Source organism: Celeribacter halophilus (assembly GCF_018860305.1).
Taxonomy (GTDB): Bacteria; Pseudomonadota; Alphaproteobacteria; order Rhodobacterales; family Rhodobacteraceae; genus Celeribacter; species Celeribacter halophilus_A.
In genome coordinates this window covers 394181-450119 of sequence record NZ_JAHKPE010000031.1, presented here as the reverse complement: position 1 = coordinate 450119, position 55939 = coordinate 394181, and the positions used below count along the sequence as shown (strand labels likewise).

Genomic DNA, 55939 nt, shown 5'->3' with positions numbered 1-55939 from the left:
GCGCCTGCTCAAAGCCGGATTTTCCACGCTTGTTGTCACCGCTGATGTGCCCGTATCCGGCAACCGCGAGAACAACGCGCGCAACGGTTTCGATGCCCCGTTCCGATTGACACCACGCCTTGCGTGGCATTTCGGATCGCATCCCCGCTGGACCTTGGGAACACTCGCACGCGAAGTGATGAAACGCGGGATGCCGCATTTGGAGAACATGGATGCAGAACGCGGTCCCCCGCTCTTTTCCAAGAACCTGACAAGATCGACCATCGGCCGAGATCGGCTGTCATGGGACAACATCGCCTTCATCCGCCGCAATTGGCCCGGCAAGCTTGTCCTGAAAGGCATATTGTCAGTGGACGATGCAATTCATGCGGAACAACTGGGCGTCGATGCGGTCATCGTATCAAACCACGGAGGCAGACAGCTTGACGCCTGCGTCGCACCGCTTGACGTGCTGCCCGAAATCCGCGCCGCTGTCGGTTGCAATGTTTTTCTCGATGGCGGGATACGCCGCGGCACCGACGTCATCAAGGCACTCGCACTTGGTGCAGACTTTGTATTCCTTGGGCGGCCCTTCCTGTTTGCCGCAGCAACTTTTGGCGCGCTGGGGGTGACCCATGCGTTCCGACTTTTGCAGCAGGAAATTTCTCTCTCTATGGCCTTGCTCGGCATTGAACGGCTCGAACAACTCTCTGCAGATTTCTTGCGCTCTAAACGTCCGTGAACCCTGCACCCTGTCTGACGTCAGCCGCCTTCCTGCGCATTGCTGCCCTTAGTGCATGGCGTGGCAAGAGCTACCGCGCAGACAGGGGTGTAAATGTCGACTTTTCACAATGCAAACCAAGGATCGCGCACCTGCAGAGAATGTCTGCAAACCGCCCAACCTGTAAGGCGGTAAGATTATACGGCCGAACCGGCTAAACACCCATGCAAACCCGCCTCTTAGTCTATCCTCCCTCGCACCCTTTCAGAACAGTACACGCACCTCGGGCATCCCAGCCCATGCAATTTTGCTTCCTAGGGGAAAATAGCTCACAGGTTCTTCGATCTCGCGGCAGTCTTCACCGTTTACAAACTGGATCGTGGCATTGACCGCGGGCCAATACCACGGGCGAACATCTTGGAACATATCACTTTTGATGAAAGGAATATGTTTGTTCAGAATTCCATGCATCTCTAGAGCAGGAACCGTCCCTGCTGGACGCCCGTTATCCCTCAAAGAAGCACCAAAATTTTCTTCCGAGCGAAGGTATCTCCCAAAGCTATGCAGGTGCTCGTATGACATACGAAAGAAAGGGAGAGCCTCGCCGGTACTGCTGCCATCTATCCAGATATCCGCCATGATGAAGGGGCTGTAAGCTGTGTTCCATGAGCAAATACTTGCGTACTCGATGAAACGTCTGGAGACATGAAGATCCGAGTATTTTGGCTGCCATCGGAATTTGGGATCTAAGTCACGTTCGATGCTTTCAACGTCGGCTTTTTTGATGGATGAGACCAGAGAATGGTGAAACTCTCGCCTGTCCAAATATTCCTCCATTGCTTGGAGAGCATCTGGGTTCCGCCGCCGAATGGCATCAAGAAGGTCTTCGGAGATCAGCTTGCGCCAGATGGTTCCTGTTGCAGCCTCATGTCCCAGATAGGAATCTCGTTGATAGTGCAGCATCAGGTATTTTACGTTGTGTTCCTGAGACCACGACCAGAGGCTCTCCTGCATCGGGTCCCAGCGAGGAAGGTCGGGATCAGGTATTTCCAATGCCCCAAACCCGCGGCTCTGATCTTCCCAACGTAGTGGGTAGACATGAAACAGGGTCAGGATTTTTCCGGCATCATGCATAAGCCCGCCGATAAAGCCGGCAAGTACCATGCCCTCATCTGTGCAGTGATCCTCTTCCTGCAAATATGCAGCTGCGAGTGCCGCTGTTTCCAAAGAATGAAAAAACAGGCCCCCAGCCGTACGGTGATGGATCGTGCTACTCGCCGGAATGCACATCGTGAATTCAATGAAGGTGTATAGCGCGCCTTTTAACGCCTCTGTCTCGCGCTCATCGAGAAAAGCAAAGCGCTCAAGAATAAGCTTAAACTCTCTCTCATAGGACGCGATCGTGAGGTTGGGGTTAATGACCTGAAAACGTGCGGCGCGGAAATAGCGGCCGAAACTCAACGCATGATCATCTTCTTCTCTGATCATATTACATCACTCCTTCGGTAAGTATGTTGATTTCTGGCGGCAAAGATCTCGGAGCGCGGCAAGACGTGCCGTTCGGAACCGGATCACTGCGAGCTGTTGTTCGATTTTGATCAGTGGGACACGGATGTCGTCAGGGAACTTCTGGAATATGTTCGAGTTGTATTGATATTTTCCACGCGCTTTGATGGGCTCCGTCGGCGTAAAGCGAAGCCCATCGCGTACGCGGCTTTTCCCCTTAAATCTCACCCAATCAATTCGGGGACCCAAGGTGTCGTTCCGGATACGAAGAACAATGCCGAGGTTTACGGCTGGCAGGTCGCGTGATCGGTAAATTGAAAGATGGTCGATAGCTTGACCGTGCAATGTCTCGGCGTGCTCGATCAAGACACTCTCTATGAGGAGAAAATGACGTCTGAAGTAATCCTCATATCCGTACGCCAGGTCTTCCAAAGTAAAGGGTTTTTGGCGGGTTTCATATACGGACATCACGACCTCCCAAATACGACCAGATTTGATGAAAGTGACGGCGGGGCTTTCGGTGAGCATCTTCACAACAGGAGGGAAGCGCGTACACATGGTTCTTAATGGGGGGAAACCCACCTTTCGTCACATACAAGGACCAAAGCACCAAGGCGTTCCATGAACCGAAGCGGCGTTCGCCAGGCCAGTTGATATGTTGAACTTTACGTATGGCTGGGGCAAGCGCGATAGAACTACCGAGCATTCTTGGCCTCCTCGATATGACGCACCAATTCGCCGTACAAGCTGCCAAGGATTGCCTGGTCTCGTGCAGATTTTTGGCCCAAACCCACAAATGCTTTGGCGACATCTCTGACTTTGCCTCGATCTGTACGTTCTGCATTTCTGTCAGCAATGATCAGGCACAAAGCCGTGCGTCTCTCTCCCAGTTGACTGCACATATTTTGCCATGCCTGTGTCTTGATGCCGTGCTCATGAGCACGTTCCTGCGTAGCCAGCTCTATGCTTCTCCAGTCAGGGTTATTCGCAGTACCTCGACCTGATGCGTAGAACTTGATGTGTTCTCGTAGCCGTTTACTCGCGAGAAGTGTCGCCATTTGTGGCGTTGTTTGCAGTTCATACTCGCCCTCAGGTTCTTTGGGCGTACAAGTTTTCTTTTTCTTTTTTTCTTTAGTAATCGGTGTGGGTGAAATGTCCGACTGGTGGGACATTTCGCCCATACTGTCTTCAACGCAAAAATCGTTAAACACTGCTTCTAAAGCTTCAGCGATCTTCTTGAGGCGCTCATAGCTATTTACCGTGGATGGTCTGCGATTAGGTAAAATCTGCGTAGCGGTATCTAAGGCATCTTCATTGCCCAATGCGCGAATATCGGAGAACAGTTTTCGAATTTGGCCACGAAGTCGCACAACGTCATATTGCTCGAAAGAAGCTTTACGTGCGGCGGCCTGAAGCTCTTGAACCCGCTCGATGAGGGGGGCGAGATTAATTCCGTACTCGTATTTGATGACATCATTTTTACGCAGCCCTGTGCGGCGGCTGTGTGGTGTACAGCTTTTTCTGATGTATTGCTTTGCCTCAAGATCGACCTCGATCCTGCTGATCTGACGGCGGTCATACGATATCTGTGGATCATCTACGATACTGGTAACCCCATGCCAGAATGCGCAAATGCGTCCTGGTTCATAATCAATGTCCATGGTGTGGGTGATCGCGTATCGCAAATAGGCTACCGCCCCTTTGCTTAGGCCGAGAACCCTACGGCCGCGTTCGATCATTTTCAATAGATCCCAGCGCGTCATGCCTGCCGGCAACCCCCGGTGCGTCAACTGATTACTCATGCGGCACCTCCACGAATAAAAGTCGCAGAGATTGCATGCTTTGGAAGAAACGGGTAACCTGAGATTAGACAGCTTAACTGAGAGCTTGTGACCCCGATTGCGCCCGCCAGCGCGTCGGGGTTTTCTTTTTGTGAAAGCCTTTTTGTGTGTTTCGCAGATTCAGCTTTTGTGCACGAATGTTCCTGCGAAATTTTTCCTTTAACAATTTGATATTTAAAGAAATTCCTAAGTTTTAGGTTCTGGCGCCGCAAGGCGTGGGGGTTCAAGTCCCTCCACCCGCACCACTTTATTCCTTTGATATCAGATCAAAAACTCCCCGACAGAGGTTGTGGGGGCAACCACAATCGGTCTTTGGAGCGCAGGCGGCAATCTGAAATCGTTGATGCGCGGGGCCGCGTGCGTCGCACATATCAGGTCCGCAAAGAAAACCGCGTGTCCCTTGCGATAAGGTTTTCGACCATCTCTTTTTCGGCCGAGAAGTTATGTGGCACCTGATCTGCTGTGCGATTGCCGGAGAGGGAGAGGCTTGCGAAGAAATCGAACCCGTAGAGCGTCACCTTGGCGGCATTCGTTCTGCGAATAAGGTCGATTGTCTTGCACCCCACGGAAGAAGACGCGCCAAGCTTTGCCTTGAGCTCATCGTTGCGTTCAGGGCTGTTAAGGTAAAATTTTGAATAATTCACCATGCGCCAGTCAAGGCGTTTCCGATGGGCAGGCATCCACAACAGAAGGTCGGGATTTCGCGTCTGCAAAGTCTGTTTGGAAATGTGTTTGGCAACGGCCATCCAATCGGTCCGGTGTCCGTGTGAAAACGCCGCTATGATTGGTGCATTGTTGAGGCGGATGACAATGTCATGAGCTTCAATTTCCGCGCCGTAGTTCTGGGTTTCAAGGCTTCGCGCATTGCCAACGATGGCAACTGTTTTGCTTTCGAGCAGGGCATGTAGCGCATCTTCGGAAAGAGAAAGATGTGCGAGATACTGCTCTCCTTGAAGGGCCTTCCGGCACGAGAAAATGATCTGGGAAAGCCATGTCATGTGTTCACCACTTGTTTGTTGCACATCTCTCTTACCCCTCAATCCCGCTCTCCAACGCGTTTTTGACGCCCGCTCCTAAGGTGAGGTCACAGCCATGATCTGCGCTTGTGCGGAACAGGTCTTTTGCGGCGTCTTTTTCTCTGACCGGACGATGCGTCCACGCTTTCCCTTTACGGGCGTAGGCCTTCATCTTCGCAAGCGCGGAGGCATCATCGGAGATTTTGTCGTTGTATCCGGGGATGTAGGCTGTCTGGAAAAAGGTAAATCCGGCGACGTGCAGTCTTGAGAGCTTTTGTTCACAGAGCAGGGCCAGAATGGCAAAGCCGGTGCTGGGCCGCGCGCCGTTGAGGTGTTTTGAGGTGCGTTTGACGCGGTTGGGGGGAATGATAAAGACGTTCGGGCGGGTCTTATAGGATCTGATGTGCAGGATATGCCGGATCACACGGTGAAAGTCGCGCCATTTCCCCCAGATCAGAACCACATTTTCAACGCCCGAGGCCTTGAGCCGCTCTTCTGTATAGTGTCCGGCCAGTTCGCCAGGGCGGTTCCCGACGATGTTGCGCACATAGGTGTCGAAACCGTCAAGCGGCCCGTCTTCGAGCGCCACCGGAGTTTCGATGGCACGGTTGATACAGATGACATGATCGAATTCCGAGACGGACACCTCCGCCATATCCGAAGGCGCGGAAGAGGCAGGTCCGATCAGACAGACCTTTTTCTGCGCAAAGTCGGGTGGTGAAAAGTGAAAATACATGTGGCGTTTATCCTTTTCGGAAGTCGGCGCGCGGCCAAAGCATCGGGAAGCCATTTGGGGGCAGGGGCCTAGAGCGTGGCCAGAATAGCATCCCTGTCCCGATCCCTCTGCCGGACCTGTTCAGGGCCATAGGTTCCGTCGAGCACGTCCTGCTCCATAGGGTAGTAGTCCTCGCACAGGTAACTCATAAACGCATTGCGCAAGTCCTGACTGAATGTGAGGTCTTCCGGCTTTGTCAGGATGTCAGCGAGGTCGGACGGGCCGTGCACTTTCGTGGCCAGTTTGTCGAAACAGTAGAAGGCCTGTCCCAGCACAATGACGGGCTTGTTGAAGAAAAAGGCTTGTAGTCCGACCGAGGAATTGACGTTTAACACGGCATGGGAAAGCGCGATCTGGTCCATCGTATTGGTGACATTGTCGACGCGAAACTTGTCGCTTTCCAGTGCGGAGAGTTTGTCAAAGAAGGAGATTTTCGAGGAGGGGTGTTCCTTGATCCTCAAATGCCAACCGTCGGGCAGGTGCAGGCTCGCCGCCTTGAGGTGATCAATCATCTCCTCGACCGATTTGATCCAGTCGCCATAAATCGTGATCTGGCTGTCGCGGGGCACTTGCAGCGGGCAAAAGATGAACCGTTCCTGCGCCAGTTCGGAGGGGGCCTCTTCGGAGCGGATGTCATCACGTTTGTCGGCCGGGCGCGGGACAATCTGTCTGCCAACTTCGCGCCACGCCTCCGGATCGAGCCCGCGGGTTTTGAGCCAAGCTGTGTAAAAAGCCGGATTTCGCGGAAGGGAGCTTCCGAAATTGACTCCGCTTCTGTCGATCGTGAGCCGCTTGGGGAGCGGGGCCTCCTCGAAATAGAACACCTCCCGCCCGAGCTCGCGCGCGGCGTGAACGAGCAAGCTTCGGCGTCCCTTAATACCGTTCCAGATGACGAGAGTGGCAGAAGGATGTCGCTTGAGAAGAGACATATAGCCTCGGTATTTTTGGGTGAGAGAAAGATGTTTAATTGCTTGTCCGAGGCGGCTATTTCTAGGCTTTCCAACCGAATTGGCCGCCTTGTTTAATGCATCGAATGAGGGAGAGGCGCCGGTAAGCCAGAAAACGGTTTCTTTTAGTTTGCTCCCGTGAGACTTGGATTGCCCCAAGTCGATTGAAGTTTCAGGGGCGGTGAAGGCTCGTAATATTGTTGAAATGCGCGGATTCTTAGGCAGATAAACAAGGAAACTTGTATTTTTAGACATATCGCTTCCCTTTAATCGTAACCTGCTGAACGCAGGGGCGCGAAAGTTCGGAGTGTTCTGAAGGGTCTAAAGCGTTCTGTGGAAAAACTGAATCAAAAAATTCGTGTGCGGGTGAGTGTTACGGGTGTCCGCCGAGGCTACGAACCGCCGGCTACCGGAGCGTGGAAGCTAGGCTTTTGAACAATCCTGCCAGAGCGGTCCTGCCATGAGAAAGATAGGCGTCTATGGCGGCAAGTTCGTCTTCGGAGTAATCGTAACCCTGCGCTACTTCACGGAAATAGTCAGGCAAATCCGCCTGCTTCAAAGGCCGGACGCGTTCTGTGGACGCGAAAATATCAGTGAGAACGGCCGATATTTTGGGTGTGTTCGATTCAATTGCCAATACCGGTGTTCTGGTCGCAATTGCCAATGTGGTTGTGTGAAATCTGCCGGTCAGGACGGTTTCAGACGATCTGAGGCGATCCAGAAACCTGTCGAATTCCATATTCGTCGCCAATTCATGATAAAAGGGTGGCCTGGGATCCAGTTTTTTGAGCAGATTTTTGAATTCCCGCGAGATTTTTTTAAGGATCATGCCGAACTGCGAACGTGCTCCGGGCGCGTTTTTCATGACTTCAAAGTGAAACTCATAATCGTTTGCGAGTTTCGAAAGTGCTTTGGTCGTGTTTTTGAAAACCGAGTCCGTTACGAAAACGCCAGATCGGCTGTTTGGCAATCCGGTTGGGGGCACCGAAAAGAAAGAGAAATCCGGCACCAGCGTGGAGGCGAGGCCATGTTCGCGTAGATAGGTTTGACTTTTGCTTTCGCGTGTCGAGATGATGTCAAATGCAGACAGATTCCGAAAGGCTTGCTCGTCAAGATCGTAAAATGAAGCGTTGACGATGACGGACGGTATCTTCAACACCTCACGGCAAAACGGGCCGAGTTCTGTGAGAAACTTTGCGCGTTCCCGTGTCGCGGTGTTATGAATGCTGCCCTCGCCATTGACGATCAAACCGTCAATATCCCAAGACTTTATTTGATCTTTGTATTGCCGCCAGTCATGCGAGCAGGGCCAAAAGATCACTGGCTCGATATTCTGGCGTCGCAATTGTTCAACCAATACGCTCATAACAGCAAAACAGCCGTAATGCCCGCCCGGTGACGTGTCATTGAAAATCGCCACGCGCTTGGGGCGTTGTGAGCTCTGGGTCATGCTGCTTATCCGTTCTGCTATAGCGTGTGATCTCATTCTTTGAGCGAAATTTCAATCATGGAGGTGGGGTTTGCCGTTTGCGCCCCGCTTCGCCCGCGTGTGGATGCGGAGAATGGCCGGACAGGGGCGGATTCGCCTTGCGCGGCAGGGATTCTGCCCCTAGAACGTCCCTGATTTACAGGGTCGCGGTCCAGCGGCCTGTTGAGACGTAAGAACGTAATAAAGGACGCCAAGATGCAGGTCACCGAGACCCTGAACGAAGGTCTGAAGCGCGGCTATCAGATCACCATCACCGCCGCCGAGCTTGACGAAAAAGTCAATGCCAAGCTCAAGGAGGCCCAGCCCGAAGTCGAAATGAAGGGTTTCCGTAAAGGCAAAGTGCCGATGGCGCTCCTTAAGAAACAATTCGGACCGCGCGTTCTGGGCGAAGCCATGCAGGAAGCTGTCGATGGCGCGATGAACGAGCATTTCGAGAAGACCGGCGACAAACCTGCGCTGCAACCCGAAGTGAAAATGGACGCTGGCGAAGAGTGGAAAGAGGGCGACGATGTGGTCGTCACCATGACCTATGAAGCCCTGCCGCAGATCCCCGAAGCCGATCTGTCCTCCGTGACGCTCGAAAAGCTGGTGGTGAAAGCCTCTGCTGACGAGATCGAAGACGCTTTGAAAAACCTCGCGGCCACCGCGCAGAACTTCGAAGACAAAGACGGTGCTGCCGAAGATGGCGATCAGGTTGTGATCGACTTCCTCGGTAAAGTCGACGGCGAAGCCTTCGACGGTGGTGCTGCCGAAGATTACCCGCTCGTTCTGGGCTCAGGTTCTTTCATTCCGGGCTTTGAAGAGCAGCTCGTGGGCGTGAAAGCCGGCGACGAGAAAAACGTCGAAGTCAAATTCCCCGAGGAATACGGCGCAGAGAACCTTGCAGGCAAAGACGCTGTCTTCGAATGCAAGATCAAAGCGGTGAAAGCGCCTGCCGATGCTGAAATCGACGACGAGCTGGCCAAGAAATTCGGTGCCGAAGACCTCGCCGCGCTGAAATCCCAGATCGCTGAACGTCTCGAAGCCGAATATGCCGGTGCTGCCCGCGCTGTGATGAAACGCGGTCTTCTCGACCAGCTGGATGGCAAAGTCTCCTTCGACCTGCCGCCGAGCCTCGTTGAAGCCGAAGCCAAACAGATCGCGCATCAGCTGTGGCATGAGGAAAACCCGAATGTCGAAGGCCACGATCACCCTGAAATCGAAGTGACCGACGAGCACAACACGCTGGCCGAACGCCGCGTGCGCCTCGGTCTCCTGCTGGCCGACATCGGTCAGAAGCAAGAGATTCAGGTCACCGATGCCGAGTTCACCCAAGCGGTCATGACGCAAGCGCGTCAATACCCGGGGCAAGAGCGCCAGTTCTTTGAATTCGTTCAGCAAAACCCGCAAATGCGTCAGCAGATCCAAGCGCCGCTGTTCGAAGACAAAGTGGTTGATTACATCGCTGAAAATGCTCAACTGACCGAAAAAGAGGTCACGAAAGAAGAGCTGGAAAAAGCTGTCGAAAGCCTCGACGACGAATAAGTGCCGAAGCGGCGGGTCTTTCAGGTCTGCCGCTTACGGTCTCGCCAAAGAGCGAGGGGCAGAAGGCCGCTCCAGTGATGGGGCGGCCTTTTCTGTGAGTGATTTTGAGGGGGGCAGAGGGGCGCGTAACGCCTTAGCTGCGCAGACCGGTCTCGTACAACAGGCCCTTTTTCTTGGCCTCGTAATAATAGCCCCGCGCATACCAGCGCATCGCCTCGTCAATGTCCCCATCGGCCACGATATACGCCCCGCGCAGGTATTTCCCCGCGTATTTCAGGTTCACATCCGGATCCAGAAGCTCCTCTGCCGGACCGCGATGCCCCATTGTGCGCGCGGTTTGCGGCAGGATTTGCAACAAGCCCCAATAAGGCCCATTGCGCGCCCAAGGGCGGTGGGTGCTTTCGCGCACCGCCTGACGGTGGATCAGCTCGCGCGGAATCTCGTAGTGGTCCGCCCATTTGTTGATAAGCGCGCGCAGTTCCGGCGTTTCATTGGGATAGAGCGGCGGGTTGAAGCCCCGCGAGGTCTCGGGCTTTTTTGCACCACAAGCGGTGAGGCTCAGAGCCGACAGGGAAGACAGCAGGAACATGCGACGGGACAGGGACATAGGGGGCACTCGTATGATTTCGATCCAAAGATATTCACCACGCAGCGCACGGTTTGCCAAGCCTGTCCTCGGAATTGGGCGGAATTCCGCGTCTCCTTTGTGCCATAAATACTCATAAAAAAGCCCCGCCGCGAGGGCAGGGCTTTCGATATATTCAAAGCAGGGAAGATTACTCTTCGCTGGCATCTTCCGGCGTGTCGACCACTTCGGCCAGATCTTCGTCGTCGGAGGCCGCGGACCCGATATCGTCGAAGAGTTCGGCGATTTCGAATTCGGCTTGTGCTTCGGCTTCTGCGGCAAGTTCCTGAATGGATTTGCCTTCGGCCTGAAGCTCGGCTTCCTCGGTGGAACGGGCCACGTTGAGGATGATCGTTGCTTCGACTTCCGGGTGCAGCAGGACATGCACTTCGTGCAGACCGAGGTCTTTGATCGGCGCTTTCAGGGCAACCTGCTTGCGATCCACGGAGAAGCCGTTTTCGGTAGCGGCATCTGCGGCGTCACGGGTGGTGACGGAACCGTAGAGCGCACCGGAATCGGATGCGGAACGAATCACAACGAATTGCTCGCCGTCCAGTTTCACAGCCAGAGCTTCGGCCTCTTTTTTGGTTTCGAGGTTGCGAGCTTCAAGCTGTGCTTTTTGCGCTTCGAAAGCTTTGATGTTTGCCTCGGAGGCACGCAGCGCTTTTTCCTGCGGCAGCAGGAAGTTGCGTGCGTAACCGTCTTTGACGGAAACAACATCGCCCATTTGGCCCAGTTTGGCCACGCGTTCGAGAAGGATAACGTCCATTGGATTTACTCCTTACTTAACGGCGTAGGGCAGCAGGGCGAGGAAACGGGCACGTTTGATGGCGCGAGCCAGCTCACGCTGTTTCTTCGCAGAGACTGCGGTGATACGGGACGGAACGATTTTGCCGCGCTCGGAGATGTAGCGCTGCAGAAGACGGGTGTCTTTGTAATCGATCGCGGGTGCATTGTCGCCGGAGAACGGGCAGACTTTGCGGCGGCGGAAAAACGGTTTAGCGGCCATGTGTTAGGTCCTTTCCAAACAAGATCAGTTGCGACGCGGACGGCGGTCTTCGCGCTCGTCACGTTTTTGCATCTGCACGGAGGGACCTTCGGCGTGTTCGTCGACCTTGATGGTCAGAACGCGCATCACGTCGTCATGCAGGCGCATCAGGCGTTCCATTTCCTGCACGGCACCCGACGGAGCGTCGGTGCGCAGGAAGGCGTAGTGGCCCTTGCGGTTTTTGTTGATCTTGTAGGCCATCGTTTTGACGCCCCAGTACTCGCTATCGACGAGTTTGCCGCCGTTGTCGGCGAGGACGGTGCCAAAATGTTCGATGAGACCTTCGGCCTGCGCGTTGGACAGATCCTGACGCGCAATGAAGACATGCTCGTAAAGCGGCATGGGTGCTCCAGTTCATTTCAAGCGCATTTCATAGGACGGGCAATTCGGCCTTTCGCGGCCCGACCACGAGAGACTGCGCGGTTCATAAGTGTCTTGCGAAAGGATGTGCCCTTATACGCATCTGTGCTTTTGGTTCAAGCCCCAAATCCCCGACTGGTTACCAGACGGTGAACGCGGCCCGCGCGGGGCGCAAGAGGGGAGGCGAGAGCTAAAATGTGCATTGCAAAATGCCTTCGTCCAAAAATTCCGTCACAGAGCCATATTCCCGCCCAGATTAACCAAGATGAAAGCCTCAGGATGAGACGAATATAAGGAGAGAAGACAATGCCCTTGTCTTCCGATCTGGAGTCGCATGCGCGCGGGACGCCGCTGCGCGGGCGCAATACCATCGCGCGGAACGAAACCGGCTGGGGCTATTGTCTCATGCGCGGTGACGGGGCGGGTAAGGCTTGCGCCCGCATCGAGCTTGCTCTGCGCTGGTTGTCTTTCCTGTGTTTTCTGCTCATGGCGGGGCTGTGGCTCTGGCCCGGCTCCAGTTTCGCGCCCGGTCTTCTGGGGATCAAGCTGGGCCTGTCGATTGTTCTGGGTGGTGCGGGGCTGGCGCTCGGGCATTTTCCCGAGCGGGGATTGCGCCGCGAAGTCCAGATCGACCAGAAACGTAAACAGTTGCGGATCGTTTGGCGCAACCGTCATGGTCAGACGCGGTTGCACACGGTCATCGGCTTTGACGAAATCGGGTCGATCTTTCTGCGCCGGAGCCAGACACCCGTCCGCAAAACCCATATGGACCTGCGTTTCGGGGCGCGGGGGGAGATCGTGACGTTGTTCGAGGGGGAAGAATCTGTCTTGCGCGAGCTGTGGCGGGATCTCCATGTGGATTTGCACGCGGACGAGCTTGCCCCCGCCCCAAAGCCGTTTGCCCGCACGGGGGAGGCCGCGCCGAAATCCTCGCTCAAGGTTCTGCCGCGCGCCCTGCGCTAAGGAGGCTGCGTGGTCGTGCGGCTGTCCCTCCCCGTCGCGCCTTTCGCGCAGGTCAGGCTTGCCGCTTGCGCGCGGGACCGTTAGACCGTCCCAGATAGACAGATATATGATGTGGAGGGGCGAGCATGACGCGCGCATTCGTTTTCCCGGGGCAGGGCGCCCAGACCATTGGGATGGGCAAGGCGCTGGCCGAAGCCTACCCTGCGGCCAAGGCCGTGTTTGACGAAGTTGATGAAGCGCTTGGCGAAAGCCTGTCCGCGCTGATCTGGGAGGGCGAGGTCGAGGCGCTGACGCTCACCCAAAACGCCCAGCCTGCGCTGATGGCGACCTCTCTGGCCGCAATGCGGGCGCTTGAGGCAGAGGGATTCGCGGTCACGGACGCGGCTTTTGTGGCTGGACACAGCTTGGGCGAATATTCCGCACTGGCCGCAGCCGGGGCCTTGAGCATCTCTGACACGGCCCGCCTGTTGCGCACCCGTGGCGAAGCGATGCAAAAAGCCGTGCCCGTTGGTGTCGGCGCAATGGCTGCGCTTTTGGGGCTGGATTTTGCGACTGTGACAGAGGTGGCCAAAGAGGCCGCACAAGGTCAGGTCTGCCAAGCCGCCAATGACAATGATCCCGGTCAGGTTGTGGTCTCCGGCCACAAGGAAGCCGTGGAGCGTGCCGTCGAGATTGCCAAGGCGCGCGGCGCGAAACGCGCTGTGATCCTGCCGGTCTCCGCCCCGTTCCATTGTGCCTTGATGGCTCCCGCGGCGGATGTGATGGCCGAGGCGCTGGACGATGTGGAAATCACCGCGCCGGTCGTGCCGCTGGTCGCCAATGTGCGTGCGAGTGCTGTGACCGATCCGGCGCTGATCCGATCTTTGCTGGTGGAACAGGTGACCGGCTCTGTGCGCTGGCGCGAATCCGTGGGGTTCATGGCGGAACAGGGCGTCACGGAAATCTGGGAAATCGGCGCGGGCAAGGCGCTCTCGGGCATGGTGCGTCGCATCGAACGTTCGATTGCCTGCACCGCGATCGGCACGCCGGACGACATCGCAAAACTGAAAGGGTAAGGGCTCAGCCCTCGTCGTGCCCGACACCGGCGCGGCTCACCCGTATATCTAGAGACAAAGAAGCGCGAGGCTTCAGGAGAGAGTGGAAATGTTTGATCTGACTGGGAAAAATGCACTGATCACAGGCGCGTCCGGCGGTATTGGCGGAGCGATTGCCAAGGCGCTTTACGAGGCAGGTGCCACCGTGGGCCTGTCCGGCACACGGGTGGAGCCTTTGGAGGCGCTGGCCGCAGTGCTTGGCGAACGCGCCCATGTGCTGCCCTGCAACCTGTCTGACAAAGAGGCGGTCGAGGCGTTGCCGAAACAGGCCGCCGAGGCGATGGGTTCGGTCGATATTCTGGTGAACAACGCCGGTATCACCCGCGACAACCTGTTCATGCGTATGTCGGATGACGAGTGGGAGAGCGTGCTCAACGTGAACCTGACCTCGACGATGAAGCTTTGCAAGGGTGTGATGCGTGGCATGATGAAGGCTCGCTGGGGCCGGATCGTGAATATTTCTTCCATCGTTGGCGCAACGGGCAATCCGGGGCAGGCCAATTATGCCGCCTCCAAAGCAGGCATGGTCGGCATGTCCAAGTCGCTGGCCTATGAGGTCGCGACTCGCGGCATCACGGTGAACTGCGTGGCGCCGGGCTTTATCGCCACGGCCATGACAGACAAGCTGACCGACGAGCAAAAAGACAAGATCAACGTGCAAATTCCGACCGGACGCATGGGCACGCCGGAGGAAATTGCGGCGGCTGTGGTGTATCTGGCCTCAAGCGAGGCAGGCTATACAACCGGAACGACCTTGCATGTGAACGGCGGAATGGCCATGCTCTGAGCACAACCCTGCTTTTCCGGCATGGCATCACAAAGCATTTGCCACCGGAGAGGATTGTGCTATGAGCAGCGCAGATTGAGCACGGGCGCTTTTGCGCCTGTGTGGCATGACGGCAGACGGGGTTGTAACGAGCCGGTCGCGACGTCATGTAAATTGAGTGGTCCGAGCGGCCAGAGCTAAAAGTGGGCAACGGGCCCCAAACTGTGAGGAAAGAATATGAGCGACATCGCAGATCGCGTGAAAAAGATCGTTGTCGAGCACCTCGACGTTGAAGAAGATAAAGTGACGGAAACCGCGTCCTTCATCGACGATCTGGGCGCTGACAGCCTCGACACCGTTGAGCTGGTCATGGCCTTCGAAGAAGAGTTCGGCATCGAAATTCCCGATGACGCAGCCGAGACCATCCAGACCTTTGGCGATGCGGTGAAGTTCATCACCGAAGCTTCCTGATCCCGTTTCGGCGGGCCATTGCGGCGCGCTGGTGATCAGAGTTAAGAATTTCTAACGGCGCTGCCTTCGGGCGGCGCTGTTTTTTTGTCGGCTTCCGTGTCAGATGGGCACTGCGTCGGATTGTCTTCGGGCGATGCATTCGGGCGGGGAGGGCACGCATGTCGTGGCACCTCATGGATGGCCAGCGGCGTGATCTTGGTAAAATCGACGGTTCGTATTGAAATTGGGGGAAACCTCAATATCTGGTGACCAATCGCCGATTTGAACGCAAGCAGGCGTCTCGGCCTTCCATCGCGGGACGGAGCCGTGTAAGGAAAAGCAGACGAAAATTGAGGGGGCACGGATGCGCCGAGTAGTTGTCACTGGACTTGGAATGGTTTCGCCGCTGGCTTGCGGCGTCGAGGAAACATGGAAACGTCTTCTGGACGGTCAGTCGGCTGGTGGAACGATCCAGCGCTTTGACGCGGACCATCTGGCCACGAATTATGCCTGCGAAGTGCCGCGTGGCGACGGGACCGACGGGACGTTCAACCCCGACGACTGGATGCCGAAGAAAGAGCAGAAGAAAGTCGATGACTTCATTCTCTTTGGTATGGCAGCCGCCGATCAGGCGCTGACCGATGCCGACTGGAAACCCGAAGACGAGGAAGACCGTCTGCGCACCGGTGTGCTGATCGGCTCCGGTATCGGCGGGTTGTCCTCCATCGCGGAAGCGGCGGTGCTTTTGAAAGAAAAAGGCCCGCGCCGGATTTCGCCCTTCTTCATTCCCGGCTCCCTGATCAACCTGATCTCCGGTCAGGTTTCGATCCGCTACGGGTTCAAAGGCCCCAATCACGCGGTTGTGACAGCCTGTTCTACCGGAGCGCACGCGATCGGGGACGCCTCGCGTCTGATCGGGTTCGGCGATGCCGATGTCATGGTGGCCGGCGGTGCGGAAGCGGCGATTTGCGAATTGGGCATTGCCGGTTTCAACGCCTGTAAGGCGCTTTCGACGAAACGCCGGGACGACCCGAGCCACGCCTCGCGCCCCTATGACGAGGACCGCGACGGTTTCGTGATGGGCGAGGGGGCCGGTGTGGTCGTGCTCGAAGAATACGAACATGCCAAGGCGCGCGGTGCCAAGATCTATGCCGAGGTTGTCGGCTACGGTCTGTCGGGCGATGCCTATCACATCACCGCGCCTTCCTCGGATGGCGAAGGCGGCTATCGTGCGATGGAAGCGGCGCTCAACCGTGCCGGTCTTGAGCCGAAAGACGTGGATTACATCAACGCCCATGGCACCTCGACTATGGCCGACACGATCGAACTGGCCGCTGTCGAACGCCTCATGGGGGATGCGGCCTCCAAAGCCACAATGTCTTCGACAAAATCCTCCATCGGGCACCTACTGGGCGCAGCAGGGGCGGTTGAAGCGATTTTCTGTGTGCTGGCGATCCGCGATCAGGTCGCTCCGCCGACGATCAACCTCGACAAGCCTGCCGTGGAGCCGGTCCTTGATCTGGCCCCCAATGCCAAACGCGAGCGCGAGATCAATGTGGCCCTGTCGAATTCCTTCGGCTTCGGCGGCACCAATGCCTCTCTGGTTCTGAAAAAGGTGGACGGCTGATATGTGGCGATCCATCGCCTCGAACGCGCTGACCCTGTTCATCGTCGCCCTCGTCGCATTGGCGGGGGTGATTGCTTGGGGCAAGCGCGAGTTTACCGCGCAAGGGCCGCTGGAACAGGCGGTCTGCCTGCGTGTGCCATCGGGCTCGACCATGCGGCGCGTGTCGCAGAACCTCGCTGATATGGGCGCGGTCTCCAGTGCGCAGATTTTCCGCATAGGTGCAGATTATACCGATAAATCCCAAGAGCTTAAGGCAGGGTCTTTCCTTGTGGAAGAGGGCGCGTCGATGGCGGAGATCATTGACCAGATCACCCGAGGCGGGGCGTCGACCTGTGGCACGGAAGTGGTTTACCGTATCGGTGTGAACCGTGCCGAGGTTCAGGTGCGCGAGCTTGATCCGGCCACTGGTAGCTATATCGAAACCGCCGAGTTCGATCCGCTTGCCGAAGGTGACGAGACGCTGACACCGCCGGAAGAATACACCAAGGTGCGCGCCGAGGCCGACACCCGCTACCGCGTTCTTGTGGCCGAGGGCACGACCGTCTGGCGTGTGGTTGAAAGCCTGAAAGCGGCGGATTTCCTCACCGGCTCCATCGAGGCTGACGAGACGCCTGCCGAGGGCATGTTGGCCCCCGACAGCTACGAAGTGCGCAGCGGCTCTGATGTGGACGATCTCATCGCCCGCATGGAAGAGGCGCAGCAAGAGCGGATCGAGATGGTCTGGGCCGAACGTGTCGAGGGCCTGCCCTTTGATACGCCGGAAGAGATGCTCATCATGGCGTCGATCATCGAGAAAGAGACCGGCCTGCCGGAAGAGCGCCGTCAGGTGGCCTCTGTCTTCGAGAACCGTTTGAAACGCGGTATGCGGCTTCAGACCGACCCGACGGTGATCTACGGCGTGACCAACGGTGTCGGCGTTCTGGGCCGCGGCCTGCGCCAGTCGGAACTGCAATCGGACAGCCCCTACAACACCTATGTGATCGAGGGCATGCCTCCGGGACCGATTGCCAATCCGGGGCTTGAGGCGATGCGCGCGGCGGTGAACCCCGACGAAACGCCTTACATCTTCTTCGTGGCCGATGGCACGGGCGGACATGCGTTTGCCGAGACCTTGGTGGAACATAACGCCAATGTCGCCAAATGGCGCGAGATCGAGGCGCAGCAACGTGCCAATGATTGAGGCGGTGCAGTAAAGCGCCGTGTAAGGCACTGAGAAATATTGGCAAAGGCGCGACAAGCATCGCGCCTTTTGCTTTGGAGACCCGAGTTGGAAAACACCGTCATCATCGCCGCCTCAGTTGCGGTGGCTGCCCTTCTGATGTGGCCCCGTCTGGCACGCGCCAAACTGTGGAGGGCGACGGTGACCCCGCTGGCCTCGATCATCGGTTCGGGCTTTCTGGTGTTGGGCCCCATACTGGCGGAGTCCTATGGCGCATGGACCCCGCTGGCGATGGCGCTGCTTTGCGCATTGTCCTATGCAATCGGCATGGCGGTGCGCTTCAATATCACCGCCATCGACCGGCACGGCCACGACCTGCGCTCGGCGCGGCTGGAGACCGTGGCCTCATGGCTGCTGTCCTTGGCCTATGTGATCTCCGTTGCCTATTACCTCAACCTTCTGGGCGCCTTTGCCGTGAGCCTGACGCCTTGGGACACGGAACTGGCCGCGCGTTGGGTGACAACGGCGGTGTTTCTGGTGATTCTCGGCGTCGGCTGGATCAAGGGCTTCGCGGCGCTGGAACATCTCGAACAGATTTCGGTCGGTTTGAAACTCGCGATCATCGCGGGGCTTCTGGTCGGGCTGGCATGGTTCTTTTCGGATCAGTCACAGAGCGGCGCTTTGGTCATCTCCGCGCCCGCGCTGACGGGCTGGCCCGCCTTGAGCCTGTTGTTCGGTCTTCTGGTCACGGTGCAAGGCTTTGAAACCTCGCGTTATCTGGGCGACGATTATGACGCGGCCACCCGTGTGCACTCCATGAAACTCGCGCAATGGATCTCTACGGCGATCTATATGGTCTATGTGGTGCTGGTGGCCTATGTCTTCCTGCCAGATCAGATCGAAACCTCGGAAACCGCGATCATCGACATGATGGAACTGGTCACGCCGATTCTGCCCCTGATGCTGGTGATCGCAGCACTGGCGGCCCAGTTTTCCGCTGCCGTGGCCGATACCTCCGGTGCGGGCGGGCTGGTCGAAGAACTGACCCGTCAGCGTGTGCCGGTGAAAATCGGCTATGCGGTGCTGGTGCTGCTAGGGCTCTTGATCACATGGGCGCTGGATGTGTTTCAGATCATCTCATGGGCGTCCAAGGCTTTCGCCGCCTATTACACGGTGCAGGGGATGATCGCCGTGGTGCTGGCGCAGCGCGAAGGCAAAAGCCGCAGCCTTGTTACCGCCTTCGCCGCCGTGAGCTTAATGGCGGCATCCGTGACCCTGTTCGGCTCCGCCGTCGAGTGAGACCAAACACATTGCCCGCTAATTCAACGCAGGCGGCTTTCCGATGTGAAAATACTCCCGCCGGAGGCGTTTGGTCCTCCTCGGCCCGGACACCCCTTTCGCCCCCTTGTGCCGCCAGTGGGTGTAAAACCTCCTGCGACATCAAAGCTTTGCCCAGCCTTTGAAAATCGTTAACGCGGAGTAACCCGTCGGCGCACGCCGGCTTTATGCCTTTTTATCACCTCTGCCGCACAGTGGTCCCTGCTGGAAAACGCGGGTGTCAGGTGCGGCCTGAGGGGGCCGGACCGGTGATGTTCCAAACGAACAGAGCCCCTGCGTTTCTCGTGCGGAGACCATCAAGGCATGAGAGGCAAACGTATGAAAATGACGTCATCTGTGGGGGATGAGTTGGAAACGGTGGACGAGATCGAAGCGTCGGTGAAACAGAGCTTGCTCTGGGCGATTATGGCGCTCGACGATGTGATCGATCGACTGCTTTCGGGCGAACAGAGCGGCAAGGAGGTCCGGCCTCTGATCACCGATCTGATGCGCGCGAAAACGGCTGCGATCACGGAAAGGCAGAAACTCGATGAGGAAAAACGCAAACGTGGAGAGCTTGGCTGCGGAGAGATCGACTTCGACGCCGCAAGATCTGAGATCCTTGATCGGCTGGCTCGCATGCAGGCCGCAAGCCGAGCAGGGTGAATTTCTCGATACACTGGAGGAGGGGGCGCTTGTGGCGCTCCCTTACCTGTTCGAGGCTTGGGCGCTGGACCATCAACTGCCGCCTGCGGGCGACTGGCGCACATGGGTGATCATGGGCGGGCGCGGCGCGGGCAAGACGCGCGCGGGTGCGGAATGGGTGCGCAGCATGGTCGAAGGGGCGCGTGCCAGCCAGCTGGGACGTGCGAAACGTGTGGCGCTCATTGGCGAAACTTATGATCAGGCCCGCGAGGTCATGGTCTTTGGCGACAGCGGTATTCTCGCCTGTTCGCCCCCTGACCGCCGCCCGAAATGGAGCGCCACGCGCCGCACGCTGGTCTGGCCCAACGGGGCCGAGGCGACGGTGTTTTCCGGCAATGATCCCGAAGCCCTGCGCGGCCCGCAATTCGACGCCGCATGGGTGGATGAACTGGCGAAATGGCGCAAGCCGCAGGAGGCATGGGACATGCTGCAATTCGGGCTGCGCCTTGGCGACGCTCCGCGCGCGGTGGTAACGACCACGCCGCGCAATGTCGGGCTTCTCAAGGCGCTCTTGCAACGCGCCAGCACCATGACCACCCACGCGCCGACAGAGGCCAACGCGGCCAATCTGGCGGCGTCCTTTCTCGACGAGGTCAAAACACGCTACGCGGGCACCCGTCTCGGGCGGCAGGAACTGGAGGGCGTGCTGCTCGATGAGGAAGAGGGCGCACTATGGTCGCTGGCGCGAATCGAGGCCACAAGGTGCCGTGACCTGCCGGAACTGGACCGCATCGTGGTGGCGGTGGATCCGCCGGTGACGGGACACAAGGGATCTGATGCCTGCGGGATTGTCGTGGTCGGTGTGGTCACACAGGGACCGCCGCAAGACTGGTGCGCTTATGTGCTCGAAGACGCCTCTGTGTCCGCCTCATCGCCTGTGGTTTGGGCCGAGGCCGCGATCCATGCGCAGGCGCGTTGGCAGGCCGACCGGATCGTGGCGGAGGTCAATCAGGGCGGTGATCTGGTCGAGACCGTGCTGCGCCAGATCGACCCGCTGGTGTCCTATAAATCCGTGCGCGCCACACGCGGCAAATCGGCCCGCGCCGAACCGGTGGCCGCGCTCTACGATCAGGGGCGGGTGAAGCATATGCGCGGGCTAGGTGATCTGGAGGACCAGATGACCCAGATGACCGCGCAGGGCTATCAGGGGAAGGGCAGCCCCGACCGTGTGGATGCGTTGGTTTGGGCGATTCACGAGGTGATGATCCTGCCCGCCGGTGGTGTGGGACAGCCGCGAATACGGACGCTGGGCCGGTGATCCTCGCCTGTTGATGCGTTTTAAAAGCCTCGCCCTTGCGGCGGGGCTTTTTGTTTTCGGATTAAGCTCATGAAATAAATCAATTTTACAGAGGTGTTGCGCCGTTTGTGAGTCAGCGCACGCCCTGCTTAGAGCTTCTTTGAACCTCTCCTTTAGAACCTCTCTCACCGACGGCGCGGAAGTCCTTATGGGCCGGATACGCCGGAGGCCAAGGGGTTTGAGACATGAGGCCGGTCAATTGAGCGGGCCGGAAGATGAGGAGAGACACAGAAATGGTGTTCGACTTTCTGAAACGGGGCGAGATGCCCGAAACGAAAGCCTCGGCGACCGGTCCGGTCGTGGCGGCGGTCTCGGGCGCGGGCCGTGTGGCGTGGTCGCCACGGGACACGGTGACGCTGACCCGTGTGGGATTTGTCGGCAATCCGGTGGGCTTTCGTGCGGTGAAGCTGATTTCCGAAGCGGCTTCCGCCTTGCCGCTGATCCTGCAAAACCGCGAGATGCGGTTCGAGGACCACCCGTTGCTGCGGGTGATTTCGCGGCCCAATCCGGCGCAGGGGCGTGCGGAACTGTTCGAGGCGCTCTATGCGCAATTCCTGCTCTCCGGCAACGGCTATCTGGAGGCCGTGGGCGCATGGGGGCAGGCCCCAGCTGAACTGCATGTGCTGCGCTCGGATCGCATGAACCTTGTGCCTGGCGCGGATGGCTGGCCTGTGGCCTATGACTACGCGGTGGGCGGGCGCAAGCATCGCTTCGAGATTGTTGAGGGCCGCTCCCCGATCTGCCATATCAAGGCCTTTCACCCTTCCGACGATCACTACGGCCTCTCTCCCATTCAGGCGGCGGCCACCGCGATTGACGTGCACAATGCCGCCTCGCGCTGGTCCAAGAGCCTGTTGGACAATGCCGCGCGGCCGTCGGGTGCGATTGTCTACAAGGGGGCGGACGGACAGGCGGCGATGAGCGCGGATCAATATGACCGGCTGTTGTCGGAGATGGAAAGCCACCATCAGGGCGCGCGCAATGCAGGCCGTCCGATGTTGCTCGAAGGGGGGCTGGACTGGAAGCCGATGGGCTTCAGCCCCTCCGACATGGAATTTCAGAAAACCAAGGAAGCCGCAGGGCGCGAGATCGCCTTGGCCTTCGGGGTGCCGCCGATGCTTTTGGGCATTCCGGGTGACATGACCTACGCGAATTATCAGGAGGCCAACCGTGCCTTCTATCGCCTGACCGTCCTGCCGATGGTGGCGAAAGTGACCGCAGCCATCGGGCACTGGCTCTCCGAGATGACGGGCGAGGTGCTGGAATTGAAGCCCGACCTCGATCAGGTGCCCGCTCTGGCTGCCGAACGCGATGCCCAGTGGAACCGGATCGCGGGGGCGGATTTCCTCACCGAGGAGGAAAAGCGCGCCATGCTCGGCCTGCCGCCGCTTTCCCCGCCGGAAGCATCCGCCGCGACGCAACCTGTGACGCAACCTGTAACCGCGCGGGCCCATGTCGAGCCGCGTGCGGAGGAGGAGGCTGAGGAGGTCGGCGAGCCCGCCGCCACCGATGGTTTTGGTGATCCTGAACAAGCCGAAGGAAACTGAGATGCAAAAGGATTTTTACAGCGGCCTTGAGCATAAATTCGCCCGTCTGGGTGAGGATGTGACAGTTGAAGATGCGTCGGAAAATGGTGTGAAGATAGAGGGTTATGCCTCACTCTTTGACTGCTGTGATAGCGGCGGGGATGTCGTGATGAAGGGCGCCTACGCCAAGTCGCTCTGCGCGCTCAAGGCCAAGGGGCGCTCGGTCAAGATGCTCTGGCAGCACGATCCGGCGCAGCCCATCGGCATTTGGGACGAGCTGCGCGAGGACGCGCGGGGTCTCTATGTCAAAGGCCGCCTTTTGACCAAGCTGCAAAAGGGGCGTGAGGCGGTGGCGTTGATTGAGGCGGGGGCGATTGACGGGCTGTCGATCGGCTACCGCACCGTGAAGGCGCACAAGGATACGAAAGGCACGCGCCTTTTGTCCGAACTGGAGCTTTGGGAGGTGTCTTTGGTCACTTTCCCGATGCTGCCGGAAGCGCGGCTGAGAGCGGAGGCGAAAGGCGTGGATGCGCCGGAGGCCGACGTGATGTTGCGCGAATTGGCAGGCGCTTTGAACAGCGCCCGCAAGCTGCTGGCCGCAGAGGTTTTGAGCGATGACTGAGGCCGGCGCATTCACCCGCGAAACCCGACACCAGAACAAAGGACTGTTTGGATGAGCAAAACCGAAAGAAAGGCCCCCGAAGGGACCATAGCTGCATACGGGCCTGCCACTGAGGTGAAGACCGCGCTGGCCGGATTTGTAAGCGATCTCAAAGGCTTTCAGGCCGAAATTAAATCGAAACTCCAAGAGCAAGAAGAGCGACTGACCATGCTTGACCGAAAATCCCATACCATTGGCCGCCCCCTGACACGTCCGGCCCTGTCTGCCACGCAGGAGGTGGATCTGTCCCATAAATCGGCCTTCACCACCTATGTGCGCAACGGCGATGACGAGGCGCTGCGGGCGCTGGAACTTGAGGGCAAATCCATGTCCGCGGCGGTCAATGGTGACGGGGGTTACCTCGTCGATCCGCAGACCTCCGAGGCGATCAAGTCGGTGCTGAAATCCACCGCGTCGATCCGCTCGATTGCCAATGTCGTCAATGTCGAGGCGACCTCCTATGACGTGCTGATCGATACCACCGATCTGGGCTCCGGCTGGGTGTCGGAAACCGGCACGCTCTCCGAGACCGCCACGCCCACCATCGACCGCATTTCCATTCCGCTCTACGAGCTTTCCGCCCTGCCGAAAGCCTCGCAGCGCCTGCTGGATGACAGCGCCTTTGACATCGAAGGCTGGCTGGCGGCGCGGATCGCCGACAAATTCGCCTCTGCGGAGGCTTCGGCCTTTATCAACGGCGATGGCGTGGACAAGCCGACCGGTATTCTCAACCACACGCAGGTGGACAATGACAGCTGGAGCTGGGGTTCTCTGGGCTATGTGGCCACCGGCACCGATGGCGGGTTCGACGCGGCCAATCCGGCGGATGCGATTGTCGAACTGGTCTATGCCCTGGGTGCCCAGTATCGCGCCAACGGCACCTTCGTGATGAACTCGAAAACCGCAGGACAGGTGCGCAAGCTCAAGGATGCGGATGGCCGGTTCCTCTGGTCCGACAGTCTGGCGGCGGGCGAGCCTGCGCGTTTGATGGGCTATCCGGTGCTGATTGCCGAGGACATGCCCGATATTGCCTCGGATGCGGCGGCGATTGCCTTCGGGGATTTTGCGGCGGGCTACACCGTGGCCGAACGCCCCGACCTGCGCATCCTGCGTGATCCGTTCTCCGCAAAACCGCATGTTTTGTTCTACGCGACCAAACGTGTGGGCGGTGATGTCTCCGACTTTGCGGCGATCAAACTGCTGAAATTCGGCACGGCCTGAGGGGCCTGACTGGTGATGCCCTTGTCCTCTAGGGGACAGGGGCGGCGGATGCGCGGTTCATATCCCGTGTTGTCTAGCAGCTCCCCCTCCGTCCGAGCAACGCGGGGGATCGCGCATCCGTTCATGACAAACAAGGGGGCCGGATACGGAGGTGTACCATGATGTTGATGGAGCAGACCCAGATGGCCACAGCGGCGCTGCCGGTCGCTGAGTTCAGGGACCATATGAGGCTGGGCACAGGGTTTGACGACGATGGCGTGCAGGACGGGGCTCTTGAGACGTTTTTGCGCGCAGCCATTGCTGCGGTCGAGGGCCGCACGGGCAAGGTGCTGATCTCGCGCGACTTTCTTTACACGCTGCGGGCGTGGCGTGATCTTGGGGCACAGGTGCTTCCGGTGGCCCCTGTCACCGCGATCAACAGCTTTGTCATTGTTGATCGCACAGGCGCCGAGACCACGATTGATGCGGCGAAATACATGCTGGAACAGGACATGCAGCGCCCGCGTCTGGTCTCGACCGGATTTGTGTTGCCGCAGATCCCCGTGGCCGGAGAGGCAAGGATCGCCTTCACCGCAGGGTTTGCGACCCGCTGGAGCGATCTGCCCGCCGATCTGGCGCAGGCGGTGTTCCTGCTGGCCGCGCATTACTACGAGCACCGGCATGAAACGGCCGTGGGCGAGGCGCTGATGCCCTTCGGGGTCCGCACCCTTCTGGAGCGCTATCGCACCCTGCGTCTTTTCGGAGGGCGGAACTGATGGCGGCTGTGGTGCATCTCAATCGCAAACTGGTTCTGGAAGAGGCCGAGCGGGTCTCTGACGGGGCGGGTGGCTATGTCGAAACATGGGTCCGGCTTGGCACGCTCTGGGCGGCGATCCGGTCGGGCAGCGGCTCCACGACCTCGGAGGATTTCCTGACGCTTTCGAAAGTGGCCATGAAAATCATCGTGCGCGCGGCCCCTGTGGGCTCGCAACGCCGCCCGAAACCGGGGCAACGCTTTATCGAGGGCGGGCGCGTCTTCACCATTCTGGCGGTCTCGGAGACCGATGCGTTGGGGCATTACCTGACCTGCACCGCACGCGAGGAGGTGACGTCATGAGCTACGGGGTTTCAGCAGCACTCCAGAGCGCGATCTATCAGGCCTTGTCGGCGGATACGGTGCTGACAGGTCTGGTGGGCAGCGCGATCTATGACGCGGCCCCCACAGGCAGCGTGCCTGCGCTCTATGTGAGCCTTGGTCCCGAGGATGTCGCGGATGCCTCGGACCAGACCGGCCACGGCGCGCGCCACGATTTCACCGTGTCCGTGGTGTCGGACGCGGCGGGGTTCCTGACCGCGAAACAGGTGGCCGCGGCGATTTCCGATGTGCTGGTGGATGCCAGCCTGAGCCTGTCGCGCGGCAGACTCGTCGGACTTTACTTCGTGTCGGCCAAGGCCCGACGCGTTCAGGACAGCGATGTGCGCAGGATCGACCTGAAATTCCGCGCGCGCGTCGAAGACAGCTAACCCGTTTTTCGCACGAGTTTTCGAGAAACGCTTCAGAGACTTCCAAGACGGAGAAAATGACCATGGCGGCCCAAAACGGCAAAGACCTCTTGATCAAGCTGGACATGACCGGTTCCGGCACATTTGAAACCATCGCGGGGCTGCGTGCCACGCGGATTTCCTTCAACGCGGAAAGTGTCGATGTGACCTCGCTGGAAAGCTCCGGCGGCTGGCGCGAGCTTCTGGGCGGGGCTGGCGTGAAAAGCGCGACGATCTCCGGCTCCGGCGTGTTCAAGGACGCGGCCACAGACGAGCGTGCGCGCCAGATTTTCTTTGACGGCGAGGTTCTGGATTTTCAGGTGATTATCCCCGATTTCGGCACGGTTCAGGGCGCGTTCATGCTGACCTCGATCGAATATGCCGGCTCTTACAACGGTGAAGCGACCTATGAGCTGGCGATGGCCTCTGCGGGCGCGCTGACATTTACGGCGGTGTAACCATGGCCAATCCGTTTCAAGGTGAAGTGGCGCTCACGATGAATGGCGAGCGTCACGTCCTCAAACTCACGCTGGGCGCACTGGCGGAACTGGAAGCCGGTTTGGAGACCGACACGCTGGTGGCGCTGGTGACGCGGTTCGAGGAGGGGAAGTTCTCCTCGGCCGATGTGCTGCGCATCGTTGTGGCCGGTCTGCGGGGCGGCGGCTGGACGGGCGGATATGACGACATCCTGACCGCCGAGATCGCGGGTGGCCCGCTGGAGGCGGCGCGTGTGGGCGCAGAGCTGATCGCGCGCGCCTTCACGGTGCCCGCGTGAGGAGGAGGTCATGAGCATGATCTCTGAACAGGGCGGTTTTCAGTGGCCCGCTTTGATGCGGCTCGGGATCAAGGGGCTGGGCCTGAAACCGGCCGAGTTCTGGGCGCTTACCCCTGCGGAGCTTTTGCTTCTGCTTGGGGCAGGGTCGGGCACCGCCCCGATGGGCCGCGCACGGCTTGAAGAACTGGCCAGAGCCTTCCCCGACGCACAGGCGGGGGATGGCGAATTGAAAGGGCAAGACAATGGCTGACGAGTTGAACAGCACGGATATTAACGGTCTCGACCGTTTCGAGGACAAGGTGGCGCAGATGGAAAGCGCCATCGGCGGTGCGGAGGCCATGGCCGCCGCTTTCAATCAGGAGATGGGACGTCTTCAGGCCACCGTGGCGGAGACACAGCGCGAGGTCTCCAAACTGGACAGCGGCATCTCGCGGGGGTTGAAAAAGGCCATCGACGGTTTGGTGTTTGACGGTGACACGCTTGCAGACGCGCTCAAGGGGCTGGGCGAGTCGATGCTCAACGCCGCCTATAATGTCGCCATCTCGCCGGTGACAAGCCATGTCGGCTCCGTGCTGGGCACAGGGTTGGAAGGCGTGATCCAGAGCCTCATGCCGTTTGAAAAGGGCGGGGCGTTCGCGCAGGGGAAGGTCATGCCTTTTGCTAACGGGGGCGTGGTCTCCGGCCCGACCTATTTCCCGATGCGTGGCGGCACGGGGCTGATGGGCGAGGCGGGGGCCGAGGCGATCATGCCGCTGACACGCGGGGCCGATGGCAAGCTTGGCGTGCAGGCGCTGGGCGGATCACGTCCCGTCAACATCACGATGAATATCACAACGCCCGATGTGCAGGGCTTCCAACGCAGCCAGAGTCAGGTGGCGGCCCAGTTGAGCCGCGCCTTGGGTCGGGGTTCGCGCAACCAGTAACGCGCAACCAATAACGCGCGACGGGTCGCAAGCGGCCCCGCGCCTGTCATCAGGAGGGTAGACGATGGGTTTTCATGAAGTGAGATTTCCGGCAAACCTGAGCTTCGGCTCTGTCGGCGGACCTGAGCGACGCACCGATGTGGTGACGCTGGCCAACGGGTTCGAGGAGCGCAACACCCCTTGGGCGCATTCGCGCCGCCGCTATGACGCGGGCATGGGGATGCGGTCTTTGGATGACATCGAGCTGATGATCGCGTTTTTCGAGGCGCGTCAGGGGCAGCTTTACGGGTTCCGCTGGAAGGACTGGTCCGACTACAAGACCTGCAAAGCCTCCGCAGAGGTGGGCTTTGAGGACCAGTTGATCGGGATGGGCGATGGCGAGACCACGGTGTTCCAGCTGAGCAAATCCTATCGCTCCGGCACGGCCTGCTATCAGCGCCCGATCACCAAGCCCGTGGCGGGCACGGTGAAACTCGGCGTCGGGCGGCAGGAGGCGTTTGAAGCGGTGGACTGGGAGGTGGACACCACCACGGGGCGCGTCACCTTTGGCACCCCGCCCACCTCCGGCGCGGAGATCACCGCGGGCTTCGAATTCGACGTGCCGGTGCGTTTTGACACGGACAGTATTTCCACCTCGGTCGCCTCGTTTCAGGCGGGCGAAGTGCCCAATGTGCCGGTTGTGGAGGTGCGGGTCTGATGGCAATTTCCGAAGAGTTTCAGGCCCATCTGTTGCAAGGCGTGACAACGCTGTGCCGCGCTTGGGCGGTGGTGCGCAAGGATGGCACGACCTACGGGTTCACCGATCACGATACGGATCTCGACTTCGAGGGGCTGCGGTTCAAGGCCGACACCGGCCTCTCCGCCAGTGCGCTGGCGCAATCCACGGGGCTGTCGGTGGATAACACGGAGGCGCTGGGCGCGTTGAGTGCGGCGGCGATCACCGAGGAGGACATCCGCGCCGGACGGTTCGACGGGGCCGATGTGCGGTGCTGGCTGGTCAACTGGGCGCAGGTGGAACAGCGCGTGCTGGTGTTCAAGGGCAGCTTTGGCGAGATTACCCGTGTTTCCGGCGGCTTTCGCGCCGAATTGCGCGGGCTCACGGAACAGCTCAACCAGCCGCAGGGCCGTGTCTACCAGTCGGGCTGTTCGGCGGTTCTGGGCGATGGCGGCTGCGGGTTTCAGACCTTGCAACCGGGGTTTTACACAGAGAGCGCGGTGGAGTCGGTGGAAAAGGGCAAGATTTTCACCTTTGACGCGCTGTCCGAGTTTGACGGCCGCTGGTTCGAACGTGGCCGCTTCACGGTCCTGTCGGGGGCTGCGGAGGGCTTGGTCGGGGTGGTGAAAAACGACCGCCTGTCCGCGTCTGGCCGCGTTGTGGAGCTTTGGGAAGACCTGCGCGCAGAGATTGCTACGGGGGACAGGGTGCGTCTGGAGGCGGGCTGTGACCGTCGCGCCGAGACCTGCCGGCTGAAATTCGACAACTTCCTGAATTTCCGCGGCTTTCCGCATGTCCCCGGCGAAGACTGGCTGGCACGCTATCCGGTGCAGAGCGGGGACTACGATGGCGGCAGCCTGCAAGGCAGCGGTTCGACATGACGGAGGCGGTGATGACAGAATTGAAAATCGCAGACCGCGCCCGCGACTGGATCGGCACGCCTTACCTGCATCAGGCCTCCTGCAAGGGTGCGGGCACGGATTGTCTGGGCCTGTTGCGTGGCATCTGGCGCGAGGTCTATGGCTGCGAGCCGGAGGTGATCCCGCCCTACACGCCGGACTGGAGCGAGCCGCAGCAGGACGAACGGCTTTTGCGTGCGGCAAGGCGGCATCTGGTTGAAAAGCCTATGGCTGCGATGGCCAGCGGTGATGCGCTGGTGTTCCGGATGCGCGAAAGGGCGGTGGCCAAGCATCTCGGGATCGTCGGTGAGAGCGGCCCAGCGCCGACATTCATTCATGCCTGTAGCGGGCACGGGGTGATCGAAAACGCGCTGAGCACGCCGTGGCGGCGGCGGATCGCGGGCTGTTTTGCATTTCCCCCTATTACGACCATGTCCGGGAGGTAACTCATGGCAACGATTGTACTTTCTGCTGCGGGCGCAGCGATTGGAGCCTCTGTCGGGGGCGGTGTGTTCGGTCTGTCGTCTGTGGTCATCGGACGCGCGATCGGGGCGACCATCGGGCAGGCCATCGACCAGCGCCTCATGGGTGTCGGCAGCCAGACGGTCGAGACCGGCCGTGTGGAGCGGTTCCGCCTGACGGGGGCCTCCGAGGGCACTGCCGTGGCGCAGGTCTATGGCCGGATGCGCGTGGGCGGTCAGGTGATCTGGGCGACAGAGTTCAAGGAACACAAATCCACCAGCGGGGGCGGCGGCAAAGGGGCGCCGAGCAGCCCGAAAGTGACAGAATACAGCTATTCCGTGTCTCTGGCGATTGCCTTGTGCGAAGGCGAGATTTCGCGCGTGGGGCGGGTCTGGGCCGATGGCAATGAGATCGACACCAGCACGCTCACCATGCGCGTCTATCACGGCACGCAGGACCAGCTTCCCGATGCCAAGATCGAAGCGGTGGAAGGCGCGGGTCTTGTGCCGGCCTATCGCGGCATTGCCTATGTGGTGTTCGAAGATCTGGACCTGACGGATTTCGGCAATCGCGTGCCGCAGTTTACCTTTGAGGTCATGCGTCCCGATCAGGCCGACACGCCCTCGGACATGACCCATCTTGTGCCCGCCGTGGCGATGATCCCCGGCACGGGTGAATATGCTTTGGCAACAGAGCCGGTCTATCTGAAAGACACATCGGGCACAGTGCTTGTGTCCAATATGAACGCCGCCTCCGGCCAGCCGGATTTCACCACCTCGCTTGGCGCGATGACCGAGGAACTGCCGAATTGCGGTGCGACCTCTCTGGTGGTGTCGTGGTTCGGGGATGATCTGCGCTGTGGCACATGCAACATCCAACCCAAAGTCGAGCAAAAGCAGAGCGACGCCCGCGATATGCCGTGGTCGGTCTCCGGCATCACGCGCGCGGCGGCGGCTGAAATCCCGCGCGATGCCGAGGGTCGTGTGATCTATGGCGGCACCCCGACTGATCAATCCGTGGTGCAGGCCATTCGGGCGCTGCATGAAGCGGGGCAGGAAGTGATGTTCTACCCGTTTATCCTGATGGACCAGATGGCGGGCAACGGGAGGGTGGACCCGTGGAGCGGAGAGGGCGAACAGCCCGCGCTGCCGTGGCGCGGGCGGATCACGACTTCGCTGGCCCCGTCTGTGGCGGGCACTACGGATGGTAGTGCAGCCGCTGAGGCGGAGGTGGCGGCGTTTTTCGGCGCGGCTCAAGTGGACGACTTTCAGGTGAGTAACGTCACGCCGAGCGTATGGACGGATTTTGCCGATCTTCTGGCGCTGGGCAAGACGGTTAAGGGGCAGGGCATTTCCTACACCGGCCCCGAGGAGTTTTCCTTCCGTCGGATGATCCTGCATTACGCGCATCTGTGCGCCTTGGCGGGGGGCGTCGAGTCCTTTTGCATCGGCTCGGAAATGCGCGGGCTCACCCGTATTCGCGGCGCGTCGGGCTTTCCGGCGGTGGACCAACTCATCCAGCTGGCCGCCGATGTGCGTGCGATCCTCGGGCCAGAGTGCAAGATCGGCTATGCCGCCGATTGGTCGGAATATTTCGGCTACCAGATCGACGGCAACCTCTATTACAACCTCGATCCGCTCTGGGCCGATGACAATATCGACTTTATCGGCATCGACAATTACATGCCGCTCTCGGACTGGCGCGAGGGCGACGATCATGTCGATGCGGCGTGGGGGTCGATCTACAATCCCGACTATCTCAAAGCCAATATCGAAGGCGGGGAGGGCTATGACTGGTATTACGCCCATGAGGCCCATAGTGCCGCGCAAACCCGCACGCCGATCACCGACGGGGCCTATCACGAGGATTGGGTCTATCGCTACAAGGACATCCGCAACTGGTGGTTGAACGATCACCACGAGCGGATCAACGGCCAGCGCAGCGAGCCCCCGACGGCTTGGGTGCCCCAGTCCAAGCCTGTCTGGTTCACCGAACTGGGCTGTGCCGCTGTGGACAAGGCGACCAACCAGCCGAACAAGTTTCTGGATGCGAAATCCTCGGAATCCTCGCTGCCGGCCTATTCCAACGGGCGGCGGGATGATTTCATCCAGTTGCAATATCTGCGCGCCATGACCGGTTATTGGGGTGCGGCAGAGAACAATCCGGTCTCCGAGGTCTACGGCGGCCCGATGATCGATATGTCCCGCGCCCATGTCTGGGCATGGGATGCGCGGCCCTATCCGGCCTTTCCCTCGGTCACTTCCGTCTGGTCAGACGGTGACAACTACGCCAAGGGGCATTGGCTCAACGGTCGCTCCACGGCGCGGTCTCTGGCCGATGTGGTGGCGGAGATCTGTGCGCGTTCCGGTGTGGAGGAGATCGACACAAGCGCGCTTTGGGGCGTGCTGCGCGGCTATAACGTCAGCGACATCGCAGGGGCCCGCTCCGCGCTTCAGCCCTTGATGCTGGCCTACGGGTTCGAGGCCATTGAGCGCGAAGGCAAGCTGATCTTCCGCTCGCGCGATGGCAAGGCGCAGTTGAGCCTGAGCGAGCAGGATGTCGCGGTTTTCGATGAGCTGGACGGTGTGTTCGAACGCACCCGCGCGCCGGAAGCCGAAGTGGCGGGCCGCGTGCAACTGACCTTTGTCGATGCTGATGGCGACTACGGGGCACGCGCCGAAGAGGCGAGTTTCCCCGATGAGGAAAGCCGTCTGGTGTCGCAATCCGAACTGCCTCTGGCGCTCACCCGTGCCGAGGGGCGGCAGGTGGTCGAACGCTGGTTGGCGGAATCGCGGATTGCGCGGGACACGGCACGGTTTTCACTACCTCCGTCGCTTTTGTCCTATGGCGCGGGCGATGTGATTGCGGTGGAGACCGGTGAGGGGGTGCAGAACTACCGGATCGATCAGGCGACCTTGGGCGCACAGCAGCTGGTCGAAGCGGTGCGGGTCGAGCCGGAGGTCTACACGCCCTCCGACATGGTCGAGGAGATCATCGAGGCCAAGCCCTTCGCCGCCCCTGTGCCGGTCTATCCGCTGTTTCTGGACCTGCCGCTGCTCACTGGCGACGAAGTGCCCCATGCGCCGCATATCGCGGTGACGGGCAACCCGTGGCCCGGTTCTGCGGCGGTCTATGCCGCGCCCTCGGACAGCGGCTATACGCTCAACACTCTGGTGCCGGGCTGGGCCACCATCGGCGTGACACAAACGGCGCTGGGCGCGGCGCGTGCGGGGCTGTGGGATCGCGGACCGGTGCTGCGGGTGAAACTGGTGCGCGGGGAGCTTGCCTCGGTGGACCCGCTGGATGTGCTCAACGGGGCGAATGTCGCCGCGATTGGTGATGGCACTTCAGCCAATTGGGAAGTGTTCCAGTTCGCCAATGCCGAGCTTGTGGCGGAAAACACCTATGACCTGTCGCTGCGGCTGCGCGGACAGGCGGGGACAGACGGGCTGGACGGGGGCGTGCTTACACCCGCGTGGCCTGCGGGATCGCGCTTTGTGCTGATCGATACGACGCTCAGGCAGATTGATCTGGCCCAGTCGGCCCGCGGCCTTGCCCGTCACTACCGCATCGGCCCCTCCAACCGCGCCTATGATGACGCAAGCTACGAACACTATGTCGAGGCCTTCGACGGCATCGGTTTGCGTCCCTATGCGCCTGTGCATCTGAGGGTCACACAGACGGCCTCCGGCGACACGGAGCTGCGCTGGACCCGCCGCACGCGCACAGACGGCGACACATGGCAGTCCGTCGAGGTGCCCTTGGGGGAGACGTCCGAACTGTATCTCCTGCGGGTGGTGCAGAACGGCTCGGTGCTGCGCGAGGTTACGACCCAAGTGCCGAACTGGACCTACAGCGCGGCACTCAAAACCGGCGACGGGGTGACCGGCGCCTATGAAATCCACGTTGCCCAGATGTCCGAGAGTTTCGGCGCGGGCCTGTTCAGAAGGATCGAAATCAATGAGTGAGACATCCCGCTTTGCCCTGCCGCTGTTGCAAGCCGCGCAGGCCCAGAAACATGTGACCGTGAACGAGGCGTTGAGCCGGATCGACGGGTTGATGCAACTGACCCTGGTCTCCGTGACCGAGAACACCCCGCCTGTGAGCCCGCAGGAGGGTGATGCCTATGGTGTGGGCACGGCGGCGGTCAATGACTGGGCGGGGCAGGAGGGCCGGATCGCGGTCTATGTCAACGGCGGCTGGAGCTTTGTCCCCGCCACATTGGGGATGCGCGCCTATATCAAGGATCAGAACGGCTGGGCGGGGCATAACGGCTCCGGCTGGGTTTTGGGGATGCAGACGCTTTCGCCCTTTGGGGCGGGTATGGTGCAAAAGGTCGTCGAACTGGACCACACGCTGACGGCGGGGCCGGTCTCCACGGTGAGCTATGCCATCCCCGACCAGTCCGTGGTCTTCGGGGTCACGGGCCGTGTTGTCACCGAGATCACCGGCACGGGGCTGACCGGCTTTTCCTTGGGCGTGGCGGGCTCTGCGAACCGCTACGGCTCCGGCCTGTCTCTGGCGCAGGGCAGTTGGCTGCGCGGGCTTACGGGTACGCCTGTGACCTATTACAGCGCCGAAGACCTGATCCTGACCGGTGAGGGCGGTGACTTCGACGCGGGCGGCGTGATCCGGCTGGCGATCCACTGTCTGCAATTCGCGCTGCCCACGGCCTGATCCGGCGCACACCTGATACAGACCTCGCAGAGTGACCTTTGCGGGGTCTTTTTGCCGTGAAGCCTCTTGCGCTTTGGAAAACAGGGCTATCTATAGTAAGCTTCGACAAAAGAGGACAAGCGCATGGCCAAAACACGCACCACCTTGAAAAAACTCGACCCCGTCTGGAGCCAGATTGTCTCCGAGGCGCGTGAGGCCGTTGCGGCGGAGCCTTTGCTGGGCGGGTTGGTCCATGCCTGTATCCTGCATCACGAGACGCTGGAGGATGCGCTGGCCTACCGGATCGCGCAGAAACTCGCCTCTCCCGAAATGTCCGAGCAGTTGATCCGCGAGATCGCCGATGATGCCTATGCCGCCGATCCGATGCTCTCTGAAGCCGCGCGTGCCGACATCGCCGCAGTCTATGACCGTGATCCGGCCTGCCATCGCTACATCCAGCCCTTGCTCTATTTCAAAGGCTTTCAGGCGATCCAGTCCCATCGCGTCTCCAACTGGCTCTGGCGCGAAGGGCGCAAGGATCTGGCCTATTTCTTCCAGATGCGCATGTCCGAACAGTTCTCCGTCGACATCCACCCCGCCTGCCGCATCGGCAAGGGGGTGTTCCTCGATCACGCCCATTCGCTGGTCTTTGGCGAAACCGCGACGATTGGCGACAATGTCTCGATCCTGCATGACGTGACGCTGGGCGGGACCGGCAAGGAGGACGAGGACCGTCACCCGAAAATCGGTGATGGCGTGCTGATCGGGGCGGGGGCCAAGGTGTTGGGCAATATCCACATTGGCGCCTGTTCGCGTGTGGCTGCCGGATCGGTGGTTCTGAACGACGTGCCGCGCTGCACCACGGTGGCGGGTGTGCCCGCGAAGGTTGTGGGCGAGGCGGGCTGTTCCCAGCCGTCTATTTCCATGAACCAGCTTATCGGTGCGCGTCCCTCGGAAAGCTGACGGGGGCGCACTCACGCGATATAGGGCACGGAGCAGGGGCGGTCGAACGCCCCTGGCGATCACCCGAGACGGTCGTCTTACCCCGCCATCTCGTCATAGGCGTCGATCGCCTTGATCCCATACATGTAGGCCGGACCGCCGCCCATCAGGATCGCCACACCGACTGTTTCGGCAATTTCCGCACGCGTGGCACCAGCCTCCATCGCGGCTTTGACGTGAAAGCCGATGCAATCCACGCATTGCTTGGAAATCCCGATGGCGAGGGCCTGCAATTCCTTGTGCTTCATGGAGAGCGCCCCCTCGGCGGTTGTGGCCTCGTGCAGGGCGTTGAAGCCTTCTCCCACAGCGGGCAGGGCCGCGCCGAAATCCATCATGCCGCTTTGGACTGTCTCAAGTTGTTTTGACCAGCTCATGATCTGTCTCCTTTTTTCTAGAGTCGCGCAAAACGTAACAGAGGTGCAGGGCGGCGGCTTTGAGGCGTGTCATGGCAGCCAAAAGAAAAAGGAGGTCAAAAGAAAAAGCCCCCCGAAACCGGAGGGCTTTTGATTCTTTCGGGATAAAGGCGTTTAGGCCAGCATCGCCACCGGATTTTCGAGGTTCTCGACGATGGCTTTCAAAAGCTCCGCGCCGAGCGCCCCGTCGATCACGCGGTGATCCACGGACATGGTGACGGACATGACTGTTGCGGCTTTCACTTCGCCGTCTTCGCCGATCACCGCCTGTTTCTTGCCCGCGCCGACGGCGAGAATGCCCGCGTGCGGCGGGTTCACGATGGCGTCGAAATTGTCGATTCCGAACATGCCCAGATTGGAGATCGCGAAAGAACCGCCCTGATATTCATGCGGCGCGAGTTTGCGGTCGCGGGCACGGTGGGCGAGGTCTTTCATCTCTTTGGACAGAGCAGAAAGCGACTTCATATCCGCGTCTTGCAGCACGGGGGTGAAGAGACCGCCTTCGACCGCGACCGCAACGGCCACATCGGAGGCTTTCATCTGCAACACACGGTCGCCTGCCCAGACGGCATTGGCCGCAGGCACTTCTTGCAGCGCGTTGGCCACAGCCTTGATGATGAAGTCATTGACCGAGAGTTTCACACCCTTGCCTGTGAGCTGATGGTTCAGCTCGGCGCGGAATTTCAGCAGGGCGTCCAGCTGGATGTCGCGGCGCAGGTAGAAATGCGGGATGGTCTGTTTGGCCTCCGACAGACGCGCGGCAATGGTTTTGCGCATCCCGTCGAGTTTGATTTCTTCATAGTCGCGACCTTCATACATTTTCGCAACCATATCGGCGGAAGGACCAGCCGGTGCCGCAGCCGCAGGAGCCGGTGCAGCGGCTTTGGGGGCTTCGGCCTTGGGTGCGGCTTCGGCCGCTTCCACATCGGCTTTCACGATGCGGCCTTTGGGGCCGGTGCCTTTGATCGTGGTCAGGTCGAGACCTTTTTGTGCCGCGATGCGACGGGCCAGAGGCGAGGCAAAGAGGCGTTCTCCATCCTTGACCGGAGCCGCGGGGGCCTTGGGCGCATCTGTGACCGGCGCAGGGGCGGAGGGGGCTGCCGCCGCCGGAGCTTCTTCGGCCGGAGCAGGGGCCGCTGCGCCGACAGTTTCGGCGGCAGAGGCATCTTCGCCTTCTTCCAGAAGCACAGCAATCGGCGCGTTCACTTTCACGCCTTCGGTGCCTTCGGCCACAAGGATTTTGCCCATGGTGCCTTCGTCCACGGCTTCGAATTCCATCGTCGCCTTGTCGGTTTCAATCTCGGCAATCACATCGCCGGATTTGATTTCGTCGCCTTCTTTCACCAGCCATTTGGCCAATGTGCCTTCCTCCATCGTCGGAGACAGCGCGGGCATCAAAAGTTCAATCGCCATAACGGGTTCTCCTTAACGGTAGGTGACTTCTTTGCAGGCGGCCACGACTTCGTCGGTGGTCACAAGCGCGAGTTTTTCGAGGTTGGCGGCGTAGGGCATGGGCACATCTTTACCTGTGCAGTTGATCACCGGCGCGTCGAGATAGTCAAAGGCGCGTTGCATGATCGTGGCAGAGATGTGGTTGCCGATGGAGCCGACAGGGAAGCCCTCTTCGACGGTGACGCAGCGGTTGGTCTTCATCACGGAGGCCAGCACGGTGTCATAGTCGATGGGGCGCAGCGTGCGCAGGTCGATGACCTCGGCGGAGATGCCTTCCTCGGCCAGCTTGTCAGCGGCTTCGAGCGCATAGGTCATGCCGATGCCGAAGGAAACGATGGTCACATCCGTGCCTTCGCGCCAGATGCGGGCCTTGCCGAAGGGGATGGTGAAGTCCTCAAGATCGGGCACATCGAAGGATTTGCCGTAAAGGATTTCGTTCTCAAGGAAGATCACCGGATTCGGATCACGGATCGCGGTTTTCATCAGACCTTTATAGTCGGAGGCCGAATAGGGCATCACGACCTTGAGACCCGGAATGGCGGAATACCATGCGGCGTAGTCTTGGGAGTGCTGCGCACCGACGCGGGCGGCGGCACCGTTGGGACCACGGAAGACCATAGGCGCGCCCATCTGGCCGCCGGACATATAGAGTGTCTTGGCTGCCGAGTTGATGAGATGGTCAATGGCCTGCATCGCGAAGTTGAAGGTCATGAATTCGACGATGGGTTTCAGCCCGCCAAAGGCCGCCCCCGTGGCGATACCGGCAAAGCCGTGCTCGGTGATCGGCGTGTCGATCACGCGCTTGGCGCCGAATTCGTCGAGCATCCCTTGGGAGATTTTATAGGCGCCTTGGTATTCGGCCACCTCTTCGCCCATGAGAAAGACGTTTTCGTCGCGGCGCATCTCTTCGGCCATAGCGTCACGAAGCGCTTCGCGAACGGTCTGCTGTTTCATCGGCGTGCCTTCGGGGAAGTCCGGCGAGGCTTTGGAGACGACTTCGACAGCCGCGGCGGCTTTCGCAGGGGCCGCTGTCGGGGCCTCTTGGGCGACCGGCGCGGCCTCGGTTGCGGCGGGGGCAGGGGCCTTGATGTCGTCTGCGCTTTCGCCCTCTTCGATCAACACGGCGATGGCGGTGTTCACTTTCACGCCCTCGGTGCCTTCCTCGACGAGGATCTTGCCGACGATCCCTTCGTCCACAGCCTCGAATTCCATCGTGGCCTTGTCGGTTTCAATTTCCGCGATGATGTCGCCGGAGGAGACAGTGTCACCCTCTTTGACGAGCCATTTCGCAAGTGTGCCTTCTTCCATCGTGGGAGAGAGGGCGGGCATCAGAAGTTCGGTTGCCATTGGTATCTTCCTCCCGGATCAAGCGTTGTGCTGCGGAATTTCATCCGCATAAATGTCGGTCCAAAGCTCTTCGAGTGCCGGTTCCGGGCTTTCCTTGGCGAATTCCGCGCTCTCGTTGATCACCGCTTTGATGTCTTTGTCGATCGCTTTGAGATCCTCTTCGGAGGCGTGACCGCCCGTCAGAAGGATGGAGCGCACCGCTTCGATCGGATCGCGTTCCTCGCGCATTTTCTGGACCTCTTCGCGGGTCCGGTATTTCGCCGGATCCGACATGGAGTGACCACGGTAGCGGTAGGTTTTGACTTCGAGAATGTAGGGGCCCTTGCCCGCACGGCAATGCGCCACAGCGCGCTCGCCGGCTTCCTTGACCGCCAGAACGTCCATGCCGTCCACTTCCTCACCTTCGATGCCATAGGCCTTGCCGCGGCCGTAAAGGGAGGTGGATTTGGTCGAACGCTGCACCGAGGTGCCCATGGCGTATTGGTTGTTCTCGATCACGAAAACCACCGGCAAATCCCAAAGCTCGGCCATGTTGTAGGTCTCGTAGACCTGACCCTGGTTGGCCGCACCGTCACCGAAATAGGTGAAGGTCACATTGTCATTGCCTTTGTATTTGTCGGAAAAGGCCAGACCTGCCCCCAGCGGCACCTGAGCACCGACGATGCCGTGGCCACCGTAGAAATGTTTCTCTTTCGAGAACATGTGCATGGAGCCGCCCTTGCCCTTGGAGTAGCCGCCCTCGCGGCCCGTCAACTCGGCCATCACGCCTTTCGGATCCATCCCGCAGGCGAGCATATGCCCGTGATCGCGGTAGGAGGTGATGCGCTTGTCACCCTCTTTCGCGGCGGCTTCGAGACCGACGACAACGGCCTCCTGACCGATATAGAGGTGGCAGAACCCGCCAATCAGGCCCATGCCGTAAAGCTGGCCTGCTTTTTCCTCGAAACGGCGGATAAGAAGCATGTCTTTATAATAGGCAAGAAGCTCGTCTTTGGAGACATTCGCTTTGCTTGCCGGTTTGGATGCTGTTTTACGGGGTGCCATCAGGCCTCCTCCTCCAAGATCACGACTGATAGTTTAGCGTTAAACTACATAATAACGATGCGGCGGGCCGATTGCACGGATTTTCTGATATACCCCGTGGGCGGCAGGTATGCGCTGAGGGAATATCGCGATCCGGTGCTGGCTGTGAACAGGCTACACGCAAGAGTTGCGCATGTCAGTAGTTGAGTGGCCTAGTGTTGCGCGAAGGCACGGCTGGAAATCTGGATGGAGTTCCTGGAGGGGTCTTTTGCGTTCGCAAAGGCGTAGCTGTCCGTCTTGTGTATCTTTCCGAAGGTAAGCCCGTTGCTCTGCGCGGTTCGGCAAAAATCTTCGACATCTTTGACGTCGAACACCAGTTTAAGCAGAACTTGCCCCTCTTTTTGCGATGCGGAAAGCGGGTGCAAAAGGATCGTTGCGCCAGAGGTTTTCGGGGTAAGCTCTACGATCCGGTCTGTTGCGGAGCGCCTCACGGAAAACCCGAAGTGCCGCGCATAAAATGCGGCCATTTCGTCGATTTTGCGGGTGTAAATCACAAGTCTGCCAAGGGAAGGTGTTACCATTGTCGCCTCCGTTGGCGCGATGCTGACGCCCTTACTGGCAGTAGGCCAGTTGTGCCTCATAGCGGGCGGCGCGTTGGGCGACGCCGTCGGCGGTGCTCAGGAGCCATGATTTGTTGCGGTAGGAGCCACGGCGGTAACCGCCCCGACCTTCGTGATAGGCCAGATAGCTGTTTCTGGCGTCCGAGTTGGAAATCCCCAGCGCCTTGTTGTTGGTCGAGACATACCAGCCGATAAAATCGGTGGCATCGCGGATGTTGCTGCGGCTGGCGCCTGCGCGGCCCGGACCGTTGCGGTAGTCATCCCATGTGCCGTCGAGCGCCTGCGCGTAGCCGCGTGCGGAACTGGCACGGCCTTTGGGGATAATGAACAACGTGTAGCGTTTCGGCGGTCGCGCGGTCGCACGGAAGGTGGATTCCTGATAGATAATCGCCATCTGCACAGAGACGGGCACGCCCCATTTGCGCTCGGAGGCCTCAAGGGCGGAGCGGTAATGCGGGCGTTCGCGAAAGATCGCGCAGGCATCTTCGGGATTGGAGGGCGCGCTGCCGTGACCACCGCAGGCGGTCAGCGCCAGAAAGCCAAGCCCCGTCAGCATCACATGCCGGCGGGTCAGAAAGTCGGACGTATCTGCGGGGCGGGGGCTCTGTGTCATCAACGGCCTCTCGGATCAGCGGATTACGATTTCATCGGCACGCAGGTAGCCCAGCACATCGCGGACTTGTTCATCGAGAAGATCAAGGTCGAGATAGGTGTCGGAGAGGCGCAGCGTCTTGTTGCGCATCACGGCCAGATCTTCGTCCAGTTTGCCGCTCACCGCTTGCAGCTCGGACAGTTCCGCCTCGATCTGCAAGCGGCGAAATAGCCCGTATTCCCCTTGCACAGCGGCAAAGGTGAAGTAGCCACCGAGGGTGACAATAACGCCTGTGTACAAAAGTACAGTCAGCGACGGACGTTTACGCGGATGAGCCATGATAGGCTTCTTACCTTTGTATGAATGATGCCCTGACGGACACCTGTACTGCCTCACGGGGCGTTCTCTTTGTTGGAACGTCTCCGTGCGCCTCTTATGGCACAGGTGATTCGCCATGTGAATCCCAAAAACGAATCACCGGCAGAAAAATGCGCATTTTTTTGTGGGCGTGCCGGAGACCGCAGCGCAGGAAGAGCGCGGGGAGGGAGAGTGTCTCTGTGTGGTGGCGTTGGATTTTGGTCGCGTTGGGGGACTGGCGTGAAGTACTGCCGAATGCTGGCCCCCAGTCGAAAGGCGCGTCGGCTCAGAGATACGCTAAGGCCGGAACCGGTTTCCAAAGAACGCGATCCATATTCAAGGAATGATTTGCCATTGGTTTGACCGGCCCATCCGCGTCCCTGCGTCTGTGACACAGGTCAATGCGGATATGGTATGAACGGATATGTTACCGAAAGGAGAGATGAGAGCCAGATGATGCCGCCAGTTTGGAGGGTTTCGCAAAAGCATCAAGCTACAGTATTTACGGAAGGAACAATCTTGGTCCCACCCAAGTCTGAAGAAGAGACCCAAGACGCCCAACGTCCAGCGGAGCAAAACGGGATGGCAACGAAGCCTCCCGTTCCGGCGTTGCGGCCAGCTGCTCCTGAGCCTGCCGGCAAGCCGCGCATCTGGCTGTGGGGGGCTCTCGTCCTTTTGGGGCTGGGACTTTTGGGTGGCCTGTCCTCGCGCCTTTGGTTGGGTGGCGCGGTTCCGGTTGTGGTCGAGATTGCCAAGACCTCTCCGGTCACGCGTGTGCTGGCGGTAAATGGCCGGATCGCCGCTGTGCATTCCGTGGATGTCAGCGCCGTGGTGTCCGGCACGGTGGTGTCCCTTCCCGTTGCCGAGGGAGAACAGGTCGAAGCCAACCAGATCCTTGCCCAAGTCGATGCGGCGGAACAGAATGCAATTGTCCGGCAGGCGATGGCAGCACTGGATGCGGCGCTTGTGGCACAGCAAAAGGCGACCGAGGACTATGACCGCTCCCTGTCGCTTGGCAGCAATGTCTCAAAAACCGCTTTGGAGGCCGATGCCTTTGCCAAGCAATCGGCCACACAGGAGGTGCTGCGTCTGTCGGCTTTTCTGGATCAGGCGCGGATCGCGCTCGATAACTATACCATTCGGGCCCCCGTCGCAGGCACGGTTCTGGAACTTGAGGTCGAAACGGGGCAAGCGATCAGCCCCTCGACCAGCTTGCTGACACTTGCGGATCTGAACGATCTGGTGGTCGAGGCGGATGTGGATGAATCTTACGCGACACAAATCAAAGTAGGCCAAAGGGCTGTCCTGCAACTGGCGGGACAGACTGAAACACATGAAGGCCATGTCAGCTTTGTGTCGAACCGCGTGGATGAGGCCACGGGCGGGCTGGCCGTCAAGCTTCGTTTCGACACTCCGGTTGCGGCTCCTGTCGGGCTGACGGTGACAACGAATATTATCGTTGAAGACCGAGACGCGGCTCTGACGGTTCCACGCACGGCGCTGGTGGACGGAAATGAGGTTTTCGTGGTTGTGGACGGTTTGGCGGAATTGCGACCTGTCACCGTCGTGGATTGGCCCGCCGCCCGTCTCATCGCAACAAACGGCCTTACCGAGGGCGATGTGGTGATTGTCGATGCGGCTGGCATCACGGACGGGCAAGAGGTTGAGGCGGAGACCCCCTGATGCTCTATGGTTTGAAGATCGCGACACGATATCTGACCGCCAACAAGGGCCAAACGGCGCTCTTGGTGACAGGGGTCGCTGTCGGTGTGTTTATTTTCATCTTCATGTCCGCCCTGATTGGCGGGCTGGCCGAATTCATCTTGGCGCGCACCGTGGGCGATCTCTCGCATATTACCATCGAGGCGGAAACCGAAGATCCTGCGCTATTGGTCGCGTCAGAAGGTCATGTGCTGGCCGTGATGGAACGGGGGCGCACACGCGATGCAACGCTGGCCGAAGCCGCCACATGGCTCCCCTTGATCGAAAGTGTCGCGGGGGTCAAAGCCGTCTCGCCAGAGATCACCGGCGCGGGATTTTTGACCCGTGGCGCGCAGGTGGCACAGGTCAGCGTGGTCGGCGTCGAGCCGGGACGTGAATCCGCGATCCTTGATCTGGCCAGCTATATGGTCGAGGGAGAGGAGCGTGTCGGCTCGGGGGTGATCGTTTTGGGTCGCGATCTGGCGGACGATCTGGCTTTATCCAAGGGGCAGACCTTGCGGCTGGAAAGCTCGAGGGGGATCACGGCCAACCTGACTTTGGGCGGCATTTTCGAAACCGGTAATGGCAGCATGGATAGCGCACGCGCCTTTGTCAGCCTGTCAACGGCGCGGACACTGTTCTCCATGCCGCAGGGGGTGACGCAGATCGAAATCAAGCTTGACGATTTGAACGCCGCCGACGCGACAGCCCTTCGCATCCAGTCCCTGACGGGTTTGAATGCGGTTCCTTGGACCGATGATGCCGAGCAGTTGATGGAGGCGCTGAATGCACAGGCGCAGACCGGCTATTTCCTGAAAGCCTTTGCGCTCATCACAATCGTGATCGGCGTTGCCTCTGCTCTTTTGCTCTCAACCTATCGACGCCGCCCTGAAATCGGAATCATGCGGGCGATGGGGGCCGGACGTGGCTTTGTGGTTTTTGTCTTTGTCACGCAAGGCGCGTTGATTGGTCTGCTGGGCGGGATCATGGGGGCAGGTCTTGGCTATCTCGCGCTTCTGCCCTTTCCCACGCGCGAAGAGTTTCGTCCGGGCACACTGCCGTTGGACATTACCCAAGGCTCCTATGGGTTGGCCATCACCCTGACCGTGATCGGGGCGATCCTTGCCTCCATCCTGCCCGCACGCTCGGCAGCCCGCGTTGATCCAGTTACGGCGATCGGCCAATGACGACACTTCTCGAAGTTTGCGATCTTTTCAAAACATATGGCGCGGGTGACACCGCGACACGGGTGCTGCGCGGGTTGTCCTTGCATCTTGATCAGGGCGAGTTGGCGGCACTTCTTGGCCCGTCGGGGTCGGGCAAAAGCACGCTGCTTACGATCCTCGGCACATTAATGAAGCCGACATCCGGCAGCTATACGATGCTGGGACAGGATATGATTGCGGCGAATGATGCCGAACTCACGGAGTTTCGTAACGCTCATATCGGCTTCGTCTTTCAGTTTCACAACCTTCTGCCGGATTTCACCGCGCTCGAAAATGTCGTCTTCCCCTCTGCCGTGCGGGCGGGGCGCGAGACGCCTGCCGCCCGCGCGCGTGGACGTGACCTTTTGAAACGCATGGGGTTGGCTGACCGGATCGACTATCCCACCGCCAACCTGTCCGGCGGGCAGAAACAGCGCGTTGCGGTGGCGCGTGCCCTTATGAACAGTCCAGAACTGGTTCTGGCGGATGAACCCACGGGGAACCTTGATCGGGCCTCGGCCACGCAGGTGATGGAATTACTCTCCGAGATCAATCGCGAGGAGGGAACGACTTTCCTGATCTCGACCCATGATGAAAAGATCGCCGCCGCGTGCCAGCGTCAGATTGTCGTCGTGGACGGGATCGTGACGGGATAAGCCGGTTTTGAGCCGTTCAGGCCCTCCTATGCGGTCGCGATTTCGCGTGAGCTTGAATGGACATAAAACGATCAGTCTGTCGCCTGAGCTGTGCAAAAAGTCGATGTAACGCGCGCGCAACAATATTTCACAATATGCAGAATATGATTTGGATCATGTTTCTCCTGAGTCGATGAATATTAATATTCGAATATGTAATCAACCTGATTGCATTGACGCCTGCGCCCCACATTGGGTGCATTTCTCGGGGAGGGAAATATGTCTTTAAGAACTCTTAAACTTCAAACCTGCGCACCGATTGCGATTTTCGCGTTGGTGGCAACACCGGCGTTTTCCGGTGTCTTCGACGACATTCCTGTGCTGGATGTCACAGGAGACGGCTATGTTTTTGCCGATCCTGCGGAAGGTATTCTTGATCCGGGCATCCAGTCATTCACAGGCGATGAATCTGGGAAGGAATACGGAAACACTTCTAACCCGAACGGCATCCTCAACTGCCTAATGGCCAACAATCCCGCTCTAGAGGGCTGCGATGCGGAGCGCGGCTCCGGCAAGCGGATCAAGACCCGCCTCACAGGCGCGGATGGCATGGACATCAGCCTGAGCACGCAAAGCACCGGAGATGTCACCGAGTATTACGTCTACGGCAAAACCTCGAACCTCACGGGCGCGCGGATGGTTGGCTTTACCCTCGAACTCGGCACGGGGACGGGTGGGGATTTTACCGCCTTTGATGCCGCCGACCCAGCTTATCAGGCCTTGTTCGATACCGAATTTACCGGCGGGAATTTCAACCTGCCTGACGGGTTGTTTGGCAATGGCGGGAACGAAGGGGACACCGGCTTTTTTGATGGCGGCGATAAAGCCGTGATGAACACCGAGGAATTGTCCGAGGCGCTCATCACACTTGGCGAGATGACTGGCAACGCCAAATATGATGAATTGTTCGGGAATGGTTTCCTTGATGACAGTCAGGTGCCTGACGGGTTCTTCTTCGACATGTCGAGCTTTGACGAAGAAGCCGGCGAGGATGATGAACCCGCGTTGATCGCGTGGTATAATCTCAGCGAGAATGAAGGCACTGGCGCTTGGGTTTACGGAACGCTGGGTGTCGACGGGGCCGAACTCGACGAGAAACTGCAAAACCTTGCGGATACGCTTGACGTTGATCTCGCGGACTTGGGCTATGTTGCAGGCGACGTCGTGCCCGACGAGATAGTGGCGCGCATGGAAGGCAATGACCTTCTGAGTGTCGATATCATAGAAGACCTGCGGAACATGAACCTGAATTTCATGATCGAGCTTGGCGATGTGGACGGCGACCAAGTCACCCTGCGCCTCGTGCCGGTATTCTCAGACATTGTTGCGGAAGCCGCCACCGAGTATCAGTTCAAAGTCGCAGGCATGCTGGATGGGGCCGCCGAAGTTCCCTATCTCGATATCGGAAATGCGGGAACCTATGAGATCGCAGTTGATGAGATTCTCGACATTGAGGATGATGCAGAGCGGCAGACGGCCTTGGAAAGCATCGGCTTCAGCTTTTTGGGGAGCTACGGCTCGTTGTCATACGAACTCGGTCGCGCAATGACAGCGGCCCTGCCAGACGGTGGGATTTCGCGGGGCACATCCGGTGCAACCCTGTCCACGAAAGGCCTGCCCAACGGCTGGTCGATCGGGGACGATGTCACGGGGTTTGTCTCCGTGCAGGGCGGAACCGCCAGCTATGACCGCACCGTCAACGGCACAGGCTATGACATTGACAGCTATGCCTTTGCCGCAGGCGCGGAATGGCGTCTTGATCCGACATTGGGTTTTGGTGTCATGATCGGCGCAGGCACCGGCTCGGCGGATGCAGATGACGATTTGGGCTCCGTTGATGCGGATGCGCTGTCCATCGCTGTTTTCGGACGGAAAGCCTTCGGGAATGGCGGCAGTATCAGCGCCATGCTCGGATATCAGGACCTGTCCTTTGAAAGCACGCGCAATGTGATGGGCGAGACTGCAAAAGGTGACACCGACGGTTCTCAGGTGTTCGCAGCCCTCAATGCGCAATACATGGTTCAAAACGGAGCATTCACCTTTGGGCCGCGTGCATCGCTTGAGTATTACAAGCAAAAGGCGGACGGTTTCGATGAAACCGGTGCCGGTGCATGGAATCTCTCCATTGGCGATCAGGACGGCGAAGTCACCATTGCATCAATCGGGATTGAGGGCGCATATGCCATGCCTCAAACCACACGCGACACGGTGCTGACCGGAGCCTTGTCACTGACGAATGCCTCTGGGGATGATCAACTGATCGAGACAGGTTTTGTCGGCCTTCCAACGACATCTGTTCCTGTGGACGGGTTTGACGATCAATGGGTGGATCTTGAACTGGGCTTCTCCACAACACTCGGTGCAAGCCCGACATCGCAGACCACCCTGCACGGCGGTTATCACGGTGCGTTCGGGGAAGATTATGAAAGCCACGCACTACAGGTTGCTGTAAGTTTCGCATTCTGAGACTGCCGAGAGGTTGAAAAGCAAAACAGCGTCTGAATTCAGGCGCTGTTTTTAATTCCAATGCTGCAGGTTTATGAAAGCACGTGGCCCAATCGCTCATTCTCCAAATGTAAAAGCAAGGTTGTCACGACACGACAAGTCAAATGGATGTTTTGAACACGGCTTGAAACCTATCAAATAAATTTTGCAATTGAGCGACTTAAGGAAGGTTGGTTAATTTATCGGGTGCAAAAATATATTGGTCATGGATCACTCGCGACGACTGAACGCTATTATTTACGTTTTTTGACGCAGGAAGAATCTGAACGGGTTCGCGCGGATGGGAACAACGGGTTTTAGTCGGCCTGTCACACAAAATATTGAACAGGTATGGACCTCGCTAATTGCGGGGTCTTTTTCTGTGTGCGTTTTGCACGAGGCGCATTGGGCTGACCGATGCTTTCTGGGCGCATAGTCGGACAAAGGTGGCATGGTTGGCGCAACAGGCAAGGGTAAAAGGCGTCATAGTATGACACCTATCAGCTTGAACCTGAAAAAATGTCTTTGTGATGTGAGCCGAGCCCGGAGTCTAAATTTAAATATTATCAGGAAGTTAGTGGCGGAGAGACAGGGATTCGAACCCTGGGTAGGCTTGCACCCACAACGGTTTTCGAGACCGCCCCGTTCGACCACTCCGGCACCTCTCCGCGGGGGTCTGGTGGCGGGTGATTTATCCTTGCGGGAAGGACTGCGCAACCCCTTTCGTGACATTCTTTTGTGCAGAAGGGGCGGGGGGCTCCGCGAAAACCCGCTGGATGCGGCGAAAACGCTATCGTGTCTTGTCCCTGTCTTAACTCTTTGTTTAGCTGCTTGAGGCATAGTTCGAACGGAAAAGGAAATGGATCATGGTCATAGCTCTTCGACACCGCTTGGTTTCTCGCGGCTTTGGCGTAGGCCGCTTCTCCGGTGGGCTGTGGCTCATGGGGCAGGCTGTGCTGCTTACTGCGGTGATGTGTCTGTTTGCTCCGATGGCGCGGGCGGCTGCTGATGAGGAGCAGTTCGAGCAATTGATGCAGGCGATGCTGTTTGGCGAGGTTGTGGATGTTCTGTGCGAGGAAGGGCAGGGCATGGCCGAGGATTTCGTCGCGGCGGGTTATGGTGTGCCAAAGCCTGTGTGGGAAGATATGTTGGGTCGCCTCTATGACCCCGATGTGATGTCGCGCGCGTTCCATGATGCGATGGCGGACTCTTTGGAGGGTGCTGATCTGGCGCCGATGATTGCGTTCTATCATTCCGATTTGGGCAAACGTATTGCGCGGCTGGAACTGGACACGCGCAAGACCCTCTCGGGAGAGGCGGCGCAATTGGCGGCGGGCGAGGCGTGGGCGGAATTGGAACCGGGCTCGAAACGTGCGGAATTGATCGAGGACTATGTTCAGACCAATGAATTGGTGGAGATGAATGTCGTCGGCGCCATGAACAGTGACATCGCTTATTATCAGGGGCTGTGGAGCGCGGGCTTTGAAAGTGATCAGGGCGTGAGCGACAGCGAGATATTGAATGAAATCTGGGCCTCCGAGCCGGAGGTGCGGGCCGATGTGTCGGAATGGGTCTACGGATTTTCCACTATGGCCTATGACAGCCTGACGGATGAGGAATTCGCGGAATATATCGCATTTTCACGCACGGAGGCGGGGCAAAGGCTCAATCATGCGCTTTTTGCCTCTTTCGATGCCGTGTATGAGCAACTGTCGCGCGGATTGGGGGCTGGCACGGCCCGTTTGATGCAAAGCTTTGAGGGTGAGCAGCTCTGAAAGCGGATCAGGAGCATTCCAGCCTTGACTTTATACGGATGATTCACGATACACACGCCACCTGGCGGACCATTGGTGCGACCGGGTGATGTGTTTTTGTCCGGATGCTTTTGCGGCGCGAGGCTGAAATCTCATCATAAATGACAATCTCGTCCCCTAAGGGGCGCGCTGTTTGAGGCACCAAACGCCGATTGATATCGGGGCCACAGAACGCGGGTATATCGAAAGGAAGACTGCATGTTTGCGGTTTTGAAAACTGGCGGCAAGCAATACAAAGTGCAGAGCGGCGACGTTCTTCGCGTGGAAAAGCTTGCGGCTGATGCTGGCGAAAAAGTCCAGTTCAACGAGATTCTGATGGTCGGCTCCACCATCGGCGCTCCCCTCGTGGAAGGCGCCGGCGTGCAAGCCGAAGTCATCGACCAGATCAAGGGTGAGAAACTCATCCACTATGTGAAGCGTCGTCGTAAGCACTCTTCGCAGCGTAAAAAAGGCCACCGTCAGCAACTTACCCTGCTGAGAATCACCGACATCCTTGAAAAGGGTGCGGAGAAAACGGGTGTCAAAGCTGCTGTTGGTGCCGGTTCGGTTGCGTCCACTGCCGCTGCGGCTCCGAAAAAAGCTGCTGCGCCGAAGAAAGCCGCTGCCAAGGCCGAGGCTCCGGCCGCTGCTGCCGGTGCGGATGATCTGAAAAAACTGTCCGGCGTGGGTCCGGCTCTGGAGAAAAAACTGAACGCTGCCGGCGTGACGTCTTTCGCCCAGATCGCCGCATGGTCCGAGGCCGATATCGCAGAATTCGACGAGAAGCTGTCCTTCAAAGGCCGCATCGAGCGCGAAGGCTGGGTTGAACAGGCCAAAGAACTGGCCAAGTAAGCGACATAAGGAGAGAACACCATGGCACATAAAAAAGCAGGCGGCTCATCCCGTAACGGTCGCGACTCCGCTGGTCGCCGTCTCGGCGTCAAACTCTACGGTGGTCAGTCCGCTATCTCGGGCAACATCATCGTGCGTCAACGCGGCACCAAGTTCTGGCCGGGCGAAGGCGTTGGTCTTGGTAAAGACCACACGATCTTTGCTGTGACCGAAGGCACTGTGAGCTTCCGCAAGGGGCTCAAAAAGCGCACTTTTGTGGACGTGCTTCCGGTGGCGGAGGCCGCTGAGTAAGCCGACCTCACCAAGCTTGACAATTTGGGGATCGGCGCAAGCCGGTCCCTTTTCTTTTTTGATTTCGAACTTACATAGAAATCAGTAGGCCGTGAGAAATTTGAAGATTTCAGGCCAAACCAGCGTTCGCAGCGTGGTTTTGTTCAGTCAAGGTTAACGGGATTGTCGTATGGAAACGTTAGATGTGTTTCAGACGCCTGTGACCAACACTGGTCTACCGCTCCTCGGGGAGGAGGAGGGCGGCGAGCACTCTTTGGAGGAAGAGAGATGAAAATGGATATTGTGAAAGACAGGTCGGCACAGCCCGTCACAGAGGCGGCAGCACAGCAGGTGATCGAAACGGATCGCTTTGTCATGCGCGCACCGCGTCTCTCCGATGCCGGTTTGCTGAATATGTACGCCAGCGACAGCCGCGTGGCGCGCAATTCGCGCTCTCTGCCGCACCCGATGCCGCCCGGCGCGACGGAGGCCTTTGTGGCCCGCGCGATCAAGGCGGATGCGCCGGAAAAAGTGTGGATTCTCGACGGTTCGGATTACGGGTTGTCGGAGGTTCTGGGGGTGATCTCCCTGAAGCCGCTGGACCGCGACCAATGCGAAGTGGCCTTTTGGGTCGCGCCGAGTTTCTGGGGCACCGGACTGGCACGCACCGCGCTCAAGGCGATGGTGGCGGCCAATCCGCTCGGCTCCAAAACCATGTTTGCGGAGATTTTTCAGGACAATCAGGCCTCGGCCCGTGTCGTGACCGCTGCAGGGTTCGAATATATTGGCGATGCGGAAACCTACTGCGTGGCCCGTGGGGCGCAGGTCCCGACATGGACCTACCTGCGCAAACTGTAACACCGCCCTTCGGGGCATAAGCGGGGGCGCAAGACCGCCCCCGAGACAAACAAACAGGCATATGGTCTGGCCATGACCACATCACCGATCCTGTCTTTCTTCGCATCGTGCCGAAGGGAGCGGGGTTGGTGTTCTGTGTTCTGGCGCATCGTAAAGCGTGAAACGGCAATTGAGTTTCATACGGTGGCAAGATACATCTGCCTGAAAGCCCAAGGCGACATCCGGTCGCGCGCGGGCAGCAAAGGATAAGACGATGAAATTCCTCGATCTCGCCAAGGTCTACATCCGCTCCGGCTCCGGCGGCAACGGTTGCGTGTCCTTCCGGCGTGAGAAATATATCGAATATGGCGGTCCCAACGGGGGCGATGGCGGCCGTGGCGGCTCGGTGATTATCGAGGCGGTGGACGGTCTCAACACGCTGATCGATTTCCGTTACCAGCAGCACTTCTTCGCCCAGAATGGTCAGGGCGGTATGGGCAACAACCGCACCGGCAAGGACGGGCAGGACATTTTGCTGCGCGTTCCTGCGGGCACCGAGGTGCTGGACGAGGATGAGGAAACGGTGATCGCCGATCTGACCGAGGTGGGCAACAGATTCGTGCTGGCCAAGGGCGGCAACGGCGGTTGGGGCAACCTGCGGTTCAAGACCTCGACCAACCAGGCACCGGGCAAGGCCAATCCGGGCCAGCCGGGCGTGGAGCGCACGATCTGGCTCCGGCTCAAACTGATCGCGGATGCGGGGCTTTTGGGCCTGCCCAATGCGGGCAAGTCGACCTTCCTGTCCGTGACCTCGAACGCACGGCCCAAGATCGCGGATTACCCGTTCACCACGCTGCACCCGAACCTCGGCGTTGTCGGCATTGATAACGCGGAATTTGTGGTGGCCGACATTCCCGGCCTGATCGAAGGCGCTTCCGAGGGCCGCGGTCTGGGGGATCTGTTCCTCGGACATGTCGAGCGCTGCGCGGTTCTGTTGCATCTGGTGGATGGCACGTCAGAGGATGTGGTGGCGGATTACCGGACGATCATCACGGAGATCAGCAACTACTCGCATATTCTGGGCGACAAGCCACGGATCACGGTGCTCAACAAGATTGACAGCCTTCTCGAAGAAGAAGTCGAGGAGAAACTGGCCGCGCTGCAAGAGGCGTCCGGCGGGCGCGTTTACACCATGTCCGGCGTCTCGAAAGAGGGCGTGGACAATGTTCTGCGGGCGTTGAAAGCCGAAATTTCCATGGACCGTCTTCGGATGAAAAAGGCCGAAGAAGGGGAGGACGAGGACGATCAGCCTTGGCAACCCTGACAGTTTCCGCGACGGCGTCCCTGACGGGCGCGAAACGTATTGTGATCAAGATCGGTTCCGCGCTTTTGGTCTCGCATGGCGAGCTGCGTGCGCGCTGGCTTGACGGGCTGGCCGAAGATGTCGCCATGCTCAAAGAGCGCGGGGCGCAGGTGATTTTGGTCTCCTCCGGCTCCATCGCGCTCGGGCGCGGTATCCTTGGTCTGCCCTCGGGCGAATTGCCGCTGGAGCAGTCTCAGGCCTGTGCTTCCGTGGGGCAAATCCGCCTCGCGCGGGCCTATCAGGAAGCGTTGGAGCCGCATGGCATTGTCACCTCTCAGGTGCTTTTGACGCTGGAAGACAGTGCGGACCGCCGCCGCTATCTCAATTCGCGCGCCACGCTGGATGCCTTGTTGGGCTTGGGTGTTGTGCCCATCGTCAACGAGAATGACACGGTGGCGACCGACGAGATCCGCTATGGCGACAACGACCGGTTGGCGGCGAATATCGCGGTGACGGTGGGGGCGGATCGTTTGGTGCTTCTGTCCGATGTGGACGGGCTTTACACGGCGAATCCTTCCGTGGACCCAGAGGCCAAACACATTGCTCTCGTCGAAGAGATCACCCACGAGATCGAGGATATGGCGGGCGAGCCGGTCTCCGGCCTGTCCAAAGGCGGGATGAAGACCAAGGTGATGGCGGCCAAGACAGCCATTTCCGGCGGCTGCACCATGGCGATCACCGAGGGCGCGAAAGACCGGCCCTTGAGCGCACTTGAAGCGGGCGCACGCGCGACGTGGTTCCTTGCCGCAGAAGACCCTGCTCATGCCCGCAAACGCTGGATCGGCGCGATGAAGCCCAAGGGCGAAGTGCAGATTGACGCAGGTGCCGTGAGTGCTCTTGCGAAAGGAAAATCCCTGTTGCCCGTCGGCGTCGAGGAGGTTGTGGGCCATTTTGGCCGCGGCGAACCAGTGGTGGTCCTTGGCCCCGATGGCGCGCGCATCGGGCTGGGCCTGTCTCGCTACACCTCGGAGGAGGCCGAAGCGATCAAAGGCGCACATTCCGAAGATATACAGGCGATTCTCGGCTATTCCGGTCGAGCGGCCTTGATCCATAGAGACGATTTGGTGACATGACGGACGTAAAAGACATGATGAACGGGCTGGGCCAGCGGGCGAAAGCGGCGGCGCAGCAACTGGCCACCGCCACGGCGGAGGCAAAGACGACCGCTTTGCAGGCGGCGGCCAAGGCGATCTGGGAAAATCGCGAAGCGATCATCGCGGCCAACCGCAAAGATATGGAATTCGGTCGCGAAAAGGGCCTGACGGATGCGATGATGGACCGGCTGATGCTGGACGAGGCGCGGATTCAGGGCATGGTTGACGGGTTGACCGCCATTGCGGCGCAAAAAGACCCTGTGGGCGATGTGATTGCTGAATGGGACCGTCCGAACGGTCTGCACATCAAACGGGTGCGAACGCCTTTGGGCGTGATCGGCGTGATCTACGAGAGCCGTCCGAACGTCACGGCGGATGCGGGGGCATTGTGTCTCAAGGCCGGAAATGCTGTGATCCTGCGCGGCGGCTCAGAAAGTTTTCACAGTTCGGAGGCCATCCATGCCTGTCTGGTGACGGGGCTGAAAGCGGCTGGCCTGCCCGAAGATGCGATCCAGCGCGTGCCAACCCGCGACCGCGCGGCGGTGTCCGAAATGCTGACCATGACCGATTACATTGACGTGATCGTGCCCCGTGGTGGCAAGGGCTTGGTCGGTCTGGTGCAGCGTGAGGCCCGTGTGCCGGTCTTTGCCCATCTCGAAGGCATCGTGCATGTGTTCGTGGATGCCTCTGCCGATCCGGCGAAGGCGATGAATGTTGTGCTGAACGCCAAAACGCGTCGCACGGGGATTTGTGGCGCGGCGGAATGTCTGTTGCTCCATAAGGATATTGCGGACACGCTGGGCCGTGATCTGGTCTCTGCTCTGGTGGAGAAGGGGATCGAGGTGCGCGGTGATGCGGCGGTGCAGGCGCTTAACGCGCAGGTCACTCCGGCCACCGAAGAGGACTGGGGGCGTGAATATCTCGACAGTATCATCGCCGCCAAAGTGGTGGACGGGATCGACGGGGCGATTGCGCATATCCGGCATTATTCCTCTAGCCATACCGATTGCATCCTCTCCGAGACGCCTGAAAATGTGGAGAAATTCTTCTCCCACATCGACAGCGCGATTTTGATGCACAACTCATCGACCCAATTCGCGGATGGCGGCGAGTTCGGCATGGGGGCAGAGATTGGCATTGCCACAGGCAAGATGCACGCGCGCGGCCCTGTGGGGGCGGAGCAGCTTACAAGCTTCAAATATCTTGTGACCTCGGACGGGGCGACCCGCAGCTGACAGGCCGCACCGAGACAAGGCGCGGGCAAGCGGTTGCCCGCGTTTGTATCAAAGGGCCGCAGCGCCGTCTGTGGCGCTCAGGCCTTGAGGGTGATCGTCCCGCCAGAGGTGCTTTGCGTGATTGTGCGCCCGAGGCTGTCGGCCTGCAAAGGCGCCAGAAGGAATTGCACCTCGGAGGGTTTCATCCCCTCGGCCCCCGTGACCTCCCCAAGCCGTGCCCAGAGATCAGGGGCGGGGTCGATCCGCTCGGCGCTGGCAGTGATCTGCCATTGATTGTCGGTAAATCCCACCTTGATCCGGCCACCACGCGGTAGGGCGCTTTCAAGGCACATGAGCATCAGGCAGGCGAGTTTGACCTCCTCACGCGGCAGGTCGTCTTCCGGTTCCCAGGCATAGCTCAGACGCGCGGAGGTGAGCCCCTTGAGTATGCCGGTGATTTCCGACTTCGACATCATCTGCCCGCTTGAGGCCATGCCAAAGGCGATGCGAAAGAATTTTACCCGAGCATTGGCATTCTCCACACTTTCGGAGATAAGACTAAGTTCAGGGCCGGTTCCCGCACCCTGCATGGCCATGAGTTCCACGCCGTTGGCGATCGCGCCCACAGGGCTGATCAGGTCATGACAGATGCGAGAGCCGATCATGGCGGCGATGTCTCGGGTCAGGTCTTGGGTCATTCATGTCTCCAGTTACAGTCAATGGACAGGAAATCGAGGAATAGACGCAGGATGGATGATCTCAATGCAATGCTGGAACCGGGCCAGATGGTCCGCCACCCGAGTGAGGCCGACTGGGGCCTCGGGCAGGTGCAGTCGAACATCAATGGCAAGATCACGGTGATGTTCCAGCATGTGGGAAAGGTTGTGATCGACAGTCGGCGTCTTGCGCTCCTTCCTGTGTTTGAGTGAGCCGGCAAAGGCACGGTGGACGCGGGGGGATGTCTCCCATGGTGGATTGGTCACGCGCGTCAATCAACCGGAACGACCTTGCCGCCGGTCAGATCGCGGGCAGTGTGTTGCATTGACGTAAACAAAAC

At 59.3% G+C, this 55939-nt stretch carries 58 protein-coding genes and 1 tRNA gene (1 of these 59 only partly in view); 39 read left to right on the top strand and 20 right to left on the bottom strand.

The window, feature by feature from the left end:
• Nucleotides 1–721 carry the 3' portion of an alpha-hydroxy acid oxidase gene (locus KO492_RS14045; protein WP_252735529.1) on the top strand. The gene continues 491 nt to the left of window position 1, outside the view, so 721 of the gene's 1212 nt are visible here — the last part of the coding sequence; its start codon lies beyond the left edge, outside the window; the stop codon is at nucleotides 719–721.
• A gap of 243 nt (nucleotides 722–964) precedes the next feature.
• On the opposite strand, the gene KO492_RS14040 is transcribed toward KO492_RS14045, so the two are convergent.
• The 7 genes from KO492_RS14040 to KO492_RS14010 all read right to left on the bottom strand — a co-directional run bounded on the left by KO492_RS14040 (nucleotide 965) and on the right by KO492_RS14010 (nucleotide 8235).
• Nucleotides 965–2188 carry a TraI domain-containing protein gene (locus tag KO492_RS14040; RefSeq protein WP_216045527.1) on the bottom strand — a complete coding sequence of 408 codons (1224 nt, stop codon included), beginning with the start codon at nucleotides 2186–2188 and terminating at the stop codon, nucleotides 965–967.
• A 6-nt stretch (nucleotides 2189–2194) separates the two neighbouring features.
• On the bottom strand, nucleotides 2195–2674 hold the full coding sequence (gene mobI / locus KO492_RS14035; RefSeq protein ID WP_216045526.1) for a conjugative transfer protein MobI(A/C): 480 nt from the start codon (nucleotides 2672–2674) through the stop codon (nucleotides 2195–2197).
• A 227-nt stretch (nucleotides 2675–2901) separates the two neighbouring features.
• Nucleotides 2902–4008, bottom strand: a complete 1107-nt coding sequence (locus KO492_RS14030) for a helix-turn-helix domain-containing protein (protein WP_216045525.1) — start codon at nucleotides 4006–4008, stop codon at nucleotides 2902–2904.
• Nucleotides 4009–4418: 410 nt separating this feature from the next.
• The gene (locus tag KO492_RS14025; RefSeq protein WP_216045524.1) at nucleotides 4419–5045 is read right to left on the bottom strand and encodes a glycosyltransferase family 29 protein; all 627 of its coding nucleotides are present in this window, start codon (nucleotides 5043–5045) and stop codon (nucleotides 4419–4421) included.
• Between the two features lie 31 nt (nucleotides 5046–5076).
• Nucleotides 5077–5799: a glycosyltransferase family 29 protein gene (locus KO492_RS14020; RefSeq protein WP_216045523.1), complete on the bottom strand. Its 723-nt coding sequence runs from the start codon at nucleotides 5797–5799 to the stop codon at nucleotides 5077–5079.
• A gap of 68 nt (nucleotides 5800–5867) precedes the next feature.
• Nucleotides 5868–6698, bottom strand: a complete 831-nt coding sequence (locus KO492_RS14015; protein ID WP_216045522.1) for a capsular polysaccharide export protein, LipB/KpsS family — start codon at nucleotides 6696–6698, stop codon at nucleotides 5868–5870.
• A 493-nt stretch (nucleotides 6699–7191) separates the two neighbouring features.
• The gene (locus tag KO492_RS14010) at nucleotides 7192–8235 is read right to left on the bottom strand and encodes a polysaccharide pyruvyl transferase family protein (protein WP_216045521.1); all 1044 of its coding nucleotides are present in this window, start codon (nucleotides 8233–8235) and stop codon (nucleotides 7192–7194) included.
• A 234-nt stretch (nucleotides 8236–8469) separates the two neighbouring features.
• Here KO492_RS14010 and tig point away from each other — a divergent pair, with 234 nt between their 5' ends.
• Nucleotides 8470–9798: a trigger factor gene (tig, locus tag KO492_RS14005; protein WP_216045520.1), complete on the top strand. Its 1329-nt coding sequence runs from the start codon at nucleotides 8470–8472 to the stop codon at nucleotides 9796–9798.
• Between the two features lie 133 nt (nucleotides 9799–9931).
• Here tig and KO492_RS14000 read toward each other — a convergent pair whose 3' ends face one another.
• The 4 genes from KO492_RS14000 to rpsF all read right to left on the bottom strand — a co-directional run bounded on the left by KO492_RS14000 (nucleotide 9932) and on the right by rpsF (nucleotide 11813).
• Nucleotides 9932–10405: a lytic transglycosylase domain-containing protein gene (locus tag KO492_RS14000; protein ID WP_216045519.1), complete on the bottom strand. Its 474-nt coding sequence runs from the start codon at nucleotides 10403–10405 to the stop codon at nucleotides 9932–9934.
• A gap of 169 nt (nucleotides 10406–10574) precedes the next feature.
• On the bottom strand, nucleotides 10575–11192 hold the full coding sequence (gene rplI, locus KO492_RS13995; protein ID WP_216045518.1) for a 50S ribosomal protein L9: 618 nt from the start codon (nucleotides 11190–11192) through the stop codon (nucleotides 10575–10577).
• A gap of 12 nt (nucleotides 11193–11204) precedes the next feature.
• Entirely contained in the window at nucleotides 11205–11432 is a 228-nt protein-coding gene (gene rpsR / locus KO492_RS13990; protein WP_005852865.1) for a 30S ribosomal protein S18, read from the bottom strand.
• Between the two features lie 24 nt (nucleotides 11433–11456).
• Nucleotides 11457–11813 carry a 30S ribosomal protein S6 gene (gene rpsF, locus KO492_RS13985; protein WP_066607571.1) on the bottom strand — a complete coding sequence of 119 codons (357 nt, stop codon included), beginning with the start codon at nucleotides 11811–11813 and terminating at the stop codon, nucleotides 11457–11459.
• 324 nt (nucleotides 11814–12137) lie between these two features.
• Between rpsF and KO492_RS13980 the strand changes: the two genes are divergently transcribed.
• The 25 genes from KO492_RS13980 to cysE all read left to right on the top strand — a co-directional run bounded on the left by KO492_RS13980 (nucleotide 12138) and on the right by cysE (nucleotide 35531).
• On the top strand, nucleotides 12138–12794 hold the full coding sequence (locus KO492_RS13980; RefSeq protein WP_216045517.1) for a hypothetical protein: 657 nt from the start codon (nucleotides 12138–12140) through the stop codon (nucleotides 12792–12794).
• Between the two features lie 125 nt (nucleotides 12795–12919).
• Entirely contained in the window at nucleotides 12920–13849 is a 930-nt protein-coding gene (gene fabD / locus KO492_RS13975; protein ID WP_216045516.1) for an ACP S-malonyltransferase, read from the top strand.
• An 88-nt stretch (nucleotides 13850–13937) separates the two neighbouring features.
• Complete coding sequence (gene fabG, locus KO492_RS13970) at nucleotides 13938–14675, top strand: 3-oxoacyl-[acyl-carrier-protein] reductase (protein WP_216045515.1); 738 nt, start codon at nucleotides 13938–13940, stop codon at nucleotides 14673–14675.
• Nucleotides 14676–14891: 216 nt separating this feature from the next.
• The gene (locus KO492_RS13965) at nucleotides 14892–15125 is read left to right on the top strand and encodes an acyl carrier protein (protein ID WP_009571390.1); all 234 of its coding nucleotides are present in this window, start codon (nucleotides 14892–14894) and stop codon (nucleotides 15123–15125) included.
• A gap of 343 nt (nucleotides 15126–15468) precedes the next feature.
• Nucleotides 15469–16731 carry a beta-ketoacyl-ACP synthase II gene (fabF, locus tag KO492_RS13960; RefSeq protein WP_216045514.1) on the top strand — a complete coding sequence of 421 codons (1263 nt, stop codon included), beginning with the start codon at nucleotides 15469–15471 and terminating at the stop codon, nucleotides 16729–16731.
• 1 nt (nucleotide 16732) lies between these two features.
• Nucleotides 16733–17911, top strand: a complete 1179-nt coding sequence (gene mltG, locus KO492_RS13955) for an endolytic transglycosylase MltG (RefSeq protein ID WP_216045513.1) — start codon at nucleotides 16733–16735, stop codon at nucleotides 17909–17911.
• Between the two features lie 87 nt (nucleotides 17912–17998).
• Nucleotides 17999–19189, top strand: coding sequence for a hypothetical protein (locus KO492_RS13950; protein WP_216045512.1), 1191 nt, complete (start codon nucleotides 17999–18001; stop codon nucleotides 19187–19189).
• Between the two features lie 357 nt (nucleotides 19190–19546).
• Nucleotides 19547–19873 carry a hypothetical protein gene (locus tag KO492_RS13945; RefSeq protein WP_216045511.1) on the top strand — a complete coding sequence of 109 codons (327 nt, stop codon included), beginning with the start codon at nucleotides 19547–19549 and terminating at the stop codon, nucleotides 19871–19873.
• Nucleotides 19758–21170, top strand: a complete 1413-nt coding sequence (locus KO492_RS13940) for a DNA-packaging protein (RefSeq protein ID WP_216045510.1) — start codon at nucleotides 19758–19760, stop codon at nucleotides 21168–21170. The genes KO492_RS13945 and KO492_RS13940 overlap by 116 nt, the downstream gene beginning before the upstream one ends.
• Before the next feature lie 272 nt (nucleotides 21171–21442).
• Nucleotides 21443–22756, top strand: a complete 1314-nt coding sequence (locus KO492_RS13935) for a phage portal protein (protein WP_216045509.1) — start codon at nucleotides 21443–21445, stop codon at nucleotides 22754–22756.
• A gap of 1 nt (nucleotide 22757) precedes the next feature.
• Nucleotides 22758–23357 (top strand): HK97 family phage prohead protease, encoded by a 600-nt coding sequence (locus KO492_RS13930; RefSeq protein WP_216045508.1) that lies wholly within the window; start codon nucleotides 22758–22760, stop codon nucleotides 23355–23357.
• Between the two features lie 51 nt (nucleotides 23358–23408).
• Nucleotides 23409–24617, top strand: coding sequence for a phage major capsid protein (locus tag KO492_RS13925; protein WP_216045507.1), 1209 nt, complete (start codon nucleotides 23409–23411; stop codon nucleotides 24615–24617).
• Between the two features lie 158 nt (nucleotides 24618–24775).
• Nucleotides 24776–25372: a head-tail connector protein gene (locus tag KO492_RS13920; RefSeq protein ID WP_216045506.1), complete on the top strand. Its 597-nt coding sequence runs from the start codon at nucleotides 24776–24778 to the stop codon at nucleotides 25370–25372.
• Nucleotides 25372–25713, top strand: coding sequence for a head-tail adaptor protein (locus KO492_RS13915; RefSeq protein WP_216045505.1), 342 nt, complete (start codon nucleotides 25372–25374; stop codon nucleotides 25711–25713). The genes KO492_RS13920 and KO492_RS13915 overlap by 1 nt, the downstream gene beginning before the upstream one ends.
• Nucleotides 25710–26120 carry a DUF3168 domain-containing protein gene (locus tag KO492_RS13910; RefSeq protein WP_216045504.1) on the top strand — a complete coding sequence of 137 codons (411 nt, stop codon included), beginning with the start codon at nucleotides 25710–25712 and terminating at the stop codon, nucleotides 26118–26120. The genes KO492_RS13915 and KO492_RS13910 overlap by 4 nt, the downstream gene beginning before the upstream one ends.
• Before the next feature lie 62 nt (nucleotides 26121–26182).
• Complete coding sequence (locus KO492_RS13905; protein WP_216045503.1) at nucleotides 26183–26596, top strand: phage major tail protein, TP901-1 family; 414 nt, start codon at nucleotides 26183–26185, stop codon at nucleotides 26594–26596.
• Nucleotides 26597–26598: 2 nt separating this feature from the next.
• Nucleotides 26599–26913: a gene transfer agent family protein gene (locus KO492_RS13900; protein WP_216045502.1), complete on the top strand. Its 315-nt coding sequence runs from the start codon at nucleotides 26599–26601 to the stop codon at nucleotides 26911–26913.
• Between the two features lie 10 nt (nucleotides 26914–26923).
• On the top strand, nucleotides 26924–27163 hold the full coding sequence (locus KO492_RS13895) for a rcc01693 family protein (RefSeq protein WP_216045501.1): 240 nt from the start codon (nucleotides 26924–26926) through the stop codon (nucleotides 27161–27163).
• Nucleotides 27156–27836 carry a phage tail tape measure protein gene (locus KO492_RS13890; RefSeq protein WP_216045500.1) on the top strand — a complete coding sequence of 227 codons (681 nt, stop codon included), beginning with the start codon at nucleotides 27156–27158 and terminating at the stop codon, nucleotides 27834–27836. Before KO492_RS13895 ends, KO492_RS13890 begins: the two co-directional genes overlap by 8 nt.
• Nucleotides 27837–27900: 64 nt before the next feature.
• On the top strand, nucleotides 27901–28533 hold the full coding sequence (locus tag KO492_RS13885) for a DUF2460 domain-containing protein (protein ID WP_216045499.1): 633 nt from the start codon (nucleotides 27901–27903) through the stop codon (nucleotides 28531–28533).
• Entirely contained in the window at nucleotides 28533–29432 is a 900-nt protein-coding gene (locus KO492_RS13880; protein ID WP_216045498.1) for a DUF2163 domain-containing protein, read from the top strand. Before KO492_RS13885 ends, KO492_RS13880 begins: the two co-directional genes overlap by 1 nt.
• An 11-nt stretch (nucleotides 29433–29443) precedes the next feature.
• A complete protein-coding gene (locus tag KO492_RS13875; RefSeq protein WP_216045497.1) occupies nucleotides 29444–29896 on the top strand; it encodes a peptidase in 453 nt (150 codons plus the stop codon).
• A 3-nt stretch (nucleotides 29897–29899) separates the two neighbouring features.
• The gene (locus KO492_RS13870; RefSeq protein ID WP_216045496.1) at nucleotides 29900–33880 is read left to right on the top strand and encodes a baseplate multidomain protein megatron; all 3981 of its coding nucleotides are present in this window, start codon (nucleotides 29900–29902) and stop codon (nucleotides 33878–33880) included.
• Nucleotides 33873–34589, top strand: coding sequence for a DUF2793 domain-containing protein (locus KO492_RS13865; RefSeq protein ID WP_216045495.1), 717 nt, complete (start codon nucleotides 33873–33875; stop codon nucleotides 34587–34589). Before KO492_RS13870 ends, KO492_RS13865 begins: the two co-directional genes overlap by 8 nt.
• Nucleotides 34590–34712: 123 nt before the next feature.
• Nucleotides 34713–35531, top strand: a complete 819-nt coding sequence (gene cysE, locus KO492_RS13860; protein WP_066607604.1) for a serine O-acetyltransferase — start codon at nucleotides 34713–34715, stop codon at nucleotides 35529–35531.
• Between the two features lie 77 nt (nucleotides 35532–35608).
• Here the strand turns inward: cysE and KO492_RS13855 are convergent, their stop codons facing one another.
• The 7 genes from KO492_RS13855 to KO492_RS13825 form a co-directional block, all read right to left on the bottom strand.
• Nucleotides 35609–35944: a carboxymuconolactone decarboxylase family protein gene (locus KO492_RS13855; RefSeq protein ID WP_216045494.1), complete on the bottom strand. Its 336-nt coding sequence runs from the start codon at nucleotides 35942–35944 to the stop codon at nucleotides 35609–35611.
• Between the two features lie 153 nt (nucleotides 35945–36097).
• Nucleotides 36098–37396, bottom strand: coding sequence for a pyruvate dehydrogenase complex dihydrolipoamide acetyltransferase (locus KO492_RS13850; RefSeq protein WP_216045493.1), 1299 nt, complete (start codon nucleotides 37394–37396; stop codon nucleotides 36098–36100).
• A 12-nt stretch (nucleotides 37397–37408) separates the two neighbouring features.
• Nucleotides 37409–38782 (bottom strand): pyruvate dehydrogenase complex E1 component subunit beta, encoded by a 1374-nt coding sequence (locus KO492_RS13845; protein ID WP_216045492.1) that lies wholly within the window; start codon nucleotides 38780–38782, stop codon nucleotides 37409–37411.
• Between the two features lie 18 nt (nucleotides 38783–38800).
• On the bottom strand, nucleotides 38801–39826 hold the full coding sequence (pdhA, locus tag KO492_RS13840) for a pyruvate dehydrogenase (acetyl-transferring) E1 component subunit alpha (protein WP_216045491.1): 1026 nt from the start codon (nucleotides 39824–39826) through the stop codon (nucleotides 38801–38803).
• 191 nt (nucleotides 39827–40017) lie between these two features.
• Complete coding sequence (locus KO492_RS13835) at nucleotides 40018–40386, bottom strand: VOC family protein (protein WP_216045490.1); 369 nt, start codon at nucleotides 40384–40386, stop codon at nucleotides 40018–40020.
• 31 nt (nucleotides 40387–40417) lie between these two features.
• On the bottom strand, nucleotides 40418–40981 hold the full coding sequence (locus KO492_RS13830) for a transglycosylase SLT domain-containing protein (RefSeq protein WP_216045932.1): 564 nt from the start codon (nucleotides 40979–40981) through the stop codon (nucleotides 40418–40420).
• Nucleotides 40982–41053: 72 nt separating this feature from the next.
• Nucleotides 41054–41356 carry an FtsB family cell division protein gene (locus KO492_RS13825; RefSeq protein WP_066607620.1) on the bottom strand — a complete coding sequence of 101 codons (303 nt, stop codon included), beginning with the start codon at nucleotides 41354–41356 and terminating at the stop codon, nucleotides 41054–41056.
• Nucleotides 41357–41956: 600 nt separating this feature from the next.
• On the opposite strand from KO492_RS13825, the gene KO492_RS13820 reads away from it, so the two are divergent.
• The 4 genes from KO492_RS13820 (at nucleotide 41957) to KO492_RS13805 (ending at nucleotide 47441) form a co-directional block, all read left to right on the top strand.
• A complete protein-coding gene (locus KO492_RS13820) occupies nucleotides 41957–43057 on the top strand; it encodes an efflux RND transporter periplasmic adaptor subunit (RefSeq protein WP_252735528.1) in 1101 nt (366 codons plus the stop codon).
• Complete coding sequence (locus tag KO492_RS13815; RefSeq protein ID WP_216045488.1) at nucleotides 43057–44262, top strand: ABC transporter permease; 1206 nt, start codon at nucleotides 43057–43059, stop codon at nucleotides 44260–44262. The genes KO492_RS13820 and KO492_RS13815 overlap by 1 nt, the downstream gene beginning before the upstream one ends.
• A complete protein-coding gene (locus tag KO492_RS13810) occupies nucleotides 44259–44936 on the top strand; it encodes an ABC transporter ATP-binding protein (RefSeq protein ID WP_216045487.1) in 678 nt (225 codons plus the stop codon). Before KO492_RS13815 ends, KO492_RS13810 begins: the two co-directional genes overlap by 4 nt.
• A gap of 258 nt (nucleotides 44937–45194) precedes the next feature.
• The gene (locus KO492_RS13805) at nucleotides 45195–47441 is read left to right on the top strand and encodes a choice-of-anchor F family protein (protein ID WP_216045486.1); all 2247 of its coding nucleotides are present in this window, start codon (nucleotides 45195–45197) and stop codon (nucleotides 47439–47441) included.
• Between the two features lie 596 nt (nucleotides 47442–48037).
• On the opposite strand, the gene KO492_RS13800 is transcribed toward KO492_RS13805, so the two are convergent.
• A tRNA-Ser gene (locus KO492_RS13800) sits at nucleotides 48038–48127 on the bottom strand.
• Between the two features lie 198 nt (nucleotides 48128–48325).
• Here KO492_RS13800 and KO492_RS13795 point away from each other — a divergent pair.
• The 7 genes from KO492_RS13795 (at nucleotide 48326) to KO492_RS13765 (ending at nucleotide 54903) form a co-directional block, all read left to right on the top strand.
• Nucleotides 48326–49234 carry a DUF2059 domain-containing protein gene (locus KO492_RS13795; RefSeq protein WP_216045485.1) on the top strand — a complete coding sequence of 303 codons (909 nt, stop codon included), beginning with the start codon at nucleotides 48326–48328 and terminating at the stop codon, nucleotides 49232–49234.
• Between the two features lie 237 nt (nucleotides 49235–49471).
• On the top strand, nucleotides 49472–50104 hold the full coding sequence (locus KO492_RS13790) for a 50S ribosomal protein L21 (protein WP_216045484.1): 633 nt from the start codon (nucleotides 49472–49474) through the stop codon (nucleotides 50102–50104).
• A gap of 21 nt (nucleotides 50105–50125) precedes the next feature.
• Nucleotides 50126–50395, top strand: a complete 270-nt coding sequence (gene rpmA / locus KO492_RS13785; protein WP_216045483.1) for a 50S ribosomal protein L27 — start codon at nucleotides 50126–50128, stop codon at nucleotides 50393–50395.
• A 267-nt stretch (nucleotides 50396–50662) separates the two neighbouring features.
• Complete coding sequence (locus KO492_RS13780) at nucleotides 50663–51232, top strand: GNAT family N-acetyltransferase (protein WP_216045482.1); 570 nt, start codon at nucleotides 50663–50665, stop codon at nucleotides 51230–51232.
• Nucleotides 51233–51485: 253 nt separating this feature from the next.
• On the top strand, nucleotides 51486–52535 hold the full coding sequence (obgE, locus tag KO492_RS13775) for a GTPase ObgE (protein ID WP_216045481.1): 1050 nt from the start codon (nucleotides 51486–51488) through the stop codon (nucleotides 52533–52535).
• Complete coding sequence (proB, locus tag KO492_RS13770; protein ID WP_216045480.1) at nucleotides 52523–53647, top strand: glutamate 5-kinase; 1125 nt, start codon at nucleotides 52523–52525, stop codon at nucleotides 53645–53647. Before obgE ends, proB begins: the two co-directional genes overlap by 13 nt.
• Nucleotides 53644–54903 carry a glutamate-5-semialdehyde dehydrogenase gene (locus KO492_RS13765; RefSeq protein ID WP_252735527.1) on the top strand — a complete coding sequence of 420 codons (1260 nt, stop codon included), beginning with the start codon at nucleotides 53644–53646 and terminating at the stop codon, nucleotides 54901–54903. Before proB ends, KO492_RS13765 begins: the two co-directional genes overlap by 4 nt.
• 77 nt (nucleotides 54904–54980) lie before the next feature.
• Here the strand turns inward: KO492_RS13765 and KO492_RS13760 are convergent, their stop codons facing one another.
• A complete protein-coding gene (locus KO492_RS13760; RefSeq protein ID WP_216045479.1) occupies nucleotides 54981–55580 on the bottom strand; it encodes a histidine phosphotransferase family protein in 600 nt (199 codons plus the stop codon).
• A gap of 51 nt (nucleotides 55581–55631) precedes the next feature.
• Between KO492_RS13760 and KO492_RS13755 the strand changes: the two genes are divergently transcribed.
• Nucleotides 55632–55811, top strand: a complete 180-nt coding sequence (locus KO492_RS13755) for a DUF3553 domain-containing protein (protein ID WP_216045478.1) — start codon at nucleotides 55632–55634, stop codon at nucleotides 55809–55811.
• Nucleotides 55812–55939 lie beyond the last annotated feature (128 nt).

Coding starts and splice junctions, on each gene's coding strand:
- KO492_RS14040 (WP_216045527.1), bottom strand. CDS start 2,188: ATGATCAGAGAAGAAGATGATCATGCGTTGAGTTTCGGCCGCTATTTC.
- mobI (WP_216045526.1), bottom strand. CDS start 2,674: ATGTCCGTATATGAAACCCGCCAAAAACCCTTTACTTTGGAAGACCTG.
- KO492_RS14030 (WP_216045525.1), bottom strand. CDS start 4,008: ATGAGTAATCAGTTGACGCACCGGGGGTTGCCGGCAGGCATGACGCGC.
- KO492_RS14025 (WP_216045524.1), bottom strand. CDS start 5,045: ATGACATGGCTTTCCCAGATCATTTTCTCGTGCCGGAAGGCCCTTCAA.
- KO492_RS14020 (WP_216045523.1), bottom strand. CDS start 5,799: ATGTATTTTCACTTTTCACCACCCGACTTTGCGCAGAAAAAGGTCTGT.
- KO492_RS14010 (WP_216045521.1), bottom strand. CDS start 8,235: ATGACCCAGAGCTCACAACGCCCCAAGCGCGTGGCGATTTTCAATGAC.
- tig (WP_216045520.1), top strand. CDS start 8,470: ATGCAGGTCACCGAGACCCTGAACGAAGGTCTGAAGCGCGGCTATCAG.
- KO492_RS14000 (WP_216045519.1), bottom strand. CDS start 10,405: ATGTCCCTGTCCCGTCGCATGTTCCTGCTGTCTTCCCTGTCGGCTCTG.
- rplI (WP_216045518.1), bottom strand. CDS start 11,192: ATGGACGTTATCCTTCTCGAACGCGTGGCCAAACTGGGCCAAATGGGC.
- rpsR (WP_005852865.1), bottom strand. CDS start 11,432: ATGGCCGCTAAACCGTTTTTCCGCCGCCGCAAAGTCTGCCCGTTCTCC.
- rpsF (WP_066607571.1), bottom strand. CDS start 11,813: ATGCCGCTTTACGAGCATGTCTTCATTGCGCGTCAGGATCTGTCCAAC.
- KO492_RS13980 (WP_216045517.1), top strand. CDS start 12,138: ATGCCCTTGTCTTCCGATCTGGAGTCGCATGCGCGCGGGACGCCGCTG.
- fabD (WP_216045516.1), top strand. CDS start 12,920: ATGACGCGCGCATTCGTTTTCCCGGGGCAGGGCGCCCAGACCATTGGG.
- fabG (WP_216045515.1), top strand. CDS start 13,938: ATGTTTGATCTGACTGGGAAAAATGCACTGATCACAGGCGCGTCCGGC.
- KO492_RS13965 (WP_009571390.1), top strand. CDS start 14,892: ATGAGCGACATCGCAGATCGCGTGAAAAAGATCGTTGTCGAGCACCTC.
- fabF (WP_216045514.1), top strand. CDS start 15,469: ATGCGCCGAGTAGTTGTCACTGGACTTGGAATGGTTTCGCCGCTGGCT.
- mltG (WP_216045513.1), top strand. CDS start 16,733: ATGTGGCGATCCATCGCCTCGAACGCGCTGACCCTGTTCATCGTCGCC.
- KO492_RS13945 (WP_216045511.1), top strand. CDS start 19,547: ATGAAAATGACGTCATCTGTGGGGGATGAGTTGGAAACGGTGGACGAG.
- KO492_RS13940 (WP_216045510.1), top strand. CDS start 19,758: ATGAGGAAAAACGCAAACGTGGAGAGCTTGGCTGCGGAGAGATCGACT.
- KO492_RS13935 (WP_216045509.1), top strand. CDS start 21,443: ATGGTGTTCGACTTTCTGAAACGGGGCGAGATGCCCGAAACGAAAGCC.
- KO492_RS13930 (WP_216045508.1), top strand. CDS start 22,758: ATGCAAAAGGATTTTTACAGCGGCCTTGAGCATAAATTCGCCCGTCTG.
- KO492_RS13925 (WP_216045507.1), top strand. CDS start 23,409: ATGAGCAAAACCGAAAGAAAGGCCCCCGAAGGGACCATAGCTGCATAC.
- KO492_RS13920 (WP_216045506.1), top strand. CDS start 24,776: ATGATGTTGATGGAGCAGACCCAGATGGCCACAGCGGCGCTGCCGGTC.
- KO492_RS13915 (WP_216045505.1), top strand. CDS start 25,372: ATGGCGGCTGTGGTGCATCTCAATCGCAAACTGGTTCTGGAAGAGGCC.
- KO492_RS13910 (WP_216045504.1), top strand. CDS start 25,710: ATGAGCTACGGGGTTTCAGCAGCACTCCAGAGCGCGATCTATCAGGCC.
- KO492_RS13905 (WP_216045503.1), top strand. CDS start 26,183: ATGGCGGCCCAAAACGGCAAAGACCTCTTGATCAAGCTGGACATGACC.
- KO492_RS13900 (WP_216045502.1), top strand. CDS start 26,599: ATGGCCAATCCGTTTCAAGGTGAAGTGGCGCTCACGATGAATGGCGAG.
- KO492_RS13895 (WP_216045501.1), top strand. CDS start 26,924: ATGAGCATGATCTCTGAACAGGGCGGTTTTCAGTGGCCCGCTTTGATG.
- KO492_RS13890 (WP_216045500.1), top strand. CDS start 27,156: ATGGCTGACGAGTTGAACAGCACGGATATTAACGGTCTCGACCGTTTC.
- KO492_RS13885 (WP_216045499.1), top strand. CDS start 27,901: ATGGGTTTTCATGAAGTGAGATTTCCGGCAAACCTGAGCTTCGGCTCT.
- KO492_RS13880 (WP_216045498.1), top strand. CDS start 28,533: ATGGCAATTTCCGAAGAGTTTCAGGCCCATCTGTTGCAAGGCGTGACA.
- KO492_RS13875 (WP_216045497.1), top strand. CDS start 29,444: ATGACAGAATTGAAAATCGCAGACCGCGCCCGCGACTGGATCGGCACG.
- KO492_RS13870 (WP_216045496.1), top strand. CDS start 29,900: ATGGCAACGATTGTACTTTCTGCTGCGGGCGCAGCGATTGGAGCCTCT.
- KO492_RS13865 (WP_216045495.1), top strand. CDS start 33,873: ATGAGTGAGACATCCCGCTTTGCCCTGCCGCTGTTGCAAGCCGCGCAG.
- cysE (WP_066607604.1), top strand. CDS start 34,713: ATGGCCAAAACACGCACCACCTTGAAAAAACTCGACCCCGTCTGGAGC.
- KO492_RS13855 (WP_216045494.1), bottom strand. CDS start 35,944: ATGAGCTGGTCAAAACAACTTGAGACAGTCCAAAGCGGCATGATGGAT.
- KO492_RS13850 (WP_216045493.1), bottom strand. CDS start 37,396: ATGGCGATTGAACTTTTGATGCCCGCGCTGTCTCCGACGATGGAGGAA.
- KO492_RS13845 (WP_216045492.1), bottom strand. CDS start 38,782: ATGGCAACCGAACTTCTGATGCCCGCCCTCTCTCCCACGATGGAAGAA.
- pdhA (WP_216045491.1), bottom strand. CDS start 39,826: ATGGCACCCCGTAAAACAGCATCCAAACCGGCAAGCAAAGCGAATGTC.
- KO492_RS13835 (WP_216045490.1), bottom strand. CDS start 40,386: ATGGTAACACCTTCCCTTGGCAGACTTGTGATTTACACCCGCAAAATC.
- KO492_RS13830 (WP_216045932.1), bottom strand. CDS start 40,981: ATGCTGACGGGGCTTGGCTTTCTGGCGCTGACCGCCTGCGGTGGTCAC.
- KO492_RS13825 (WP_066607620.1), bottom strand. CDS start 41,356: ATGGCTCATCCGCGTAAACGTCCGTCGCTGACTGTACTTTTGTACACA.
- KO492_RS13820 (WP_252735528.1), top strand. CDS start 41,957: ATGGCAACGAAGCCTCCCGTTCCGGCGTTGCGGCCAGCTGCTCCTGAG.
- KO492_RS13815 (WP_216045488.1), top strand. CDS start 43,057: ATGCTCTATGGTTTGAAGATCGCGACACGATATCTGACCGCCAACAAG.
- KO492_RS13810 (WP_216045487.1), top strand. CDS start 44,259: ATGACGACACTTCTCGAAGTTTGCGATCTTTTCAAAACATATGGCGCG.
- KO492_RS13805 (WP_216045486.1), top strand. CDS start 45,195: ATGTCTTTAAGAACTCTTAAACTTCAAACCTGCGCACCGATTGCGATT.
- KO492_RS13795 (WP_216045485.1), top strand. CDS start 48,326: ATGGTCATAGCTCTTCGACACCGCTTGGTTTCTCGCGGCTTTGGCGTA.
- KO492_RS13790 (WP_216045484.1), top strand. CDS start 49,472: ATGTTTGCGGTTTTGAAAACTGGCGGCAAGCAATACAAAGTGCAGAGC.
- rpmA (WP_216045483.1), top strand. CDS start 50,126: ATGGCACATAAAAAAGCAGGCGGCTCATCCCGTAACGGTCGCGACTCC.
- KO492_RS13780 (WP_216045482.1), top strand. CDS start 50,663: ATGAAAATGGATATTGTGAAAGACAGGTCGGCACAGCCCGTCACAGAG.
- obgE (WP_216045481.1), top strand. CDS start 51,486: ATGAAATTCCTCGATCTCGCCAAGGTCTACATCCGCTCCGGCTCCGGC.
- KO492_RS13765 (WP_252735527.1), top strand. CDS start 53,644: ATGACGGACGTAAAAGACATGATGAACGGGCTGGGCCAGCGGGCGAAA.
- KO492_RS13760 (WP_216045479.1), bottom strand. CDS start 55,580: ATGACCCAAGACCTGACCCGAGACATCGCCGCCATGATCGGCTCTCGC.
- KO492_RS13755 (WP_216045478.1), top strand. CDS start 55,632: ATGGATGATCTCAATGCAATGCTGGAACCGGGCCAGATGGTCCGCCAC.